Here is a 46,866-nt window from a genome sequence, read left to right on the forward strand (position 1 = left end):
ATCGCATCTTGGTTGATTCTATCTAGATACCCCATTAGCGAGAAAGCCCAAACCGCACGTTCAGTATCAACTATGGTTCCATCTAACCAATGCCCTGTGGAGTTGTCGAACTTGTTTAACAGATACTGAAAAACAGCTTCCGTGTCTATACGATCCATTTCATCCAAATAGTCAAGACACATGAGGCCCAAGGCAACAGCGGAATATTCATTCTCCAATCCTGGGGCATAAGCAAACCCCCCGTCATGATAGCAGCCAAGCACGAAATTCAGAACCCTCGGTATGTCGATTGCTGATAGTTCATCAAGAAAAGATAGAGACCACAAAGCGCATTGAGTATTGATTAAGTTCGATTCTTGATCAAGCCACGGAGCTTGAGCAAAACCTCCATCTGACAACTGATTCGTTTTAATGAACTCTTTAATTCCATCGACGTCAAGTTGTTCAAGGATAGATAAATTGGAAAATATTTCAAGAGCGATTCTCAAAGTAATTACGCCACCAGCAGTGCTATAAGAGGAGTTTACAGGGGAAAACACATCATACGTCGATTCATCGTTTACCAAATCGCCTAGGAATGATTTGCATTCACTCCAGTCAAATGCATACGAATAATTCAGAATAGACAAAACATTGTAAGGATCGCGAACTTGAAATATGCTAAGTTCAGATTTGATTCTGGGGTCTGTAGGCCAAGCTCGTAGATATCCATAGAATGCACCGTCTTTAGAAGAATATAATGCCAGAGTATAATTAATGAGAGCTTGCCCTCTCGTTGTTGTATGGATATCCGAATGTTCAGATATAATTCTCTCTTTGTAAGCGAGATTCTGGTTTTTGTTCAACGGTATCAACTGTGTCAATAATAGAAAAACAAGCACTATCAGGACTTGAGGGCGTTTCGTTCTAATTTTTCGTTCCTCCAAAAAAAGGGGGGTCGACCCCCATTCTAATAGGGTGTAATTACGTAATCTTTTCCGCCACCTGTTGATACAGGAGTCATACTGGATACGTACTCACCATCACTAATACAGAGGAAGGAATCGTGTGCACTTTCCCATGCCTCCATATAATCTTTAAAAATGTAGTCGGCAAGAGACAACCCCCAAACTTCCGCAAACAGCTCAGCGAAAAAGTCCGCAGCCATTGTCTCCAAGCTACTAAACCAAAGGCCAGCAATGAGTCCTACAGCTGTTCCAACTGCAATATTCGTACCATCTCGTATATCCTCTAGGTATTCCTCTAGGAGATACCGAGCTCGCGAGAATGCTGTAGCTCCATCGTATCCGCCAGTGGGTGTATCATGGTACGGAATGCGCAATCCGGCAGTGTGTTCGTACCAGAAATTGATAGCAAGGAATGCTGCGGCATCAAGAGCAACCTCTCCTGTATAGCCGATAACCATTCGAACATTGGTTTTGTCCTTTATTCCTTCAGCCAATCGTGTGTCAACGATTCCATTTCCTGGACCCAGCGAGTTACATGCTGAAATGAAAACAAGTTCGCATTCACCATTTACATGGCTCCAATAATCTACTACCCTTGGATTCAAATCTGCGCCATACATATCGACATTCGGCCCAGTATTGGTCAGTTCTCCATGACTGCTTATGTGAACCCGATCAGTGGTACTCAGATATGATCTCAGTCTTGAATGGGTAGCACTAGACCCTACAGCTTTCTTAATTGTAATTGGAATGTCCAAACTGGAGCTAGATTCAGCATAGAAATCGTTATAGAAATCTAAGGCTGCTTTTGCTCCAAGATATGCATCATAGTGATGATCACGTTTGGTGCTAGGAGCAATCAAGCCAGCTTCTGGAATTCCTAATGTCAGGGGTTTCCTTTGGTTATGTGTCCTAGGATTTTCATTCACCAAATAGAACCCATAGATTACAAAAGACATTATTACTAATGGCAAAACTACATAAATTGCATAGAGTTTGGCCCTTGTTTCACGAAACATTTTACTCCCTAAGAGTTAGGGCGTGATTATATCTAATAAATATTTTTTTTATCATATACAAAAAAATAATAGTGTATTTTAGCCGTGCTGCTAAGATAACGAGTCATTAGTAGGGAAAATGACTAGGTTTGTCTTCGTTTCAAGAACGCTTTACTCATCACAAGTACGCCCATTCCATGCAAAAGCCCCTAGCCGCTTCAGGTCATTCTTTCATATCCGAAAAAACCATGTAATGCATTTATCCTGCCATACCGCGAAGATAAGCAGATGTAGAACAATCATAGAAAATGGGGCATTTTGTTCGCCCCATTCGTTCTTCTTTCTTGATTTGTTTCCATTCAGCCATTCATATTTCATTTCACGGCATGTTCAACTGTACTGATATCCCACGACTCACCAGTCCGGTGGAAAATCTCTCGTGCAATTGCTCCATATGATAGGCCCTCCTTCCGGAGAGAACATGCCACTTCTATTACTTCATCATTCATACGAGTACCGATTCTCTTGGCTTTGCGTGCGCGAATCATCTCAGCCAGTTCCTTCAAATACTCAGTTCATGTCGCATATATTCGACCTCTTTTCACAGATAAAATAGAGCTAAGAAACTCCATATGTCACTGAGAAGGTAGAGTATGACAGAAAAGGAAGTGGTGAACGAAGCGCGAACGTGGGACAGAGGATTTTCACTCATTCAACTGTAAGAAACAGGTTATCTGGAGAAACAAGCAACTTGAATTATCTTTGAGAAGGTGAGTGTTGCTGGTTGGATGTTTGCCGGCGTTTGCTAGAATATTCTCATGGATGTTAGTCTAGCATACGCAATCGTTATCAAGTTCGAATGTCAAACCCTGTAAACAAGAAATGTGGAGCTCGCAAGAGGAGGAACAGGCTGTGGAGGAAGAGAAAGCAAGGGATACAGCAGCAACTGAGAGAAAGAAATCAATCGGCCACAAAATAATGGCGGTACTTGAGGTCATCATCGTAAGACATGTCATCTACACCTTAATAGCAATGGGTCTTTTGTTGTTCATGTATGGAACTCTCGACCCAGAGCCGTTTCCGCTTGAGGCATCGTATATTGTGGGGTCACTCTGGTTTGTAATCCCAGCTCTCATGATATTCGGGCTAAGAAGAAAACCTTCCAACTACGGAATAACCACAGAAAAGGCACCAGAGAGCATAGACCTTGCATTCAGTGCTTTTCCCTACTTCCTTCTGACCTTTGCAGGATATGTAACCCTCATGATAGGCGGATGGTCATACCTTGAACCTTTGGGGGCCCTACTGATGACTGGTATCTTCCTGCTTTCCACCTTCCTTGTTGCCAGACTGATTTCTACCAAGTATAACGCCTTTGACGAGATGAAGCTACCAAAGGAAAAGCATAGGAACAATGTGGTTGTCCTGATCATCCTCCTGATGTTCCCAATCCTATTGGCGGTCGCATTGGATAGCCTATCCGTAGCAGTCCTCCATACGGTAATCTGGCAATTCATCTTCTCAGGTTTCGGTGAGGAAATCTTCTTCCGAGGATATATCCAATCTCGACTGAATCAGGTCTTTGGACGCCCATATGAGTGGAAAAGCATCCAATTTGGTCTTGGGTTATTCATCACAGCTGCATTGTTTGCAATCAGTCACATGTTCAGTATCGCAGGCTTCCTGATAGGTGACTTCACCGTGGATTGGTGGTATGGCACTTTCACATTCGTGGGAGGAATCCTCTTTGGATTACTTCGTGAGAAGACGGGTTCGATTGTTGCATCTGGAACGCTTCACGGTCTAGAGGCTGCTGGAGAAGGAATAGCAGCTGTCTTTGGATAAGACACCTGAATCAAAATCAAGTATTCAGGAGTAATATGAGTGTATGAAATTGTGAATCCGCAGACTCCACGCCAAGGGGAAAACCTGTGGGGCAAAAGACAAGTATCCTGGTGATAAAGTGAATGTCGAGTCGCAAAAATTAGCAGACAATAATGAATAGACATGCGAGAATTCGCTCTGAAACAGCTACGTTCCATATTCTATGACTCCTTTGCAGCATTTTGAACACACTTCTGCGATTATGACTAGAGTTCAAAAAAAAGAATGGGGGAGATCCAAGCTTCGTTAACTTGAACCTCCTGTGGGGACGCTAGGCCCCCCTGGATTTTCCTATCCAAAATATGACAACTAATGCCACTACAGCAACAACCGCAACCACACCGACAACCAGTGGGTCAATCGGTATTGGGGCTGGCGGAGCAGTAGTAGTCATAGGCGTATAGTTAGATGCCACTGGAGGTGCAACGGTGAATCTGTCAAGGGTCTCAACATGCTTCGCAATAATGAAACCTTCTGTTTCAGATCCGGATCGATCGTCCTTCCATGCTTCGGCAATGTACATCTCCGCAAGTCCCTGATGATCCTCTGGCCGGAGATATGTTGGGCCTTTCGGACAATCGATGGTGAGTCCCTGCTCCAGATGCATAATCATGTCATCAGTATTGAGATCAGGAACTGCATTGGTCACGTTCACCAAGAATTGCGCCGTGGCAAACCCGCTTGCAGTGAATAGCTCGGGAACACGATACGTCAATCCGAAAGCTCCATTGGGCATGATGTTCCTTTCGACGTGTTGTTCTACCATCCAGTCGTTGACATCGTTATCTGGCAGCTCATAACCATACAGGCAGAGACCAGTAGAACCCTCATAGGTCGCAGGAGGGGTCAAACTATCCTCAATAACGTTCATAGACAGGATATCAATGCATGCTCCAGAGATTTCCATGTCTGCCGCAAGATCATAAGTCTCCAAATCTTCATACAGAAATGAGAAGTCACCAGCCCAGATCACAAACAGATATTCGATATCATATGTGTCATCGGCATCCTGGAGATTGAAGATGTACGGCGAGAAGTCATTGGCTGTAAGCGGTGCATACTGAATGCTTCGCACATTACCACCTTTCTCCTCTATTACTTCCGTCATTGATTGGACGCCACTATACCCGAAGGAATAGTCAGCAGCCAAGAAAGCAAAGTCCGTGTAGTTGAGATAGTCCATTGCATAAGTCACACCTGCATAGGCGTCATGCCAGTTATTCCTCGCAATGCGGAATATATACGGATTGAAGTTCTCCGCAGTTAGTGTGGTATCAGCAGCCGGACTTATGAAATACAATTTCTCGTACTCTTCGGCAATAGGAGCGATTGCTGCGGCAACGCTACTATAGGTTCCTCCAACGATTATATCAATGCCATCTGTTTCGATTGCGGATGTCACAAGCGATGCTGCTTCGGTCGGTGAACCCTTTGTATCATAGTATATGATTTCATAGGGCCGACCTGCTTGAGTCTTATTCTCGTTTTCATACCCCATCTCCGATGTGGCATAGACCATTCCTAGTTCGAAGCCTTGCTGTGTCCATGGTGCATAAAATGAAAGGCCAGCAGTTGTGAAAGGTGCAAAGACGCCTATTTTTATAGGCTCTTCGTCTTGTGCAGCAGCTGGTCTTACAAGGAGAGCAGGTAGACATATAGATACTAACAAGAGCATCGAAATAGAAGCAGAAATCAGTTTAGTCTTGTTCATATTCTCTTCTCCCATATCCAAGCACGAAATACTCAGTGCTTTTCCATATATACTTAGAATGCCGGTATATATCTGTTCAGTATGACTTGACGAAGCAATACTGAATGGGTTTTCTATAGGTTATAGGGCTTCATTCCGAAATCTTTCGAAGAAAGCCAAGACAAATGCTATTGAATTCATCAGGTTGCTCAAAAGTAACTGCGTGGCCAGAATCAGGAATAATGGTCATTTCTGAATCAGGAATTCTGTCGTGAATCAGCTGAGAATACGGATAGGCTGGCTTCAGGATGTCTTGCTCGCCGGCAATAATACAAGTCGGTACGCTGATTTCAGACAATCGATCCGTGATATCAAGCATCAGAAACGCATCAAGTAGTCGCACAAGTGCGGGAAAATCCAGTGTTTTGTAGCGCTCCTTGGCCTTTTCAAGGATTTCAGTTTGTTCACTGATGAATGGTTCTGCGAAATTAAGTGGTACAGTCGCCCGATAGAACATCTCAGGGTCCTCGACCTCGCATGCATAACGCCATAACAGACACATATCACGGAGCAAAGGACCAATCTCCGAAACAGCACTACAGGCCACAAGGCTCCTAACCGCGTCGGGGTATTTCAATGCAAAAACCAACCCCAATTCAGCTCCATAACTAATCCCAACATGATGAACCTTGGATATACCTAGATTCTCAAGAAGAATCATCTGGTCATCTGCGTGCATTTCGAAGGTATACTCTCCCTCCGGTTTATCGCTCTGTCCTTGCCCACGCATATCATAGAGTATGACTTGATGGTGCTTAGAGAAAGCAGGAAGCTGGTTTACCCAGCCTAGAGTGTTTGAGAAGATACCATTACCAAAAACAACAGGTTCACCTTCACCATGGATTTCATAGTAGAAATCCATTCCATTCACATTGCTAATAGGCATAACTAATCTTCCTCCTCCCCGAAATCTTCCCGCAGTTTTCGTTTCAAGATTTTCCCAGCTCCCGAAATATAGGGTTCGAAGCTCTCCATAAAAACTACAGATTTCGGTATTTTGAACTTTGCAAGTTTCCCCTTGCAGAAATCCAGTATCTCATCCTCTGTGACGTCTTGACCCGATTTGGGAATAACAAGAGCACGTCCCACTTCACCCCATTTCGGATGCGGAACTCCAATAACCTGCACTTCGCCAATTTTGGGATGTTCTTCCAGCAATTTTTCAATCTCCCGAGGATAGACATTTTCCCCACCGGAGATGAACATGTCCTTAACTCGATCTACAACATAGAAGAAGCCTTCATGATCAAAGTAGACAATATCTCCGGTCCTGAACCAGCCATCCTCATCTAAGAGCTCCTCGTTCAGTTCTGGCCTATTCCAGTATCCTGTTGTGACCGTGGGACCTTTGAACAAGAGTTCACCGGTCTCATTTGCGCCACATTCCTTCCCCGTTTTGGGATCAACCACTTTTGCATCTATGAAGAAATTGGGGGTGCCAATGCTGCCGATTTTCTCTACTGCATGCCACGGATCAAGAGCGAAACAACTAGGTCCAACTTCTGTCATCCCAAAACCTTGCTTGAACTTGACGCCGTGTGTATTTCTGAAGGTCTTGATAATATCCAACGGGAGGGCTTCTCCTCCGGATGTCAGGAACCGAACACTACCGAAATCGATTGACTCGAAGTTGGGGGTATTCATTAGCATTCTATACTGGGTAGGGACAGCAAAGAAGAAATCGGGTCTTTCAGTATTGATGAGTTCTATTACTGTCTGTACATCCCATCGGCCCATCTGTACTATTTTTCCGCCAAGAATGAAGAGAGGTATGGCATAGACGTATAATCCGCCAACATGAAAGAGGGGTAGATGGTTAATGTAGATATCACCAGGAAGGATATCACGAATAGTGTTCAGGGTGTTGAATGCTACATGACGATAGGTAATCATAGCTCCCTTCGGTAGCCCCGTTGTTCCCCCTGTGTACATAATACCCATAGCATCGTCATAGGAGATGTCTACAACCTCAGGAGGGGTGATTGGTGCATTTTCCACGACATCTTGGTAGTTCAAAGCCCCATCCAGTTTAGGTTCAGTTTCATCCAGCGAAATCCAAAAATCTACATCCGTCGCCTCTTGTAGCTCAGGTACAACATCAGCTGTATTTGCGTCATAGCAAAGAACAGATGGTGCAAGGTCATTGACAAGATTCGTTAGTTCTCTGGCCACAAGACGCCAGTTAAGAGGGCTGAAGATACCACCACACTTCTGACAGCCAAAGAAGGTTTCCCAGTATTCCAAGCTATTGTGTGCCAATATACAGAGTCGATCGCCTTTCTTGAATCCTATATTCTCGTGCAGGCAGTTGGCAACTTGATTTGCTCGCCTGTTGAACTCTCTGTAAGTGTATCTCGTTCCACTGCCAACATCGAAGATAGCTTCATCTTCAGGAGAGTATACTTCTCGCTTGGATAGATAATCAAACTGGTTTGCCACATACATCCCTTCGCGGAGATTCAATTTTCAACCGCATACACACGGTTTCTTCTTAATACCAATATACAAACTGCTAGAAAACTCTTTACCACCATCTTAACACGGCCGCTGCCATGTTGAATCCTCCACCCGATGAACACAATGCTATGTATTCTCCATTGCCATGGCCTGGAGGAGGGAGTTTCCCTTGATCAACGGCATCGTACATAGCGAGTGCAATACATGCAGAGCCTGTATAGCCCCATTTGTCCATGACCGTGTGGGTCTTACCGAGGGGTATACCAAGCTCTTCCATAACAGCCTCGATGGTACGGATGTTTATCTGTGTAAAAAAGAACCAATCAATATCCTCAAGGGTCAGATTGGCCTTTAGCACGCACTCTCTCGTCAAACCAGGCCAGTGCTGAAGATTGGTATCTGCTGGGAAACGCTTGCGAAAGGCAAGGTGGTGTTGTTTGTTTTCAATGGCTTCAATCGTGGGTGGTTCAGCAGTTCCTCCAACGTAGACCCCCACATGGTCATAATAGGAGCCATCCGCGATTAGTTTCGAGGTGATGATTCCCTCGCGTTCGTCACTGGGTTCCAAAACTACAGCTCCTGCGCCATCAGCAAACATCGTGCATGTGTAGTGATCCGTCCAGTCAACGAATTTGGTCATCCCATATGCTCCAACAACCAAAACCGACTCCAATGTGCGATCAGTCTGTATGTATCGAGACCCAACATCCAGAGAGGTGACAAATCCTGCGCAGGCGCAATTGACATCAAAGGTTCCAGCATTCTTAGCACCCAGCTTGTACTGAAGTACGACTGATGTTGCCGGGGAGAGGTAATCGGGCGTGTCAGTACCAAGTATGATTAAATCAAGGTCGTCCGGGCTCACATCTGCATTCTCTAGTGCTTCGCGGCTTGCATGGAGAGCAAGATCGGACGTGGTTTCATCCTCAGCCATAACGCGGCGTTCTTTGATACCAACATTCTCTACTAACCATTCCCCTGTCCCCGGGCGATCGAGCATATCTTCTATTTCTTGATTTGTTACAATCTTCTTAGGCACATACATACCTAAACCAGTAATCAACGCCGAACGCCCCATTATCAAAACCCTCAGTATTCTTTTCGACAACTATCACCGAAAACGAAGCTGGTTACCAAGCAGCCAAGCAGTCTTTGCGGCTAGACTACCTCCCCCTTGGATTCAGGAGTATATGAACCATCTTCAACTGCATCAAGGAAGTTCAGCACTTCCTCATTGAATTTCTCATAGTATTCAATGAAGCTCAAGTGGGGGCCATCTTTTATGAGCACCAACTTCGCTTGTGGAAGAGCATCAGCCAGCATCTCTGCATTTTTTGGTGGAACAATAAGATCGCTGTCGCCATGAATGACAAGTACTGGACAGGATATCTCCTCAACTTCTGGCTCAAGATTGAGACCCAATGTTGCAGAAGCTTGATGTCCCCGCGCGTACAGGGGCTGAGGACGTTTTTCCCGCCATTCTATGATTTGCTCTACGAGAGGTTTGTTTTCTTCATAAAAGTCCGAACTGAAAGTGACGCTATAGCGCATTTCCATGGCCTGCTCTTTTGATAGCGTTTCAGTTGGACTGGCAAACATCAGGGCTTGCGTCTTGTCATCAGCAGAGATAGAATTCGGGCCGGCGAAACTAGTTGAACCAAGAATCAAACTTCGAACCTTCTCAGGATACGAAATGGCCACCTGCTGTGCAATAAAGCCGCCCATCGAGATTCCAAGAATATGTGCACGTGGGATATCCAATGCGTCCATCAGACCAATGGTATCGTTAGCAAACATCTCCATGGTATACGGATAATCGGGCATCGAGCTTCTGCCTACTCCTCGATTATCAAAGACGACACACCTGTATTTTTCTTTGAAAGTAGGAATTTGTCGAAACCACATCCAGAGGGAATAGCCCCAGCCCTCTATGCAGATAAGTGGTGGAACATCAGATGGTCCATGAACTTCGTAGTAGATATCTACGTCACCTACTGTCTCATACGGCAAAATAATCACCTACTTCCGTTTCAGCTTCTCTTCTTTGCGATATCATAATCATATTTCCATCTCCGTCTAGAGGCTAAAAATCAACAATGACACAAACAGACCCATTATACCCAGTAGTGCGAATACCCAATAATCATCATCTCTTATGCGGAATTCAAATTGGGAGGGTTTCAGTTTTCCTAGTTTCTCTCGGATAAAACCAGCCCTGTTCTTAATGGAACCCACAATACCCAGAGGCAGGAACAACACAATGAAGACGTAGACTATGCCTAATCCTACCAACCAGAGTTCGCCTGGGAGACCCAACACATCTCTCAGGAATTCGGTGAGATTCAGTTCTGAATATACTACGACCCCAGCCCCAAGCAAAGGACCGAGTAATGTGCCAATGCCTCCGATAATTGTGTAAAGCATTGCATCTATTGATATCTCGACTCCTAACGCACTTACCGGATCAATGGTTCTAATGATAGGTGCATATAATGCCCCCGCAAGTCCCGCAATTGCGCCACTTATGACTACGACGACTATCTTGCAGAAGTAGCTGTTGTAACCAAGAGCTTGAGCCCGCTCTTCATTCTGAGCCACAGCAACCACCATTCTGCCAAATGGTGACACAACAAGTCGTTTCATGAAAATATAGACTATCATGACACTGGTCAGTACAAGATAGTACTGCACGGGGATTGTGTAATAGAAGGTCTGAGAGTTCGCAATCCATAGTGATACCATTTCAAAGATGTTGGTCCCAAAAGTGATAAACACACCAATGAGGGCAGTCGCCATGATAGCAATAGGCAAAATGGAAGAAGTGAGTGAATCTCCACTTCCGTCTTTACTAGATTGTGTTCTTGCTTTCTCAGAAAACTGAAGGGGGTCCTCGATTGACGCTTTTCGTTCCATCCAGTAAAGAAAAATCATCATGAGAAATGAAACAAAGACCAATATCGGTCCGAGAATATTGACTCCGAAAATAAGAAGGATACCTGTGAAGGCAATCATCACAGGACTTAAGAGAACTAGACCAATGCGCTCGGTTCTTTCTTTTACATAGAGGACAACCATTCCAAAGAAGCCCGCAATGAAAATGAATGCAAGACAGACGTAGAGAAGATACACAGGGGCAGTTCTGAGAATAGCTGGAGTTGATACTCCCAGTCCTGTTTCACCACCCGATATGTCTGGGGATTCAACAAAGAAATTGTAGATAAACATAGCAATTGCTAGAGCAATAAATGCAAAGGCGGTACCTTTCATACGGCTGGTTGTAAGCCCCATGACGAAGCCCAGACCAGCACCTACCATCATTGCAAGGAGGATAGTAAGTGGATAGGGAATGCTTGCGACAAAATTCAGGGGAGGGGGAAGAACTGATGCATCCAATGTGAATGCCATGAAGTAGGCTCCCACACCAAAGAGTGCCACATGTCCGAAATTAAGAAGGCCTGCTCGTCCCAGCTGGAGATCAAAAGACATCGCAAGAAGACCGAAAATCATTATCTGAGTCACAATATAGAGCATAGCTCGAAGCGGAGAAGTGCCTACTGCAGTGCCCAATGGAAGTAGATAGAAGAATGCAAAAACAGCCACTAGCGTTCTGTTCTTTGATAGCACAGCAGGTAGATTACGAATGCCTTCCACTATCCACACAGGAATAGAAGCTATCCAATCCATTATGGCATTGCTGATGTTCTTTGTACTGCTCTCGTTATTCATGTACCAGTCAATCCTCCTGGTTTCACTATCAATATAATGGCCATTATGATGAAGACGATAATGTTCTCAAGAAACGGAATGAAATACGCCGTGAGCTTCATCGCCAGACCTACTATCAAAGCCCCAAAGAAAGTCCCTTCAAAGCGACCATAATGAGCTCCACCAACAACCACTATGACGAATGCAAATATGAGATAGGTCAGACCATGACCTGTATTCGCTCCAATCCACGGAACCAAGACTGCACCGGACAACCCTGCAAGACCTGCACCAAGCATGAATACGAGTGTGAAGAGCTTCTTGATGTCAGTGCCGAGTATTTCAACCATCTCTGAATCTTCTATTCCGGCCTGAATTTGGAGACCAATACGGGTTCTCCGGAAAGTCACAAACATAGCAGCGGCGACTGTCAATCCGAGAAAAATCAGGAAGATTCGATAGGTTTCAAATTTCAGAGGGCCGCCAAAATCGATAATGCCGGTGATGAAGAAATAGCCGATTTGTGAGTTAGGACTAATGAAGTAGGTTACTACTGAACTCCCCCAGACTATCTCAGCGATTTGTGTAATGATGTACATGAAGCCAACAGTCAGCAGTATTTGAGCGACAGCATTGCCATAGAGCCTCCGAACTGTGAAGAACTCAATTCCTCCACCTATGAGAGCCATAACCGCAGTTGCTCCAAGAGCACCAACGATGAAAGCTAAGACAGACATAGCAAACGGATTCGCTGCAAAATAAGAGGAAAACGGCAACGTAGGGTCTAGAAGAACAGCTTCCGTTCCGAGGTAAATCTCCAAACCTAGGAAACCACCGAGCATAAAGAAGGCTCCGTGAGCGAAATTGATAACGTCACACAAACCAAATATCAAGAAGAACCCAGACACCATCAAAAAGAGGAGCATACTGAGTGCAAGACCATCAATCAATCCCTTGCTTATTCTGACGAAAAAGCCACTCCACGAATAGGTGGCTATGGCCCACACAACAAAGATAGCTCCCAGTGCAAGCACTATTACTAGATTCATAATCTGACGGATTTGCGGATTTTCGTCAAGATAGTCCCGAACAGAATCAATCTTTCTTTGCATTGCGAATCTTAGCCTCCTCGAATCTCTAAGTATATCATATGCTCACACCCAAGTATTGGGCTATCAGGTCCTTGTCTTCGATCAACTCGGTCATGTTATTGCCCTCTTGTACAATCTTGCCATTGTCAAAAATGTAGTAATTGTCGCCCAATTCGGACACGGTCATGAAGTTCTGTTCTACCAACAGTATAGTTGCGAACTCCTTTAGTCTGTCAAGTGCTTCGATAAGATTCCTCGCAAGAAGAGGGCTCAGACCTTCTGTGGGTTCATCTATGAGTAACAGGTCATTATCATTCATCAATGCCCGAGCCACTGCCAGCATCTGCTGTTGACCTCCAGAAAGAGTGCCTGCTTTTTGCTTGAAGAAGCCCTCCATATCAGGAAACAAATCGAAAATGAATTCCAGTCGTTCCTCCATGCCTTCTTCAAGGCCGTCCTTTCGCATTGATACAATCAGGTTTTGTTCAACAGTTAGTGATCCGAATATTCTTCTAGTGTCAGGAACGTAGCCAATACCCTTCTGTACTATTTCATGTGTGGGCAGACTGGATATGTTCTCGCCTTTGAACATGACCTTTCCCTCTTTAGGAGGATATAAGCCCAGAATCGTCTTCATCGCTGTTGTCTTGCCGGCTCCATTCCGCCCCAGCAAGAGGGTGACTTCTCCCTTGGGTACAACTAATGATATGCCCTGCAAAATGTAGAATGAACCGATGTACACGTGTGCATCTTGTATTTCAAGCAAGTTTGTCATTTGTATCACCAAGGTAAGCTGTCAATACTCGTTCATCTTCTCGAATCTCGTCTGGAGTGCCTTTCGCAATTATCTTCCCTTCTGCCAGAGCGATTATTTCTTCGCTGAGTCGCATGACGATGTCCATCTTATGCTCAACAACTAGCAATGTGAGATCATCCCCATACGAATCCTTTACCCGGAGAATCGCATCAATTACTTCAGGGATTTCTTCAATTGACATCCCAGCAGCAGGTTCGTCGAGTAAGAGTAGTCTCGGTTCGGTTGCAAGCGCCATAGCAATCTCGAGCTTTCTCTGCTCAGCATGCGGAATCAAAGCAGCAGGAACATAGAGCCTCGCAGGGTCCAAACCCACAATGGTGGCTATCTCAATGACTCTTTCATGAAAGTGGTCGAAAGAACCGGCCTTTTTCAGTATGCCAAAGAAGTTCACCCTAGCTCCACTACAACCCTGAACTGCTAAACGAATATTCTCAAAAGCTGTCTGATGGGGAAAAATGTTCGTGATTTGATAAGAACGCGAAATCCCCTTTCGTGCCCTTTGATGCATTGAAGTTCTTGTGATGTCTTGACCTTCAAAATAGACCTTCCCAGATGATGGGGACAGAGCACCTGTAATTAGATTGAACAACGTGGTTTTTCCTGACCCATTGGGGCCAATAATCGCCTTTATTGAACCTCGCTCGACAGCAATACTGACATCGTTAACGGCAATCAGTCCGCCAAAATTCTTGGTCAACCCACTTGTAGTAAGAATAAGGTCGTTAGTCGAGGTCAATTTGGTATCCCCCAGAGGCTTTACGGCAATTCTGAAGACGGTTGTTGCCGGGTAGTTCAGTCTTCGTCGATAATATACCTTTTGGAAAAAACAAATCGAAAAGAGGATAGCTTGTAACGGTTTCCATAATCAGACTGAAGTCCATTTCCCTAATCCGATGACACCCCTTAGCAGGGAATAAGAGACTATTAGCCCCTTGAAATCACATAGTAGCCCATCTGGGGGAAGATAGAGGGTTCTCGACTACGAACTGGTTCTAGTTTCCAGTGCCGAGATTCATAGACGAAGTACAGCAGACGTGCAATGAGAAGGCCCAATCCAGGTCCATAGAAGAGATATCCCCAAGGAATCGAAAAATCTGCAAGAATTAGACTCACAAGAAAATCCAAAACTGTCGAGACTATGAAAAACGGAGGACTTAGCACAAGGAATGCATTCTTTACGGAAACACGGATTGATCCATGGACTTCAAGTCGGCGTTTGTACCTTTGGAGGAGATAGAAACCAACAATCAAACCAACGAATGCGGAGGCGAAATATAGCAGGGCTGCCATGGTGTTGGTTATCTCAAATGGCCAAGGAGATGGCCGGTCATAGAAGATAGGGAATAGGATGCCCGCTGTACTGAAGATGCTCACTACAATATCTACTGAAGACAATAGCAGAAAAGACGCATGTGACGAAAGATAATTCCCTGATATTGTCTCAGGCCTTTGCCCCTGATACAACGTAATCCAATCCTTCGTTCCTCATCTACTGAATAGACACTTGGCTTTGTTGGTAGCTTGCCTATTCAATCCCGATTACATGATGATTCATCTCTTTCCTCACCAAACATGACAGTCCAAGAGAGTAGGGAATAACTCCTATCTTATGTTCAATACTCTAATTAGAAACCGTGGTATCTCATACGTCAAGGATGCATATCAAGCACAATTAGCTACCCAACGTGAATTACAATTGACAGAAGAGCAGCCAAGGTACTGGGGTTCATGGAAAGGACGCGTAGTAAAAGCAATATCGATAGACAGAGCACGAACACCCTTGCTGTGGAGATGAAATATCTTATAAGCATTAACTATAGTTAATTAGGAAGGTGAGAATTTTGTCGCAGACGCAAAAAGCAGTCACCTCGCAAGATTCAAAGGAAAACGAGGAAAAGACTGAGATGAAATCGAGGAAGTCACGTTTCGTAGCCATTATCCTAGCAAGTACGGCATTGGCAACGCTAGGTGTTCCCTTCATCAGTCCTGCCCTTCCTATCATAAGGGATGTTTTCTCGGTAACGGATGCACAAGCAAGTCTCCTTGTAAGTGCCTATTTTGCAGTTGGGATAGTGTTTTCGCCGTTCATAGGAGTTCTGGAAGACCGTGTTGGTCGGCGTCCTATTCTTGGTTCTTCGTTGATTATTTTCGGAATTACAGGTGGCTTGTTGCTGTTTGTGCCTGAGTTTTGGATGATCTTGGCTATTCGTTTTGTCCAAGGAACTGCTGCTGCAGGTCTGTTCATCACGACGGTTACGCTGATCAGCGATACGTTCGATGGGGCGAAACGCGACTCTGTGCTTGGTTTGAATAATGCAGTATTATCAATTGGTGCTGCAATTTTCCCCGTGCTAGGAGGTTTCCTAGTAACAATTACGTGGAATACACCCTTCGTCGTATACCTTGTTGCTATTCCTCTAGGTCTGGTTGCACTCAAGTTTGTTGAAGAACCAGTAAAGGAGGTACAGGAAACAAGAGAATCCACTACACGAGAAAAAATAACTGCAATTGTTGGTCAAGGCACAATAACGGCATATGCCTCTGCAATTGTTGTAGAGATTCTTTTGTTTGGAACAGTTCTAACAGCATTGCCATTCTATCTAAGTCGGGTTTTTGAACTCGGGCCTGTGGCTATAGGTGCCGCACTCTCGATTGGCAGTATATCTGCTGCAATAACAGCGGTAACAAGTGGGAAACTATCCGAGAATCTCTCTAGTCAGAAAATCATCGCTTTGTCATTCTTTCTCTACGGTATTGGATTGATTGGCTTCTGGAGCGCTACGTCATACATATGGATTCTAGCAAGCGGGGTAATCTTCGGTTCTGGAACAGGTCTATCACTACCTGCTATTGATTCTCTAATCTCTACCCATGTATCAGACGAATTTCGTGGCAAAGCGCTTGGTGTGAGGAATGGGACTACATTCCTCGGTCGAACGGCAGGACCAATCCTGTTCACAGCTATAGGACTTATGATAGAATATTCGGCACTTCTACTCACAGCCAGCATCCTGATTCTTGGAGCGGCCCTACTACTCTTCGCATTATCAGGGACATCACTAGGTAAGAATCCCTAGCTATCCGTCTTTAGAGCCTTTCTTGGAGCCCAACAGTCTATCTAAACCTGCACTTAGGCATATTTCAGTAGATGCTATGAGTAAAAACGGAATAGTGATGAGAACAGTATATGAGATGAAACGCAGTGGATTTGCAAATGGGGAACCAATAGTAAAGTACGCAAATACCAGTATGGTTATTACAACTGGGATGAGCCAACGAGGATTCCATTTTGACTCGCTTTCCGATGTATCAGATTCACTTTCGTATGAACGGTATTCGGAGGAACTTGATGGTGGCATAACAATCTCCTCTTAGCCTGTAGATATGTTGATACATAACCATATGAATGATTCTTGCGAGTCCTCACCGGTAAGGTTTTCGGCCCATATGGCCAATGCTTCGGGTCCCATGACATATCCTAGCTCGACATATTAGGCATTACCAATACCAGTAGCACGAACAAGTGCTTGATGATGGTTGATAACGGGAAACTGCTTAGGGTATTCTATGTAGAAAGAGAAGGTGACATTGTAGGGATTACAGCATATAGAATAAGCAAAGTGAGAAAGTATAAGCCAGAGTAATCACATTCCTTTTGATGAAGAAGGCAATCAGAAGGTGACCATGTTGCGTGTATTTGCAATTTCGGGTTTCTCGGGAACAGGCAAAACTACCTTGGTAAAAGACGTAGTCAAGCATCTGACCGAAAGAGGATATTCAGTCGGAACCGTGAAGAGCTCTAAAGAAGATATACTTCCCCCAGAAGGTACTGATACATACATACATCTGAAGGCATCTGCACATCCTGTCGTACTTCTCGGACCCAGTACAACCACAATTAGATACATGCAGAGATTACCCCCAACTAAATTGTTTGAGAGAATCGATGCAGATATTGTTGTGTTTGAGGGGTTCAAATCAGCTTCAATACCAAGGGTATGGTGCGTGGGAACTCAGACAATTGACTTGAAGAGTATCCCAGATACAACACATGCTATAATCAGCTGGAAATCAACTGAAACAATAGATCGGCATTCCATTCCAGTTCTGCAATCTGATGCCATTGAGGAAATAGCAGACATAATCGAGGAGCATGCAGTTGAGCCTGAAAATGTACAGTTTTGAATAGATTGAATTCAACCATCCATTTCTCCAAAATTGAAAAAGGGCACCAGTTCAATGGCAAAATGGGGACATTTGGAACACGTGTTCTAAGTAAAGTATCCAAATAAACCACCATTTCGCGCGACTTTGAAGAAGAGAATATGGTAACTAGCGTTCTAAGAGGGGTTTCATAGCATAGTGCCTAATCGGTAAAACGCGACTCTTGCCTTCCCTAAGTTTAATATAGTTAATTAACAATAGCAAATCATCACACAGAGCATTGTGTTGACGAGGAGAGCAAGAAATCACGAATTTCACGGAGTTAGTAACCGGTCAGGTTAGTTTCTTGGTTCTCACTCGTATTGCTTTTTCACCGGAGGTAGTAAGTTGCTAACTGAGAGAGAGAATAGAATCAAGATAGTGACGGTGCTCATTGTCGCAGTATTCATGTTTGGGCTGGTTCCGCAAGCAGTCTGGGCAGGACAGGCCTATGAGCAAGGAAACCAAGCCATTCCAGAGCCCTTTGATGGCTATGACCTCGATTGGATCAATATTTTCTATGATCCCAACGATGAGGTCATGACGAGAGTCGCAGAACTAGTTCATGAAGTAATATCCTATCGATTGAACAACATCCGACTTGTCCAGATTTCATCGCCTCAAGATGTAGAATATAATCTGATGGATAGGCCATGGATGGCAGTATACGCATTTGATTCGAATCTGACAGGAGTTTCCTTCGAAAGTCGATTCGTTTCTTGGCGGTCATTCTCTCAGATTCTATCTGCAGAAAGACAAACCCAACATATTGTGGGAATGGGGAACACCCTTTCTCTTCAGGAGTATCTTGATTCTGATGATTCTCACATTCACATCAATGAAGCCCAACAAACCGATGCCATATTGCTTATGATGTATGACATCTGGACGGTTGCATCTATTGTAAAACAGAAAGCCGATGTGAATGACGAGTATGCAGGTGCTGCAAAGGATCTCCGGTCAATAGCTACCAAAATATACGCAGACAACTTCAATGCATTGTTCAAAGCCCAGGCGAATCCTACAACTCCAGTCGGGCAAGTAGATGAGGCTGCTAGAAAGAAGAGAAAAGAGAAAATGTGGGAAGAGCATGCACCCGCAATTCGCCCGGCAAAATATAGAAGAACAGAGAACGGGAGCCTTGTTGAAATCCCACCCGGTGAAGTCCCAGAAGATTTCTCACCCACCATGAAAATAAGCTCGGAGGCTGAGCTGGCGGATGATGATTTTGTTCTTGGTGAACTACCTCTTCTCTCAGGCCTCAGAGGCCCGATTGGTGATATCGTCGATATCTTGCTTGAACTCCTAACTGACAAGGGGAAAACGGTACTCTCAATCCCCGAAGGTGTTATGGAGACTGTCAAGGAGGCCTTTGGGAGTATACAAGAACTAGTAGGACTTGTTGATGATTTTGATGCTGAAAGCGTTCTGAAAGAACTCCTACAATCGCTTGCCAATGAATTCCCGTTTGTAGAAAATCTCAAGCCCTATCTCGATGTTCTCGTCAAGTTACTTTTCAATCTTAGAGGTGAAGTTGAAGATATAGTCCCAGTAGTCACTGAGCTGATTGAGGGTCTGTTATCGGATGTTCTTCCTCCAGAAGCCCTAGACATGGTCGAACTTGTTCTGGACATGGGTTCTTCACTTCAAACCACAATTGAAGCTGCAAGAGAAAATGGAAAGAGCATTTTCAATGTCTTGGTTTCACATTTCACCGATCAGCTGTTCTCTAGGACTCTGAATAAAACACTCGTAGCAACTCTATCAATGTCACAGACCAATGCAAATACCATTCTTACCAAAGCAGACGATTTCATTGGTCCACTCATTCGTTACATAGTCAGTCAAGATGCCCAGAAACTGTTAGAAGAACTCTACGGTCCACTTCTTCAAAGCGTATTGGAATCTGTCTCATCCGCAGCTGAAGAAGCTGTGGGAAAAATTGATTCCGTAATAATGCTTGGTTTAACTCTAACCGAACTAGTCGACAATTTTGATGAAGAGAGCATCGCAACCCTCTTGCAAGAAACCCTTATCGAGATTATCGGCTCTTCAGGAATCACTGACACAGCTGAGAATTTCGCTCAGGATTTACTTGATGTGGTGAAAAGATACAAAGAACAAAGTCTCAGCAGCATTTCAGATTTTAGAAACGAAACATCTACAGTTATTGACAACGCTGTAGATTCTACCGTCTCCAGTAGCACGCGAGCCATAATTGAAGATCTTGTGCTTTTGATTGCAGGATTCCATAATGATGGTTTCAGCCCAAGTGACGTACCTGATATGTTTGAGATAGCCGAAGCTATACTGGACGAATCGGACCTTCCAACAGATACACTGAACGACTTGAAAGACTTCCATAATTCAGTGGTCCAACCCACACTCCTAACTGTTGGAGAACTAACTGATAACGACGGACTAAGAAAACTTACATCACAAACAGTTTCACAGTTTCAGACAGAATTCAGTAGCTATTCTGCAGTTTTCATGCAGGTTGTAGAATACTTCGATGCTGATGACTACCTTTCTTCTATCCCTAATTATGAGAATACGTTGGAGACAGCAGGGCAATTCTACCAAGTTGTGATCAGAGTTTCGGGAGCAGCAAAAGGCCAGTCCTTTGAAGGCGTTGTACAATCTGTCTGGCTATCAATCAACGGAATAATTGGATACCATCCATCATTTGATAATGTCCCCATTGATGCATACCTAAATCTTCTACAGATTCTCTTTCCAGAGGCTTTTGGTCTTGAAAGAGGCGAAGCACCACGCCCAAATCAAGTTATAGACCAAGTTATGGAAGCAGCCCAAGGAGAATTGAGCGGGGCAATAGACCCATCCACACTTGAGGTCTTCCTTGAATTGGTCATGGAGGTAAAGGGGCTCTTTACAGAAGGTCTTGATTGGATTGTCGGAAAGATTCTGGATTGGTTGCAGGGACTCATTCAACCGGTCATCAAGAATCTTGAAGATGCGATAACGAGTGTTCTTGGGGAAAATCAGGAGCTACTCGGATTTCATAACACTCTCCCAATAGGACTTGGCTCATGGTCATTATTCGATTTAAAGGTCGACCTTGGTATTATTGCCAACTTCGCAATTGACGCTTCACCCCTCTTTGATATGGTGAAAAGCCTGATACTGGATGCTCGGCAAGTTTTCAGTCTAGACAATCTTGGAGATTTCTTTGGGATTGTGTTCAAGTTCTTTGAAATATCACCGCAGTTTTATGCAGAACTAGGTGTTGCTGGATTTGATACCGCACAGAACCCCTTCATGAAATTCCTTCTAGAAGCACTGGGAGTTTCTTTGTCTTTCAGTGGGAGCGCCAAATTCGTACTCAACCTCTTCACATTCAAGGGTGGAGTCTTTCAGTGGGAGAACTTCATGAGGATTGTAGAATGGGCTCTCAACATCAAGGTCGAGATTTCACGTACCTTCACGTTGCTTGATTTCCTTACTGGTGGTGTTGGTGGCGGCGCGCTCAACACCGTAGCCAAATTCCTTGGATTGGACGCAATTACAGTGACCATATTTCTAGGTGTTGAGCTGATAATTATCAAACAAGCTGCAACGGCGACCATGCCTGAAGTATCCACATTGACTCTCATCTTGACTCTAGGTGCTACTTTACACATAGGAATCAGTATCGTCATTGCATCCCTCGACATAGATGGTACACTTGAGATCATTCTAGAGTTCTTCCAGAACCTTGCCAATAGCGCACCAATGCAAATCACGCTCAGGTTGATACTGACACTGAAAATCAAGATTACACTAGCCTTCTCAGATATCAAGAAGAAATGGGTCTGGGAGGTTCCAGGGTCTCCCTGGGATCTGTCTCCAAAATCTGGAGATGAGGAATATGAGGAATCAGGGGTAGGTTTCGACTCGGATGGTGACGGACTATCCGACACGTATGAGGAGGGCGTACCTGGTCTTGATCCGTCAAAGACAGATACTGATGGTGATGGTGCCTCTGATAAGCTCGAAGTACAGACCATGGGCACAGATGCCACAGTTCCTGACGAGGACAACGATGGCCTCCTAGACGGGGAAGAGTGGGAGTTAGGAACCAGCCCAGTCAACTCAGACTCGGATTATGACGGAGTGAACGACTTCGATGAGGTAAACAAGTACAAGACAGACCCGCTGTCTCAGGACACAGATGGGGATGCCCTGAGTGATGCGTACGAAATCTTCACTCCATGGAACATCTCTGGAATCACACCCACCGTAACCGAAGTTGTCATTGGCGGAAAGACCTACAATGATAGAACTGATCCACTTGTGGCAGATACAGATGGCGATGGACTTGTTGATGGAGATGAAGGACCAATGGGCGATTACTACGGGCTTAGCTCGCTCTACAATGAGTCTGACGATGCCGTTGATGGTAATCCGCTGATTTTCAATGACGGGTATACGCACCCCCTTGATAGTGATACTGACGACGATAGCTATCTTCAGCTCTACAACGGTGACATCGACCAGCAAGCACTGACCTTCCTCAAGGACATGAACGATGGTGCAGAGGTTGCAGGTTTCACCATCACAGTGTACGACGAAAACGGTGAGCCAGAGAAGAAGAAAGTAGTAACGAATCCTGTGAATCCAGATACAGACGGCGATACCGGAATCGAGGACCGTACACCGCAACCGGGCGCATGGATAAACAGTGACGGTTACGAGCTCGCTCAGACACCGCCAACAGATCCTACAGACGGGGATTCTGACGACGACGGCCTCATCGATGGCTTGGAGGGTGTTCTGAAAGAGAATAGCAACCACACGAATGCAAACGACCCAGACACGGATGACGATGGACTCTATGACATGGAGGAGTTGCTCATGGGAACTGACCCACGTTCTGCAGATACGGACGGGGATCAGATTCCAGACGGAGAGGAGTTCTTCACTTTCTTCACCAATCCAAGAATAGCAGATTCTGACTTCGATGGCGTCATTGACGGGGAAGAGGTCTATCTTTGGCATAGCAATCCGTTATCTGACGATTCGGACGGGGACGGACTACGAGATGGCCAAGAGATACTGGTGTTCGGTTCCGATCCTATGGACGAAGATGGCGATAATGATGGATTGAGTGATTTCGAGGAGGCCAAAATCTGGTACACGAATCCATTCGAATACGATTCTGATGGAGATGGGCTTTCTGACGGGGAGGAGGCGTTGGAATGGGGTTCGGATCCGCTGAACTGGGACACCGATGGTGACTCCATCAAAGAACCCAACGAAGATGGTGAGATGACGTGGCCCATGAACGATTACCACGAGGTCAGAATCTACGGCACCAATGTCACCGATGCTGATAGTGATCTAGATGGCTTAGGGGATGGGTTGGAATTGTACCTAGCATCGGGTCAAATACCATGGACTGAGCCTATCATGATTGACCCAATGATGCATGATACAGATGGGGATGGGTTGGCAGATGGTTCTGAAGTACGGCTCAAGAACGTGACAGATATCATCTATCCGTACAGGGCAGAAACGCTGTTCTATCCGTACAATACGAGCCCAACTGAATCAGATACTGATAGAGACAATATTACAGATTACGAGGAGGTCATGGTCTGGAACAGCAATCCAGCCCATAACGATACGGACAATGACACATTGTCGGATTGGCAGGAAATCTATGTCTACAATACATCTGCTATCTACAATGACACAGATGGAGACGGATTACTCGATAATGAGGAATCACTAACACCTGTTTATCCACTTACCAACGGAACGCCTCCATTCTTCCTAGGAGCGGCAATAGCACAGGATTCCACCTACGAAACGGATGCACTCAACCCTGATAGTGATGGAGATAATCTGCCGGATGGATCTGAGGTTGATTTCTACGGTACATCGCCTACGGATAGCGATTCGGATGGCAACGGCGTGCCAGATGGCAGGGAGTTTGATACTGACCAAGATGGTTTGTCGGACGGCCTCGAATTCCAAATCCATACTGAATACGCTCCGGGAGGAGGATTCCGGAACCCAGATTCTGATGGAGATGGCCTCCTTGACGGCGATGAATACTATACCTACGGAACTTCACCCACAGAAGCTGATACTGACGGAGATGGCTATTCTGATGGCACAGAAATCTCGATTGGAACTGATCCACTAACATATACAGATCAAGAAACTTTCGAGTTGAGACTTGCTGCAAGGCGGGGCGAGACGACTATAGATGTACTTCTCCCCAAGAATGCCACTGAAGTTTACCAGAATACACCTGTACGAGCGGTTAACTATACCAATTTCGTAAGCATGTGGGTTACCTACAACAACGGTAGTGGCTGGAGCGAGCCTATACAACTGGTCTATGATTCTTCGACCCAGCAATGGTACAATGATACTGTTACATGGCAGCCTGGAGAGTATGAGCTCCGTGTATACGGACAAGATGCTGAAGGCGGTCATCACGTAAAACAAGTCTCATTCTTAGTGCAATCTGGCTACCGACCGTTAATACCAATGTGGATGCTGCTTGCCATAGGAGCCGTGGCAGCAGTAGTGGTTATCGCCATTGTCGGCTACAAAACTGGCTTCATAGAACGACTCACAAAACGTTTCAAAGATGAGAGTGATACTGATGGAAAGACGGAAAGCGCTACAACGAAAGAAGAGGAAGAAAGCCCGAAGGACTCAGAGGAGGGAGAGGATTAGATGAAGCATAGAGTTACATCAATCATTCTACTTGCATTTCTATCAGTAAGCGTAGTCTCCATAGTACCAGCCTTACCGGCTACAAACACTGACGGAGATGTGGTTTCTACTCCATCTACTCCTCTGAATGATGTACCCGAAGATATTGAGCCAAAGGTTAAGGATCTCCTTGCTGATGAGCAGCAAACCAAATATCCTGCAGATACTGATATTGGAAAGGCGCTCGGTAATAGAGAGAACCTCTACAGCAAGGTCTTTGAACCTTGGAAATCGAAGGCAGCCATCCATTCTGTCGCCTATCACGAAGAAACTGGATTCCTGGCACTAGGCGGAGGATATCTCTATGATAACGAGATTCACATCTATCGCTTGAATACAGAAACTGGCTATTTCGATAAGGTCTGGGATAGTGGGGACGGAATCATCCAGAGTGATGTGCTTAGCCTTGACTTTGCTGACACCGACTTGAATGATTTCCTCGAGATTGTGGCTGGAAGCTCTGATGGGCACTTCTATGTGTTTGAGCAAAGACACATCTATGATCCCGAGACCAACACCGAGAACATGTTTGACCATGTGTACACTTCACCGTGGATGTTCCGTGTTTTCGATGTTGAAGTAGAGGATGTCGATAAAGACTACCGCCCAGATATCATCGCGGGAACATGGGAAGGTGTGTATCTGTTTGAATATGACACACACTCTGGCTATCCATTCACAGAAGAACATTGGATTGAGTACAGACGGGTATGGCACTCGGGCTCTTTGAATGGAGAGAGAGTATATTCCATAGAGGCGGGAGACAGCAATAACAATGGCCTTCCAGAGATCATTGCTGGAACTCGCGAAGGCACTGTATATGTTTTCGAGAACGATGGGCTCACGACGATAATCAACGGGCAGCCGTTCCCCCTTGTGCAGGATAATGCTTACTACCTGAACTGGACAAGTGAGAATTACACATGGACGCCAATTCGAGATATGGCTCTAGGTGAACTTGATGGAACCTCGGGAGATGAAATCGCACTTGTTGCTTCTGGACAGGGAATATTGACTCTGGACTGGAATAGCAATCGGAGAACCTACGATTACGAGAAGGTCTACAAGGAGTATGCTGAATGGGAAACCTTCGGACACTGGGCATTGGATTATTGGGTTGATAAAGTCGTTCAAGCAAAGAACGTCACCTATCACGACCCAAATAATGCATCCATCGTGGAATCCGAACCTATCAATTACGTATGGGGCGGGTCATACTTCATTCCAAATGCAAGTGTCTATCCATACAATACTGGTATGGCTTGGGAGACTGATGGCAATTATTCCACATTTGACTCGAGCATAGCTGGGGTTGACAATGCAACAGCTATAGTTGATTTTGGTAAGGATGAAGAAGGCACTGGGGGAGCTAACTCGATGCCAGATATCATTATGGCATTCAGGAATACCTTATCGACAGATGTTCTTGATGATTTGAACTTTTCAGTTGGTCAGAGTTCAACAGATTTTGAGCAGATATCAGCTGACCGTTTCACAATCGATGGTAACTTGCTGAGGATAGATGTCGACGATGCGCTTCAACGAAGAAAATGGGATTGGTTTAGGTATGCCAAGATTTCCGTCTTCAATGGAGCTACATACGAAATCAATTCACTCGAACTCCAACAGGTCTACAATCTTCTTACAGACGCCCTATCAGTGACTATTGGTCCATTGAGGAGGAATGCATATGCATATTTCTCAGGGACTGAAGAATCAGACAAAATCATAGCTGGCACTGCAACGGGCAAGTACATCGGGATTTCCTATGATTCCATGAATGACGATTTCGATATCATTTTCGATTCCGGAGAAGATGAAAGATACACAGAAGGAACAGGAATCTGGGACCTAGTAAACGTTCAAACAATGACAGATGTACCAATATGGAGGTATTTGTTCAATCCTAATCCAGATGGCTTCGTTCCGCCTCTGTTTCAAATCCCTTCAGGAAAGGCCTATACTTCTTGGAGCTATGGTAGACACAATCTGCTTGGAGCACCAAACTATTTTGTAGGAACCAATGAGAGCGAGATTGCTGCCTTAAACATGCTAGGGCAAATGGATTCTGAAATCAACTCGTATCTCAGCCCTGTGAATACGTATCTTTCAGGAGCGGGAAGTGAGAAACCATCAGTGGCTGTTGAAATGCCATTCATAGACACCAATCAATTCAGTAGAATGCCTGTGGTAGCAGTGTCATCATATGACCCTGGTGTGAATCCAACATGGTCAGCAGCATCGCTTTCAACGGCAAAAATCAATTTCTTCTATCGAAGTACCCAGAATACGTCAGCACCGTTCTCAGAACGGGTATCAATTTCCGATGTTGATACTACTGGTGCTATAACAGAACTCCTCGGGGTTTCACAGACCACTCCAAAGATGCATTTTGTGGATGTTGATGGAGATGAAGACAAGGACATGGTATTTACGAATGGTCGGGTCTATCTTGCAAGAAACCTCTTGCAGGAGAACGGGGGATACACCAATGATTTGAGCCTCAGCATTGTCCATGACTACTTCAAGGGCATAAACGATGTTGCTCCGGGGAAAGGATGGGGTCAACCACATATGTTTGATCTTGATGATGATGGTGATCTCGACATTATTATGAACTACGTTGACCGTGCAGGGGCGACAGCCTTCCTCAACGAAGGAACAGAGCAAAATCCTCACTGGGTTGAAGACGACAACATCTTCAGCAACAACCGCCCACAGACGAGCCTTAGATACAACAACTTCACCGATATCCGTATTGTACCTACTGGCAAAGGATATACTCTTGATGTCTACGCGGATGTAAACAATTTCGATGTTGATGTCGATTACACTATGGTTGCATATGATTTAGATAACAGCTACACGCTCTGGGCTGAACCGATATTTGATGCAGTTGACAGTTACATAGCTGCAACGTATCCACGGGTCGTCAGGACCGAGATGAGTCTAATGTATGGTGGTGGACAAGACTTCCTGAACTTCGGTTTCAGAATCAGGGAATCATGGAGTACAGATGATGACCTAGATGAATGGACACTAACAGTTGATTCGGGGGACTTAGATGATGATGATAACGGAGAGATCGTCATAGGTGACTATGACAATAACGTCTACGTCTTTGAGAATCTCGTGAATAACACATACAAGCGCATGTATCAATCATTTGACTTGAATCATACTGTCACAACCGATGAAAGTCCATATCTCTATGATGAACTGGAAGGCATATCTGGTGAGTTCACACGTAGAATCTGGGATCACGCAAAACACCTCTTGGCAGGAGTGGACCTCGACAAGGATGGCCTGAAGGAATTCATTGTAAGCTCAGGCTTGCAACTCTACGTTTTCGAGGACATGAACCTAACCGGAGGGGACCAGATGGAGTTTGTGTACTCCATAGACCTCAGAAACTCAGAATTCGTGGGTGAACCGGGTTGGAACCAAGTTGAGGAGATAACTGCTATCGCACAAGGTAATGACCTGGACTACGACTCCCGCAAAGAGCTCATAGTAGGCGCAGGACCATATCTCTTTGTGTTCAATGTTCCGAATAATGATTTCAATGGAACAGAGAAAAATGACTATTTCGTAACGCAGCCCAGTCTCGATGGTAGATATTACCTTCTAGGAAACCCCTATTCCGACAAGTACGAGTACGCTTCCATTCAGACAATTGCTGTAGGTGACACCGACAATGATGCATATCGGGAAATTATCCTTGGTGGAACCAATGACACCCGCTATCAGCGAGAGACCGGATTTGCATACATCTACGAATCACAAGGTGGTACATTCCACAAGGTGTGGGAGGCACCACCGGAGGTGGTCAAATGGAATCCTGTATCAGTTATCAAAATCGATGACCAAGACTATGATAGCTATCAAGAAATAATCATTGGCCACACCAAGGGATTTGACATCTGGGAATGGATTCCTGCGACAGATTCCAAGTATCAGAAAACGGAGTACGTAACTGCATCTCCAAACTACCCCATTATCCCGGTCAATCATACATTGCGAGGAACGGAATCTTTTGACATCACAGACAGAGCTCATTCAAGTCTGACGAACGGCAGAGGTAGTTTCAGCAATTACGTGATGCATGTCTATACCAACGAGACCATTCCTTCAACCGAAACCAATGAAATCCAGGAAAGCAAGCTCTACTGGAAGAAATATGACAAGACAACAGGTGAATGGTCCTTTGGACAGCCGCTTTACGCTAATCCATATGGTGAGAAGGGTGAACTCGGTCATGACGACCAGCCCACAGTAACTACTACTGATGCTGGAGAAATCTATGCTGCATGGAGAGTGGTAGACGAATTCGGTGATTGGTATCTGTACGCTGCAAAGTTCGATATAGCAACCGAAACATGGCAAGATCCACTTAGATTAACAAGCGGAGTTGGGTACGAATATCGGCATTATCCAGAAATCTTCGAGTTCAACTCAACACACATGGGTATTGCCTATGTAAAGCGTATCATCTGGGGAAGTGATGTAATCCCCATTTCAAGCGTCCTATACTTCAGCAAAGGCATGACGGCAGGAGTTACTGGTCACGAGATATACTTCAAGCAAGTTGGAGATCTATGGGTCCACTCGATATCCATTACTCGAACCGATGAAGGGAATTTCATTTTAGCCATGGCTGCAGAAAACCGAGGGCTCAACAAGCTGGACTATGATATCTGGACACTTGAACTGAACGGCAGTATGTGGGCAGGGAACAACAGCATTCATCAAGCAACCTCATCCCGTAATGATGAGCTCTTCCCCGACATTGACCAGCTTGAATCAGAAGACAATTCACTAGTGGTCATATATGAATCGGTAACATCACCATATGAGAGAAGGATAGGTATGGCTGCAAGTACCGATGGGGGGTTGAGTTGGGGACATCAAGATAATCTGAATGTTATTCCCAAATTTGTCGAAAGGATAGAGCATCTAGACACAGGTCAGGTCTCGTATCAATGGGACACATCGGTCTATACTGGTCTACGATCTTTCTCACCAACAGTCGTAGCAATGGATGGAGAAGGATTCATGTATGCCTTCGTTTGGACATTCAGCGAAGCGCAGATCAATTTTGCTGACTACACATTCAATCTGGGTTGGCCGATGTATGGCATCAATCCACAATCAGATTGGACAGGGAACCACTTAGGCCCTGTAAAAGACCTTGATACTGGTGATTCGGATAAAGATGGTAGAAAGGAGATTGTAGCTGGATGGGATAACCAAGTTGGATCATACGAGCTCAAGTCCTCCACTAACGAAACAGGATTCATGACCTATCGGGAGGTCTGGTTATCTGAGACCTATGAGAACTCGTTCAATGGACTGACCGTCTATGACTCCAACGGGAATGGCTGGCCAGAGATTGCTGTTGCCACAGGTAGGGGTGATGTGTTTCTCTACGAATACCGGAAACCATCATCTGGTGCTACTGACTTGGTCTTTCCGGAACAGACCCTGAATACGAGCGTCGGTATCTATGGATCACTACTTACCATCAACAAATGGGACTTCGATGCTGATTCGAAGGAAGAAATTCTACTTGGATCGCAGATAAACGGTAGTCTCATGGCCATTGATGATGACGGAACAACACTATGGGAGAATACAGACGCTACGGGCAGGTACTTCTGGATTGACCTTATCGATCTCAACAATGATACTGCTCCAGAGGTCATTGGTCGATCCCAAGACACTCACCTCTATGCCATTGACGGTTCTACCGGCAATCAGCTCTGGAACTACTCTGCAGGTTCAGTCTACATCTACGGTGTTGACGGGGGCGATCTCACAGGTTCTGCAGATACGGAGCTCACGATTGGACTGTCTAACGGCAGTTTGGTGGTACTCTCAAACCAAGGTGATGTTATAGCAAGCCATAATGTGGCTGGAAGCGAAATTTATGGTGTTGAGCTTGGCCGCTTCACGGAGAGTAATACCACGCTTGCAGCCTTTGGTACGTACGGCGGAGAATTCACAGTTGTCAATCCACTTAATGGAACAACTGTATACACGGCTTCCAACATCATCCGGGGAGGGAGTTGGCCCAGTGAGATACATGCCTACGATTTCGATGAAGATGGAGTCAAAGAACTGGTCTTTGGGGACGAAGAAATCCGAATCCTTTCACTCACAACAGGAGAAATCTACTTCAACTCGACGGCCTACGGCGATATTCACCATGATATATTCATTGAGGACTTCGATGGGGATACCAATGTGGAGATAGTCTCCTTCACACAATACAACGGTGTCTTCATGGTTGAACCTAAGGGTGGTGTCACCCAATGGCATTATGATCCAGAGATTAGTGTGCTTCAAGATATAGATGTAGGATACTTAGGCGGGACAGGAACCCTAGACATAGCAGTTGTTAGTAGTGGAGGGTATACTGTTGCGCTCGATGGTAAGAATGGCATCCCGATGTGGTTCCATGAGCTAAGTGAGCTCTATATTGGAGGCGTGGCGGCGAATCTTACAGGCGGGAAATACGACAGATTAGCTGGGTCTAGTACATCAGGAAGGGTGTTTGGTTTCACTAGTCAGGAACAGCCAGCACCGGTTCTGGAACCAGCCTGGGTAGCCCACTCCGAATACATCACCTTCAATACTGGCAAAGAAACTCTTGATCAAGGAATTGCTGAAGATTTCAATGGAGATGCTGTAGACGAGATTCTGGTCAGCAATTTCGATAGGCATCTCAATCTATGGAATGCAACGACAGGCGAACTCATCTGGAACGTAAGTTTCAATGAGGGAATCGATTCAATCAGAGTTGGCAATGTAGATGGCTCAGGATATTTGGATGTGGGAGTTCTTCTCAACGAGCTATTCGTGATTGTGAAAGGCGAAAGCGGTGCGAATATCACTGAATTCCAGGTTCCAGATGGGTTCCAAGTTGCAGACTTCTACATAGATGAATTCAACGCAGGACACACTGGTGATGAACTGGCTGTAACATATGAGAGATATCTACCCTACCTCGGCTATGTAGCATGGTACGATGATTCAGGCTCAGAGATGTATCGTAGCAAGCAGAATGTAACAAACTGGGGCAACTCCATGGCTATTGGGCGATTCACCAATAGCGGAACCCTGGATGTGGCCATTGGTGGCTACAATAACATCGTGAAAGTATTCAGAGGAACTGATGGCAGCTATGTACAAGAGTACAATCTTGGAGATTACATCTACGAAATTGTTCCAGGATACTTTGATGGAGACAACTATGAAGACATAGCTCTCCGTGGAAGCGACTATGACATTACCGTAGTGGAACAAGCGGGGAATAGCATGCTGTTTGACGTACCTGTGGATTCAAGATTCAGGAGCTATCACGCTGCTGACGTGGTGGCCGGAGACGGAGTGGATGAGCTGCTGGTGAACATTGAGGAACTCGGTATCATAGGATATGATAACGCTGTTAACGAGGTATGGAGATTTGACTCCGCTACGACCCTGCCAGAGCAGCTGGCATCAGTACGGATCAGCGATTGGGGCAGTGATGGTGTAGAAGACGTTGTATTCACAAACTGGAACTACATCAATGTGATAAATGGCTCAACTCAGAATCTAGCATGGCACTATCTTGGCTCCGATGGTGTCTATGATCCGATGATAGGCAATTTCGACTCAGCCAGTACTCCAGAAGATATAGCATATCTATCTGACAGTAAGGTGGTCATTGTGTCCGGGTCTGAAACACCGTTGACATCACCTTCATCCCCAGAAGCAGCCGAGCTTGAACCATCAATCATAGAGCAGATAGCATCCACCTCGATTGCTGTCACTCCGCTCATATTGCTGATGGTGGCACCACTGAGTATCTACTGGAGAAGAAAGGAAGAGAAATAGAATCCAATCTGATTGGAGCGGTCGTGTCCCGGCACATAGGAGTCCTTGATTCCCAGCCGGGTATCTTCCTTTCCTGTCTTGCGGCTATGGTGGGCTAGTGCTTAGATTCAGTAGCCTTTGCTCTCATTCTCCGATGATTTTTATCAAGACGCGCTTGGGACGCCGTCCATCAAACTCCCCGTAGAAAATTCGTTCCCAAGTACCCAAGTCAAGCTTGCCATCAGTTATGGCAACAACGACCTCACGCCCCATCACCTGGCGCTTGAGATGAGCGTCACCATTGTCTTCGCCCGTGCGATTGTGCTTGTATTGACTGATTGGCTCATGAGGAGCAAGATCTTCAAGCCACCGCTTGTAGTCTTCGTGAAGGCCGCTCTCGTTATCGTTTATGAAGACACTTGCAGTGATATGCATGGGATTTACGAGACACAAGCCTTCCTGAACACCACTTTCTTCAACGGCCTCCTGAACCTGGGGCGTCATGTGGATAAAATCCATTCGTTTGGGCACATTGAATGTCAGATATTTTGTATGACTTTTCATAATAGGACAAGACACAAGTTATCGTAAAAGGGTTGGCAACAATACGGAAAACACAGTTCTCATTCTTCCTCTTCTACAAGGCTGAATCCTTCAGCGATTTTTTCTTCTTTCCGCTTTTTGAGAAAGTTCTCGGCTGCAGCCTGACTTGGAAACTCTTTGGATGAACAATGTCCACTCGTGCCTATATTGCCGAATCGAATCGTGACAAAATTACCCCTAATTTCACCTGACCAGAATTTGAATTTCTCTTGGTTTTCATACCGTCCTGTTTTGTTGACGTCGGGAGTCATTCTTTGCACAGGTCCAATTAGATTACTCGGAATACGAGAGGATTAATCTTTTCCAAGTGAAATGAACAATTGCGGAGAATAGTAGGGAGAGAACGCTATGTCGACGGACAGATGAAAAAACACCGATAATTTCATTATATTCAGAAGAATCGTTTAGAGGTAGTAGTCGATGTTAATTGAGGGAGAGAGAAAATTGGAAGACTATCCTAAGGGTTATGAGATTTTCATTATGCAGTTGAAATCATCTAAATCTGTGCTCGCGGTATTTGTTCTATTAACTATCGCGTCTCTGTTTCTAAGATATAGGATTGATTGGTTTTTGCTCGACGCTCTACTAATCGGAGCGCTGTATTTTCTTACCATGTTTGTCGGCTTTGCAGTAGGTACGGCTGTTCATGAAACAGAACATTTCAATGTGTTAAAGAGGTTCAAAATACCGGTAACTAATGTTGTCGCTCATAGGATAGCAAATGTTTCTTTCCATATTGACTGTTCAGATGAAATAAGCCTAGAGGAAGCCTACGAAATATCAGCCGCATCGTTTCGGGGATGGAAACAACGCATCATAGAAACGGTTATTCTGGCAATCCTGGTCACATTGAACATGCTAATTCCTTTTCCTTTCAACCTCGTCTTGGCGTTCCTGACATTCCTTGTTGCCCTGCAATTTCTAGGAGGGATCTGTGGGTGTTACTTGGTTGAAAGTCAAAAAACCGAAGGACTCTGCGTTTCACTGGCGAAAACAAGGAGTGGAGAGGACATTGAAGATATCATTAGATGGAACAAGGAACTAGTCGATACCAAGTAGTTGCCTGTTCTCATCCGTATCTTCAAATACCCGCCATTGAGCTACGAGGCCATCCCGGATCTTGGCGGTCCACAACGCAGGCCCATGAAGAATTTCCTCAGAGCATTCCGAATGGCCAACCATAATCACAAGGTCGTCCTTGGCAATGACACAAGAGAAAACGTTCCTATAATCGGTATAATTGTCGAAGAACTCGGTCCAGCCCTCTAGCATGACGTTCTTACCTTTAGCAGTATCTCCCTCAGTATCGATAAAGGAATGGTCTTCAGTCATCAATGAAGGAAGTCCCTTCAAGTCCTGCTCATTAATTCAATCATTGAATTCCAGGACGATTGATTTTGGATCGATAGCAGGTACTTCTCCTTCGCCATTCCACATGTTATCCATCTAGGAAACGACAAATCCTCAGAGGAGAGAGTGGCTCTGACCAAAATGCATATATGGGAAACCACAGCCTCCTCGATTCGAATGAATAGAACACGGAGGTGCAGATAATGATGGTTGTTAGAATTAATGCTATTTCGGAATCGGTTGATGTCTGCACTGGTGTTGCCGTGAACTAGAGGTTCACTGCTGCTTCTTGCTTATGTTGCTACTTTGATATTCTCACACGTGGTGTCAGATGGGCTTCAGCAGCCTACACCATTCTAGAGACATCTTCTTGTTACTATTGCGCTACTGAATATGATCACGTGTGAAACCAAACAAGAAATACAACAAAATGCCAATCGAGAAATTCAATCCCGATAAGGGAAGTGCCATACTTAGAAAACGGAAACAACAGAGAGGTGGCCGCAGAGGAAAAGACGTTGCTATTCATGAGCTGACCCTCGACACGGTTAGACAACATGCTATCAGTTTCGGCCTAGCGACCAGAGTAAGTTATCAAATCGCTGCTGGAAAGGAGGCTTCAATCTTCTTAGCAGGGTGGAAAGGACATCCTATCATCCTCAAGGCATACAGGCTGTGGAATAGTGCCCAGGCTTCGAAGAAAAGAGGTGCCTTTGCACAGGGAAAAATGGAAGCATTAGCTGTGAAAGAGTTCGATCTTCTCTGGAACAGTTTCCAAGCTGGAGTCAGGGTTCCAACACCGATTTCAAGAGTAGGCAACTATCTCACGATGAGATTTGTCGGTGAGGGTACCAGTCCAGCACCGCAGCTGAATGATGTCGTACTTGACAGGCCCAATGAGGCTTTGGATGAGATTCTAGAACAGTATTATCTCTTCTATCGAGAAGTAAACTACGTTCATGGTGATCTCAGTCCATTCAACATCCTTTGGTGGAAGGATAATCCATGGATTATCGATGTTCCTCAGGCCTACAAGGTTGACACCTACTGCTCCATGCACAAGGTAGAAGCACTCCTATACCGAGACATTAGGAACCTGTTGAAGTACTTTGACCAGTATGGAGTATACCGCGATGAAGATCAGATAGTGGATACCTTCCTAGAGGCCTACATTCCTGACAACATGCAACACTACAAAGAACTAGCGCCAGAAGGGAGTGAACTGCTGTGATACCAGATACAATCCTCTCAAGCTGGCGCATTTCACAGCTGAATATTCCATCAAGAGGTGAAAGAGATGACAGCCGAATCATATACCGAACGTGAAATTGTGATACTGCAAGGCCTAGAAGAGGAGGGGCCTATGAGTCCTAAGGAGATAAGCGACAATCTCAACATTCCACTACGCACTGTGACTCGGAATCTGAGGATTCTGAGAAAGAAGAGCCTCTGTCGGAAAATCCCGAACCTCCAAGATATGCGGAGCCCACTCTATGTGCGTCAAGGGGAACAATCGTAGATGAAAGAGGTAATTTGCTTGCTGCATTAATTAAACTGGGTCGATTACTCTGATTTCTTCAATCCGCTTGAAGGCTTGATCATGAGTCATTAGAGACTCGATACCGTCTCTCCTCATAGTGGCAGCTATCGAGAGAGAGACTCTTTCACGGGTTTCTCGATAGATTTCTTTTCCCTCTTCAAGGATTGTCGAATCTCGACAAGAAGTGGAGCCCATAATTGTTGCCACATCCAATACATAATTAGCAATTTGATAAAAATCATGTATAGTGATTCCTTTTGAACAACATAAGCGCCGCCCGAAGCTGGTTATGGATTCTCAAGTATTGGACACCGATTTACCTCATTCTCACGTTTACAGGACTCTTCTCATTGCAGTTCTTCAGCCATAATGCATATTCACTGGTGTTCCTAATTGGCATACCGGTTCTTGTTGTCCCCATTACCTATCAGAAGCTTGTTGGCGGAGGCTGTAGTCTGAAATACCGCATTTGTGCATTGGTACGAGGCATGCTTGCAGGTGTACTCTTCCTAGCACTCGCATACACCGCAAATCTGGTTCTTCAAATCATACTCGCTCAGCTATCTTTCTTAGAGAATCAAGTCCTAACGCAACCATATGAAATCTGGTTCTTCAGTGGTGCAATTGGAGGCTTTCTAGCCAGAATCGCAGAAGTCAGGGGACAATCCATGCCTGTTCAGGTCGGTATTAGTCGTGAATAGTATTGATGAATCATCAGTTACTGGGAGATGATGCGGGAGCGAATGTACAATCATCAACCTAAAAATCGGTCTCCGTGAACGAAAAGAAAGCCCTTCTGACCAACATCTCTTCCTCGATCATGTTCATCCGCAAACGAGTAATTTACGGACCACCCGTTTTCAGCAAAGAGGGGTTGGATTCCCTCTGGATTGATTCCCCACTTGAAATGCGTCATGAATGCGCCAAAGCTGACTTCAGCCAAAGCTCGTACGCAAGCATCAACGAAAATCTCACTATCCTCCGGGCTCATGGTGGCTGCTGTTTCCAATACAGAAACAAATGCCTCTCTAGGTAGGTAGTATCCAGTTCCCTCCAGTATCCAGAAGGTTGGAATTTCGGATGAGAATCCCCCATCAATAAGCCGAAATTTCCATCTTGGAGTTGATAAATCAGCAGGGACCCTGATGACGTTGCACAAAGAGTTTGCGTCTCTTAGAACCTCCTCTTTGTACTTGATGACAATTGGGAAATCGATTTCGAAGATAGTGTGATTCCCATCATCAAGTGGAGCAAATCGATACGCCCGGGTATCAAGCCCCGCTCCAAGGAGGATAATCTGAGATTTGTTGTGTTCTTCGCACCATGGTGCTAGCAGCTCATTTTCAAGGTAGTGGGCCCGTACAATCGGATAATCCATTCGTTCGTAGCGTCTGTGTTTGTTGAGGTAGTCTTCCAAATCACCTGCTAGTCTTTCGGCGAAAGGATCTGAAATAAGTGGGTCTTCACGTTTGTATTCCTGCGCGCGCTGGTATGCGATGAGCCTTGCAGTGAATGGCACAGCTTCTGCCTCATCTAAAGCATCTTTGTCGTTCCCTCGTCGAGGCATAGATTCATCCACCATTCAATAGTCAGTTGCAGGTCAAACAAAAAAGCGTTATTCAGACTCAGAGTGTTTTCCAAATACTCGTTTCTGTAGGAAGCCGCCGGGGCAAGTGTTTCGCACTGCACAGGAAAGTATTCCAAATGAATGATTCCGTTTTTTCTAGTGGTGAGAAGAAAACCAAAAAGAGTCACAAACCTAATGGTTAAATATAGTTAATTACAACATTATTGTAGGTTTCTACAATGACAATTGTGCAAGACAAGAGAGAATACGCCAATTCTCCAACTGAGAATAAGGCAGTTATTCGCAGGTTTATTGAAGCATATAATAACCGAGAATTGGAAATATTCGATGAGTTAGTAGTAGCAGACTATATTGACCATACACATCAAACCGAGGGTCGAGAAGCGTTCAAGCAATTATTCACTCTAGCCTTCAAAGGTTTCCCCGATTGGTACGAATCCATTCAAGAAATGATAGCTGAGGGCGATAAGGTGTGGGTCCGCGTCATAGCCAAAGGCACTCACACAGGCGACTGGAATCTTTTTGGAGTTCCATTACCACCAACTGGCAAGAAAGTAGAAATGGAGATGGTATTCATCTGGCGCGTAGTTGATGGCAAGCTTGTGGAGGGAGAAGAAGTCGACGACTCGTTGAATTTCATGAAACAACTTGGTTTGATCGAGTACACACAGAAAGGCAAGAAAGTCTTTCCAGAAGATGCTGGGTAGTCCTAGGTTTAGGCGCGGAGTTTTGCCTTATCAAAAGGAAAACTCTATGGGCATAATAGCTTAGAGTAAGTTGAGGTAACAAGTTGTCAGAAGAGCAATCGAAATCAACTAAAGTCATTGCAGAACTAGTCATAGCCCCTTTCGGGGTGGGTACTAGTTTAAGCTCTTATGTCAAAGAATCAGTAAAAGAAATCGATTCCTTCCCAGAAATCAGGGTTCAGCATACGCCGATGAGCTCAATCATTGAAGCGGATAGTGTTGATCAAATACTAGAGGTCACGAAAGCCGCGCATGAAAGAATGTTTGATGCTGGTGCAGAAAGGGTCTCTACTTTGCTTCGGATTGATGACCGAAGAGATAAGGGACGAGAAATGGAAGACAAGGTAGATGCGATTTCCTGACATCCCCCCGGTTTTTTGCCCATTCCCTAACGGTACGATCTAATCCCTTTGGTGTAAGATAACTACAACCACAACCATGATACCCCCGATGGCCCCACCGATTCCTAACAGCATTATGTAATCTAATTCGGTGGAAGCACCATTAGGAGTAGTTGTTGTCGTTGTCGGTGATGTTGTAGTGGAGCTTGTTTCTGTGGACCAGCCTGCGAGCTGGGCCATTAACCACCAGAAGGCTTTGCCCTTCTGCTCGCAGCTGCTATAGGTTGTGTGACCTGCTTCGTTACCGTTGAATTCCTCATGTTCAATGGGAACATCGTAAGTTTCCCCACTATCTGCGTGTTCATAGGTACTATGCTCTCCTTCGTACCAGCAATCCAAGTCAGCGAAGTCAAAGAGTACCTTGTTGTTTTCAATACAATATTGGCGAATCATTTCATTGTTCCGCCAGCGAGTATAGCCATCTGAACCACCACTCTGAGCGTTACCGGTCATGTAGATGAACATCAGATCTGGATTATCGTTCTCCAAAGAAGTCATCGCATCAAGGTAATTCTGTACTTCTGAACTAGAATAGTGATTAAGCTGACAACACCAAGACCAAAGTGAGATTGTCAATGCTGGGTTGCTATCGAGGGTGTTCTGTGTTGTGGATAGCCCGTCTGCAGTTGACCAGTAAAGTTCTGGCGTAATGTAGCTATGTGGAGGGTTCCCATCAAGCATACAGAGTGCCCCCTCTTCGGCGGGGAGATTGCCAGAACCTATTGCACAACTGAAAGTAGCGTTTGCAGACTCAATCCGTTGAAGCCCTGTTGTAATCTGTCCACCATGACTTGTGTGAGCATAGTGTATCTTCAAGTTAGATTTGGCTTGCTCAAGCCATTCATCAGGGATTTCATCAAGAGAAATGCATTCATGGTCTACCACAAGACCTCCCGAGAACTGAGCGGTAGAAAGAGAAGCAAATGCAGACTGCTCGAGTAGTAGCGAAAATGCAAGACATGTAAGTAGAACAATAGCTATCTTTCTTGAGGGGATGGCGTGCCGCATATTGTAAACCCTTCTAGTTGAATTGATGGGGGCTTATATGATTTCGTTGCTTGTTTCTTCCAGCTTTGGCAATCTTACCTTCTAGCTTTTAAGCAGAGACGCAAGTTCCTCAGCCCATTCCCGTATTCTATCCAAATCACGGTTATCATAGGGCTTGTCAGTATCAACGCCCTGAGCCTCCAGATCCTTTCGAAGGCCTCGTAAGAGCAACCTCCACAGGAAACCCATAGCATCGAAATCCCAGAAGCCACCAAAAACTTCGATTGAATCCGGGTTCAAGCCATGTTCATTTGCCTTATCAACAACATACTGTTGGTACGCTTCTTCTTTGTTGACACCAAGCTTCGAGTAAAGTCCACCTTCTTGTTCGGCTCCCATCTCTCCATCGCCAGTAGTAAATGGCCAGGAACCTGAGGAAACAAATAGAGCTGTAATTTTCGATTGTAGTTCCTCTTTGTGGTCTTTAAGGAATTGGTCGGGTTCTTTGGTCCACCTTGAGGCTTTTATGCCGCTTCCTATGACAACCATATCGTAGACAGAAAGATCGTCAACATCCTGGCGTTTCAGATTAACAACATCGGTTTCAATTCCCTCTTCCCTTAGTCCCGTTGCGATAAGGTCGGCAGTGTCAGCCGTAGCTCCGTACCTTGTTCCGAATGCAATTAGCGTTTTCAATTACCTTGTCACCAATATTCAATTTTCTTTCTGGTTTCAACTCGTTATTCTACGTAATTTGTCTTTCACCAGATAAAGAAGACCAACGTAGGACAACGCCCCAAGTATTCCAAAAATCACGAGGGCAGGAATCTGTAATTCGGGATCCCCATTCAAGAACATCACCCATCCCATCGCGTTTACAGCAGTTCCTAGCGTTACAAAGAAGCCAAAGAAAAGCAGAATGACAGGATACGCAGTTCGGGGGCGTGTAAGTAGTAGATACAATGAAATGAATCCTAATGGAATAGTTAGACCAAGATCGAAGTAGCGGATAACCCAGAAGACATTGGGTGTGTTCTCATAAGTTCCCGACTCTGTGCCGCCTGTATTCAGGACTTGGAACACCTCACCCAACCACATCATGGCGAACAGCAGAAGAAGGACGGACATCACTGCCGCATAGATTTTGAGATTCCGTGGGTTGAATGTAGGTGCATCATCAGGTTCAAACATGGACAGACTGCTCATTCCAAGGATGAGACCGCCAATAACGAGAAAAATGAGTAATCCGAAGTAATGTTCGATATTGCCCGAATATGCCGGATTATTCCACTCTTGGCCGATTCCATAGGTAAGCCCAGTGTAAATCAGGGTCACCGGAGGGAGAATCAAGAAGTACTTCGCCCATTCCTTTCTCAACAAATGAGCTAGACCACCAATGAGAAGAATTGGCGTGATTAGTATCAGGTCAGCCAAATCTTGACCCATAAGTTGCCAAATCACGGATTGTGAGGATCTGTGCTCCATTATTCCGAGGCCGAGTGGACCTATGGCTGCTATTACGATGAAGACAATCGCACAGGCTATAGCAACCAGACTGATTACGTACCTTTCAAAGACAAGATGACTAGGTTCTTCAGATTCCATTGTTTTCACCTGAGTGAATACTTCTATGACTCCGCGAGTTGAAAGCCATAATAAACTTGGCACGGCGGTACATATGAAACAATCGAAGGATACCCTGCTTAGTGTGCCATCCAAATTCGAAAAACCAATAGCGATTTGACAATGGATATATCACCCAATAAGAAGCAACGTGGGAAGCTCGGTGAGTAATCTTTGAATTCTGATGTTGATGAAATACAAGCCTTTCAACAGAAGATAATGAACTGGTGGAGAAGAAACGCACGCGACCTACCATGGAGAAGGGACAATAGCCCGTATGCCGTGCTTGTTTCTGAAATAATGCTTCAGCAGACGCAGGTTAATCGGGTGGTCCCAAAATTCAAGCAATTCATGGAGACATTCCCCACAATTGATGATCTTGCCAATGCAGGGATAAAGGAAGTAATGCAAATCTGGAGTGGGCTTGGATATAACCGAAGAGCGGTATGGTTGAGAGACGCAGCAAAGAAGATAGTTGAGAAAGGGTCGTTCCCTCGGACTATCGAGGAGCTAACCAATCTGAAGGGCATTGGACCGTACACCTCGCGCTCAATTCTTATCTTTGCATTCAACAGGGATATTTCCACAGTTGATACAAACATTAGGCGGGTTCTCATTTCAGCAGGATTTGCTACGAAGGAGACTTCCAAAAAAGAATTGCAAAAAATTGCGGACAGAATCCTCTTGAAAGGAAGGTCTCGTGATTGGCATAATGCGCTTATGGATTATGGCTCGGAAGTCCTCACCTCCAGTTCAACAGGGATATCGCCCCGCACAAAGCAAACAAGATTCGAAGGATCTACTAGACAGCTCAGAGGGGAAATCATCAAGGTTTTGACATTTTCTGAACCACTTGAACTACAAGAGCTGATTTCCCAGACTGAGATGGTAACACCAAATCAGAAACAAATCAGTACAGTGCTTCGAGAGTTGGAGAAAGAACAACTAGTGGAACAAACAGATACAGGAAAATACCGTCTTCCAAGATAATCAACCCTGGTCATTTGGTATTTTGAATCTACAGAGAGTTCTTAGTGTATTCTATTAATCACCAAAATAACCGCGTTCTGAAGCCTCATCGAGTAGCTCTTGAGTCAGCTTCCAGAGATGCTCCGATCCCAGCCGAATTTTCTTTTTCTTCTCCAGAACATCAGCCTTGTGGAGATTGTGCTTTTTCCAAGATGCCCCTTCATTGCCGTATGCCATCAAGATTGGTTGAAGTGAATCAACAGCCTTGGCAAATTTCGCTTCAGGTGTTGACATCGATTCAAATTCTTCCCAAATTTCCAAGAGAGATTGTCCCTGTTCGGGAGGAAGAAGACCGAAAATTCGTTTGGCCGCTTCCTGTTCAGCCTCGTACTTCTCCGAATCGAGATGGTCGCCGTATAGAAAAGTATCACCGGCATCGATCTCAACCAAATCGTGAATAAGGAGCATCTTCATAACATGCAGAAGGTCAAGATCAGACTCATTTGCGTATTCACTGAAAATGAGGGCTGATAGGGCAGCATGCCATGTGTGTTCAGCTGAATTCTCTTGTCTCGAGTTGTCAACAAGCCATGTTTGTCTCAGTATTTTCTTCAGCTTGTCAATCTCTATGAGGAATTCTATTTGAGCCAATGAATTATCAGAAGACATGATACGGAGAGGCAAATGGTGCTATTTGGGTATAACGGCCCCGATGCCCAACTCCCTCGCTTCACAATTAGGTCGTCTTTCCAAAGGGTCCGGTCATCATAATCCACAGTCCATCTCTGGAAAAGCCGGGGAACAATGCAAGAGCTATTCCAAGGATAACCATGATGATGCCAAAGATGAACAGAGGGGTTAAGAAGATCTCATAGAATCCCAATTGAACTTCCATTCCTGTATATGCAAGTACTGATACGACAAATGGTGCTAGAACAGTAGCAATTACCAGAACTACACCAAGCCAGAAAATGACTTTGCCAATCCGTTTTCTGCGAGAAACATCTCGGGGTTCCCCTTAGTTTTTTCGTTCATCGTTTATCAGCAATTTAATCCAATTCAATTCTTATTGCTTTTTCCCCGAATATTCAGAGTATCTCTATAGGGTTATGTCAGAATCTTTTAATCATCAGTAAAGAAAAAGAAGAAGGTGTGAGGAGAAGGGTTTAAGCTGGAATGATTCGTTCTTTCTGCTTCTGTAACTCCAAAGCAGATAGCTTTTGATCATGGGTGAGTTCGGAGTGCTTTTCGATAGATTTTGCAACAGCGCCCCGAGATGTGCCCATAAGTTCCGCATTACAGATATCGCATTCGTACTTGTATGGCATCGTCTGTCACTAATGTAAACATGTTTCCTGTGACCTTTTAGTAATTGGGGAAGTATGACGCGATAAAACAATTCAGAAAGGAATTGATAGAAGCAGGACTTGATGATTTGTACCTTAGTCAGCATCTCACTGTGAGTACAATTCTTTCAATCGCTCAAGCGCAGCTGAATAGTCCTCATTCTGTTTTGACCAGTCCACAAGATTATCACATGGAAAACCATCACATTCATCGCAGTGCTCAAGGCCTTTTTCGTCAACACAGCACTCTAGAATCCAGCAATCTGCAGACCAATGAGTTGTGCGGTCGCCATGACAACCTTTGCAATACATGCCCTTGGCGATAGCTTCACTTATGCCTTCCTTTTGACCAAGCCACCCCATCCCTTGAAGATTGAACGGTTCAAATCAGTATAATGTTCATACCAGTTATGGTCACTGACATTCTTGAATTCGTCCTGAATCTCCTTATGTGTCAGATTGTAGTTAGCCCGTGTAGACTCTATGCCCCAGTAGGTTGCTTGTCCTTCAATCCAGAATTTGTTTTGAACCGGTGCGTGATCTACTGTATCATTGCCTTTCTTTTCAGTCTTGAACTGGAAAAGATGCATTAGTTCGTGCTCACAGACGTACTTCAAGTCGGCTTTGCTCTCCTTCTTGCCTACTTCAATTATAATGTGACCTTTAGTTGATGCTTTGCCTACCGTTTCACTGGTCGTTCCTTTAAGCACTGTAATATTGATTCTACCTGGCCTGTAGGTTACTGGACCTCTAGTGAAACCTTTCTTATGGTAGAAATCCAAGCTATAGGCGATGTGTTCCTTTATTTCCTTAACATAGTCTCCGTCAACGCCGCTCTTATTGTAAACATCTACCTTCTCACTCTTATCGAGTGTCTTTTTATCGTCAATCCCATCGAAAGAGAAGTCACGATTCACACCATTTGTAATTGTAACTCTATAGCCGGTTTCAGTTGCCAAAAAGCCATACACATTGGGGCGCCCAGGAGAAATAAGACTCTCCATCCACTTGCTTGTGTTTGCTGATTCAAAACCAAATAGAGACACAGACCCATTGTGATTCGAAGGAAGCGAAGGTCCGTTGTCCTCGTCAGGCCATCCGTCATAAGTTTCGTCACCATTGCCACCACTATAGCGTACATAGTCAATGACATTCCCAACCTCCGTGAAGAGCCCTATTTCATCTCCTGAGGGGTCAAGCAGTCTATCTGTCAAACCAAGATGAATGCTTGCTGATCCATCACTGGCGTCCAAGTCATCTTCTCCAGTCCCCCCGTAGATTGCGATGTAATCTTCTGCGTCGATGCTACTTACTAAAGGCAGCCTAAGCATGCCCTCCTCATCGAATGTTGTAATATACCAACCAGAAAGCTGCTCTTTGGTATAACCTTCAGAAATATAGACTTCAAAAAATTCCTGATCAACTGTGAGAGTCTGATTGTAATGAATTTCACATATCTGAACGTTATCTACAAATTCTGATGCAGTGTCCGTATGAGTTGGTTCACTTGCTTGCTGTAACAGCAAAAAAAAAACGGTCAGTCCGGAGGCTACGAGGATTATGGTAGTAATTAGAATGGCGGCTACTTTTCGATTCAAATTCAGTTCCCTGAAGCCAGTGGTGGCCCAAATGGACACAGACCAACCAATACTTTTGTCTTTCTGTTTCTCTCGCATTCTTGATAACAGCAATAAGTGAGCGGAATGCATCATAAACTGGTGATTGTCCTGTTAGACTTGGTTAATACCCTTCGAGATTTCAAAAATGATTCTGAACTCTATGCTGATCTCATATTTGATGCCGAGAAATCTATCACGATTGTTGTCGAATTGACTGACACTGGTCAAACTGCTACCCTCATTTTGGAGAAAGAGACAGGGGTTAGTAGCATCGAAAAAGGTGGAAAAAAAGGGGATTTGAAAGTAACTATGACAACACAAACTTTGCATGATATTGCAGAAGGAGAAGCAGATGCATTTGCCTTGGCAGGTCGCTCAAGTATGGATGAAAAGCGTCCGATTGACTTTGAATTCCTGAACCCGGCTCGAAGTGCAGAAGCAATGGAAGCTATCAAAGGGCTTGCAACCTATTTCTTCGTACCAGGGCGGCTGAAAAACAAGGAACTCCGGGTTGAACAGGCGGGTCAAGCCCATGGTGCTCGCCCAATCCCATTGGTCTACTGGAATGCGTTGAGGACAGCATGGTATCATGTTGACACTGGTACCGTGCTAAATGAAGAGCGAGAAATCGATCCATGGCCCCAAGCTTTCATTGTTTTGGATGGAAAGGGGAAGATAGTAATCGATGACGAAACCATTGAAATGGAAAAGAACAGGATTTACTATGTGCCTAGAAGCGTAGTACATCAGATTGAGGCGAGGACAGATGTTCAGCTCATTTGGCTAGCATGGGACGCAAAATAAAGTGACAACAGGATTCTTTGGACTGTGGATTACATGGACGAAGAGAATCACAGTGAAGATACCCTTTTTGGCAGGATTAGAAGCACAGTGGGGCGATTCTTTGGAAACGGGGTATGTCCGTATGAATTTTCTTTCACACTGATGAATCCCTTTCGTCGCTTCATACTCTCACCCAGCGAACTATTGGACCGTTTGCAGCTAGCAAAGGATTTCTGCGTCCTTGAGCTGGGACCAGGGCCTGGATATTTCAGTCCTGAAGTTGCGAAAGCTCTTACAGAAGGACATCTTCTTTTGGTCGATATTCAGAAGGAAATGCTCGAAAGGAACAGAAAACGACTACAGAAACAAAGCATTGCCAATGCTGCCTCAATCCATGGTGATGGATGCTCTTTGCCAATAGGTAGTGATACATGTGATGTGGCTTTTCTAGTAGCTGTGCTTGGTGAAGTTCCACAGCCTAGATTATGCATAAGAGAAATGGGCAGAGTACTTCGAAATGGCGGTTTGCTCTCAATTACAGAACAGCCGGGCGATCCGGATCATCTTTCAATAGATACAGTATGCAATCTCGTAGAAAGCGAGGGCTTCACCGTTCTCGAGTCACTTGGAAAAGACAAAAACTTCACTGTCAATTTCAGACTTACCTCCATCTGATGCTTGCTGTGGCGGATTAATCGTTTCTCCCAGATATCCTCACAACTTATGGTCACAAATTGTGACTACCGATTGTGACCCCATATAGTGGCTTTCTATTATATACTAAATCTGAGTGGTATGTCATGTGAAACACGATGAACACGATGTCAAACACAACCCGGTCAGAGAAGAAGAATATCGCAACCATCG

General features: G+C 44.9%; 40 protein-coding genes. 15 read left to right on the forward strand and 25 right to left on the reverse strand.

Going from position 1 to position 46,866, the window contains the following annotated elements:
• From GF309_11060 to GF309_11070, 3 genes are all read right to left on the reverse strand, one after another.
• On the reverse strand, positions 1–845 hold an 845-nt coding region (locus GF309_11060; GenBank protein MBD3159318.1), incomplete at its 3' end, for a hypothetical protein.
• A gap of 104 nt (positions 846–949) precedes the next feature.
• On the reverse strand, positions 950–1,966 hold the full coding sequence (locus GF309_11065) for a hypothetical protein (GenBank protein ID MBD3159319.1): 1,017 nt from the start codon (positions 1,964–1,966) through the stop codon (positions 950–952).
• A gap of 353 nt (positions 1,967–2,319) precedes the next feature.
• On the reverse strand, positions 2,320–2,493 hold the full coding sequence (locus GF309_11070; GenBank protein ID MBD3159320.1) for a hypothetical protein: 174 nt from the start codon (positions 2,491–2,493) through the stop codon (positions 2,320–2,322).
• Between the two features lie 334 nt (positions 2,494–2,827).
• Between GF309_11070 and GF309_11075 the strand changes: the two genes are divergently transcribed.
• Entirely contained in the window at positions 2,828–3,790 is a 963-nt protein-coding gene (locus tag GF309_11075) for a CPBP family intramembrane metalloprotease (GenBank protein MBD3159321.1), read from the forward strand.
• Between the two features lie 310 nt (positions 3,791–4,100).
• On the opposite strand, the gene GF309_11080 is transcribed toward GF309_11075, so the two are convergent.
• The 10 genes from GF309_11080 to GF309_11125 form a co-directional block, all read right to left on the reverse strand.
• Positions 4,101–5,555, reverse strand: a complete 1,455-nt coding sequence (locus GF309_11080; GenBank protein ID MBD3159322.1) for an ABC transporter substrate-binding protein — start codon at positions 5,553–5,555, stop codon at positions 4,101–4,103.
• A gap of 115 nt (positions 5,556–5,670) precedes the next feature.
• Positions 5,671–6,465, reverse strand: a complete 795-nt coding sequence (locus GF309_11085; GenBank protein MBD3159323.1) for an alpha/beta fold hydrolase — start codon at positions 6,463–6,465, stop codon at positions 5,671–5,673.
• 2 nt (positions 6,466–6,467) lie between these two features.
• On the reverse strand, positions 6,468–8,042 hold the full coding sequence (locus tag GF309_11090; protein ID MBD3159324.1) for an AMP-binding protein: 1,575 nt from the start codon (positions 8,040–8,042) through the stop codon (positions 6,468–6,470).
• A 61-nt stretch (positions 8,043–8,103) separates the two neighbouring features.
• Positions 8,104–9,114 carry a beta-ketoacyl-ACP synthase 3 gene (locus tag GF309_11095; protein MBD3159325.1) on the reverse strand — a complete coding sequence of 337 codons (1,011 nt, stop codon included), beginning with the start codon at positions 9,112–9,114 and terminating at the stop codon, positions 8,104–8,106.
• An 80-nt stretch (positions 9,115–9,194) separates the two neighbouring features.
• Complete coding sequence (locus GF309_11100) at positions 9,195–10,055, reverse strand: alpha/beta fold hydrolase (GenBank protein ID MBD3159326.1); 861 nt, start codon at positions 10,053–10,055, stop codon at positions 9,195–9,197.
• 57 nt (positions 10,056–10,112) lie between these two features.
• Positions 10,113–11,762 (reverse strand): hypothetical protein, encoded by a 1,650-nt coding sequence (locus tag GF309_11105; protein MBD3159327.1) that lies wholly within the window; start codon positions 11,760–11,762, stop codon positions 10,113–10,115.
• Entirely contained in the window at positions 11,759–12,853 is a 1,095-nt protein-coding gene (locus GF309_11110) for a hypothetical protein (protein ID MBD3159328.1), read from the reverse strand. The genes GF309_11105 and GF309_11110 overlap by 4 nt, the downstream gene beginning before the upstream one ends.
• Positions 12,854–12,887: 34 nt before the next feature.
• Positions 12,888–13,607 carry an ATP-binding cassette domain-containing protein gene (locus GF309_11115; GenBank protein MBD3159329.1) on the reverse strand — a complete coding sequence of 240 codons (720 nt, stop codon included), beginning with the start codon at positions 13,605–13,607 and terminating at the stop codon, positions 12,888–12,890.
• Complete coding sequence (locus GF309_11120; protein MBD3159330.1) at positions 13,591–14,364, reverse strand: ATP-binding cassette domain-containing protein; 774 nt, start codon at positions 14,362–14,364, stop codon at positions 13,591–13,593. Before GF309_11120 ends, GF309_11115 begins: the two co-directional genes overlap by 17 nt.
• Before the next feature lie 209 nt (positions 14,365–14,573).
• Positions 14,574–15,023, reverse strand: a complete 450-nt coding sequence (locus GF309_11125) for a hypothetical protein (GenBank protein MBD3159331.1) — start codon at positions 15,021–15,023, stop codon at positions 14,574–14,576.
• A 467-nt stretch (positions 15,024–15,490) separates the two neighbouring features.
• Here GF309_11125 and GF309_11130 point away from each other — a divergent pair, with 467 nt between their 5' ends.
• The 5 genes from GF309_11130 to GF309_11150 all read left to right on the forward strand — a co-directional run bounded on the left by GF309_11130 (position 15,491) and on the right by GF309_11150 (position 32,465).
• Positions 15,491–16,726 carry an MFS transporter gene (locus tag GF309_11130; protein ID MBD3159332.1) on the forward strand — a complete coding sequence of 412 codons (1,236 nt, stop codon included), beginning with the start codon at positions 15,491–15,493 and terminating at the stop codon, positions 16,724–16,726.
• A 76-nt stretch (positions 16,727–16,802) separates the two neighbouring features.
• Positions 16,803–17,024 carry a hypothetical protein gene (locus GF309_11135; protein MBD3159333.1) on the forward strand — a complete coding sequence of 74 codons (222 nt, stop codon included), beginning with the start codon at positions 16,803–16,805 and terminating at the stop codon, positions 17,022–17,024.
• Positions 17,025–17,327: 303 nt separating this feature from the next.
• Positions 17,328–17,834 carry a molybdopterin-guanine dinucleotide biosynthesis protein B gene (gene mobB / locus GF309_11140; protein ID MBD3159334.1) on the forward strand — a complete coding sequence of 169 codons (507 nt, stop codon included), beginning with the start codon at positions 17,328–17,330 and terminating at the stop codon, positions 17,832–17,834.
• 366 nt (positions 17,835–18,200) lie between these two features.
• The gene (locus GF309_11145) at positions 18,201–24,545 is read left to right on the forward strand and encodes a hypothetical protein (GenBank protein MBD3159335.1); all 6,345 of its coding nucleotides are present in this window, start codon (positions 18,201–18,203) and stop codon (positions 24,543–24,545) included.
• Positions 24,546–32,465 carry a PQQ-binding-like beta-propeller repeat protein gene (locus GF309_11150; protein MBD3159336.1) on the forward strand — a complete coding sequence of 2,640 codons (7,920 nt, stop codon included), beginning with the start codon at positions 24,546–24,548 and terminating at the stop codon, positions 32,463–32,465.
• A 123-nt stretch (positions 32,466–32,588) separates the two neighbouring features.
• On the opposite strand, the gene GF309_11155 is transcribed toward GF309_11150, so the two are convergent.
• A complete protein-coding gene (locus tag GF309_11155) occupies positions 32,589–33,008 on the reverse strand; it encodes a YjbQ family protein (GenBank protein MBD3159337.1) in 420 nt (139 codons plus the stop codon).
• 59 nt (positions 33,009–33,067) lie between these two features.
• Entirely contained in the window at positions 33,068–33,298 is a 231-nt protein-coding gene (locus GF309_11160) for a WGR domain-containing protein (protein MBD3159338.1), read from the reverse strand.
• A gap of 193 nt (positions 33,299–33,491) precedes the next feature.
• Between GF309_11160 and GF309_11165 the strand changes: the two genes are divergently transcribed.
• Positions 33,492–34,106, forward strand: a complete 615-nt coding sequence (locus GF309_11165; GenBank protein ID MBD3159339.1) for a hypothetical protein — start codon at positions 33,492–33,494, stop codon at positions 34,104–34,106.
• Here the strand turns inward: GF309_11165 and GF309_11170 are convergent.
• A complete protein-coding gene (locus GF309_11170; protein ID MBD3159340.1) occupies positions 34,089–34,379 on the reverse strand; it encodes a hypothetical protein in 291 nt (96 codons plus the stop codon). The genes GF309_11165 and GF309_11170 overlap by 18 nt on opposite strands.
• A gap of 421 nt (positions 34,380–34,800) precedes the next feature.
• Here GF309_11170 and GF309_11175 point away from each other — a divergent pair, with 421 nt between their 5' ends.
• Both GF309_11175 and GF309_11180 read left to right on the forward strand, forming a co-directional pair.
• A complete protein-coding gene (locus GF309_11175) occupies positions 34,801–35,628 on the forward strand; it encodes a hypothetical protein (GenBank protein ID MBD3159341.1) in 828 nt (275 codons plus the stop codon).
• Positions 35,629–35,694: 66 nt separating this feature from the next.
• Positions 35,695–35,916, forward strand: a complete 222-nt coding sequence (locus GF309_11180; protein MBD3159342.1) for a MarR family transcriptional regulator — start codon at positions 35,695–35,697, stop codon at positions 35,914–35,916.
• A gap of 30 nt (positions 35,917–35,946) precedes the next feature.
• On the opposite strand, the gene GF309_11185 is transcribed toward GF309_11180, so the two are convergent.
• Positions 35,947–36,132, reverse strand: coding sequence for a hypothetical protein (locus GF309_11185; GenBank protein MBD3159343.1), 186 nt, complete (start codon positions 36,130–36,132; stop codon positions 35,947–35,949).
• Between the two features lie 62 nt (positions 36,133–36,194).
• Here GF309_11185 and GF309_11190 point away from each other — a divergent pair, with 62 nt between their 5' ends.
• Positions 36,195–36,638 (forward strand): hypothetical protein, encoded by a 444-nt coding sequence (locus GF309_11190; protein ID MBD3159344.1) that lies wholly within the window; start codon positions 36,195–36,197, stop codon positions 36,636–36,638.
• A gap of 53 nt (positions 36,639–36,691) precedes the next feature.
• Here GF309_11190 and GF309_11195 read toward each other — a convergent pair whose 3' ends face one another.
• Positions 36,692–37,519, reverse strand: a complete 828-nt coding sequence (locus tag GF309_11195) for an SAM-dependent methyltransferase (protein ID MBD3159345.1) — start codon at positions 37,517–37,519, stop codon at positions 36,692–36,694.
• A gap of 224 nt (positions 37,520–37,743) precedes the next feature.
• Here GF309_11195 and GF309_11200 point away from each other — a divergent pair, with 224 nt between their 5' ends.
• Both GF309_11200 and GF309_11205 read left to right on the forward strand, forming a co-directional pair.
• Positions 37,744–38,232 carry an ester cyclase gene (locus tag GF309_11200; GenBank protein ID MBD3159346.1) on the forward strand — a complete coding sequence of 163 codons (489 nt, stop codon included), beginning with the start codon at positions 37,744–37,746 and terminating at the stop codon, positions 38,230–38,232.
• 83 nt (positions 38,233–38,315) lie between these two features.
• Entirely contained in the window at positions 38,316–38,633 is a 318-nt protein-coding gene (locus GF309_11205) for an MTH1187 family thiamine-binding protein (protein ID MBD3159347.1), read from the forward strand.
• Positions 38,634–38,672: 39 nt separating this feature from the next.
• Here the strand turns inward: GF309_11205 and GF309_11210 are convergent, their stop codons facing one another.
• The 3 genes from GF309_11210 to GF309_11220 form a co-directional block, all read right to left on the reverse strand.
• Positions 38,673–39,680 carry a hypothetical protein gene (locus tag GF309_11210; GenBank protein ID MBD3159348.1) on the reverse strand — a complete coding sequence of 336 codons (1,008 nt, stop codon included), beginning with the start codon at positions 39,678–39,680 and terminating at the stop codon, positions 38,673–38,675.
• An 81-nt stretch (positions 39,681–39,761) separates the two neighbouring features.
• On the reverse strand, positions 39,762–40,355 hold the full coding sequence (locus tag GF309_11215) for a hypothetical protein (GenBank protein MBD3159349.1): 594 nt from the start codon (positions 40,353–40,355) through the stop codon (positions 39,762–39,764).
• Positions 40,356–40,391: 36 nt separating this feature from the next.
• Positions 40,392–41,264, reverse strand: coding sequence for a hypothetical protein (locus GF309_11220; protein MBD3159350.1), 873 nt, complete (start codon positions 41,262–41,264; stop codon positions 40,392–40,394).
• Between the two features lie 192 nt (positions 41,265–41,456).
• Here GF309_11220 and GF309_11225 point away from each other — a divergent pair, with 192 nt between their 5' ends.
• The gene (locus tag GF309_11225) at positions 41,457–42,272 is read left to right on the forward strand and encodes a Fe-S cluster assembly protein HesB (protein MBD3159351.1); all 816 of its coding nucleotides are present in this window, start codon (positions 41,457–41,459) and stop codon (positions 42,270–42,272) included.
• A 54-nt stretch (positions 42,273–42,326) separates the two neighbouring features.
• On the opposite strand, the gene GF309_11230 is transcribed toward GF309_11225, so the two are convergent.
• The 4 genes from GF309_11230 to GF309_11245 form a co-directional block, all read right to left on the reverse strand.
• The gene (locus tag GF309_11230; GenBank protein MBD3159352.1) at positions 42,327–42,920 is read right to left on the reverse strand and encodes an HD domain-containing protein; all 594 of its coding nucleotides are present in this window, start codon (positions 42,918–42,920) and stop codon (positions 42,327–42,329) included.
• Between the two features lie 497 nt (positions 42,921–43,417).
• Positions 43,418–43,579 carry a hypothetical protein gene (locus tag GF309_11235; protein MBD3159353.1) on the reverse strand — a complete coding sequence of 54 codons (162 nt, stop codon included), beginning with the start codon at positions 43,577–43,579 and terminating at the stop codon, positions 43,418–43,420.
• A gap of 126 nt (positions 43,580–43,705) precedes the next feature.
• The gene (locus GF309_11240; protein MBD3159354.1) at positions 43,706–43,960 is read right to left on the reverse strand and encodes a DUF3795 domain-containing protein; all 255 of its coding nucleotides are present in this window, start codon (positions 43,958–43,960) and stop codon (positions 43,706–43,708) included.
• Entirely contained in the window at positions 43,930–45,309 is a 1,380-nt protein-coding gene (locus tag GF309_11245; protein MBD3159355.1) for a hypothetical protein, read from the reverse strand. Before GF309_11245 ends, GF309_11240 begins: the two co-directional genes overlap by 31 nt.
• Between GF309_11245 and GF309_11250 the strand changes: the two genes are divergently transcribed.
• The gene (locus GF309_11250; GenBank protein MBD3159356.1) at positions 45,301–46,020 is read left to right on the forward strand and encodes a cupin domain-containing protein; all 720 of its coding nucleotides are present in this window, start codon (positions 45,301–45,303) and stop codon (positions 46,018–46,020) included. The two genes, GF309_11245 and GF309_11250, sit on opposite strands and share 9 nt — an antisense overlap.
• Before the next feature lie 33 nt (positions 46,021–46,053).
• Positions 46,054–46,674, forward strand: coding sequence for a methyltransferase domain-containing protein (locus GF309_11255; GenBank protein MBD3159357.1), 621 nt, complete (start codon positions 46,054–46,056; stop codon positions 46,672–46,674).
• Positions 46,675–46,866: the final 192 nt, after the last annotated feature.

The sequence above is a fragment of the Candidatus Lokiarchaeota archaeon genome, from assembly GCA_014730275.1.
GTDB lineage: Archaea > Asgardarchaeota > Thorarchaeia > Thorarchaeales > Thorarchaeaceae > WJIL01.

Coding starts and splice junctions, on each gene's coding strand:
- GF309_11250 (MBD3159356.1), top strand. CDS start 45,301: ATGCATCATAAACTGGTGATTGTCCTGTTAGACTTGGTTAATACCCTT.
- GF309_11220 (MBD3159350.1), bottom strand. CDS start 41,264: ATGGAATCTGAAGAACCTAGTCATCTTGTCTTTGAAAGGTACGTAATC.
- GF309_11085 (MBD3159323.1), bottom strand. CDS start 6,465: ATGCCTATTAGCAATGTGAATGGAATGGATTTCTACTATGAAATCCAT.
- GF309_11070 (MBD3159320.1), bottom strand. CDS start 2,493: ATGATTCGCGCACGCAAAGCCAAGAGAATCGGTACTCGTATGAATGAT.
- GF309_11185 (MBD3159343.1), bottom strand. CDS start 36,132: ATGGGCTCCACTTCTTGTCGAGATTCGACAATCCTTGAAGAGGGAAAA.
- GF309_11255 (MBD3159357.1), top strand. CDS start 46,054: ATGGACGAAGAGAATCACAGTGAAGATACCCTTTTTGGCAGGATTAGA.
- GF309_11235 (MBD3159353.1), bottom strand. CDS start 43,579: ATGCCATACAAGTACGAATGCGATATCTGTAATGCGGAACTTATGGGC.
- GF309_11210 (MBD3159348.1), bottom strand. CDS start 39,680: ATGCGGCACGCCATCCCCTCAAGAAAGATAGCTATTGTTCTACTTACA.
- GF309_11150 (MBD3159336.1), top strand. CDS start 24,546: ATGAAGCATAGAGTTACATCAATCATTCTACTTGCATTTCTATCAGTA.
- GF309_11105 (MBD3159327.1), bottom strand. CDS start 11,762: ATGAATAACGAGAGCAGTACAAAGAACATCAGCAATGCCATAATGGAT.
- GF309_11170 (MBD3159340.1), bottom strand. CDS start 34,379: ATGACTGAAGACCATTCCTTTATCGATACTGAGGGAGATACTGCTAAA.
- GF309_11200 (MBD3159346.1), top strand. CDS start 37,744: ATGACAATTGTGCAAGACAAGAGAGAATACGCCAATTCTCCAACTGAG.
- GF309_11095 (MBD3159325.1), bottom strand. CDS start 9,114: ATGGGGCGTTCGGCGTTGATTACTGGTTTAGGTATGTATGTGCCTAAG.
- GF309_11155 (MBD3159337.1), bottom strand. CDS start 33,008: ATGAAAAGTCATACAAAATATCTGACATTCAATGTGCCCAAACGAATG.
- GF309_11230 (MBD3159352.1), bottom strand. CDS start 42,920: ATGTCTTCTGATAATTCATTGGCTCAAATAGAATTCCTCATAGAGATT.
- GF309_11065 (MBD3159319.1), bottom strand. CDS start 1,966: ATGTTTCGTGAAACAAGGGCCAAACTCTATGCAATTTATGTAGTTTTG.
- GF309_11080 (MBD3159322.1), bottom strand. CDS start 5,555: ATGGGAGAAGAGAATATGAACAAGACTAAACTGATTTCTGCTTCTATT.
- GF309_11075 (MBD3159321.1), top strand. CDS start 2,828: ATGTGGAGCTCGCAAGAGGAGGAACAGGCTGTGGAGGAAGAGAAAGCA.
- GF309_11110 (MBD3159328.1), bottom strand. CDS start 12,853: ATGCAAAGAAAGATTGATTCTGTTCGGGACTATCTTGACGAAAATCCG.
- GF309_11240 (MBD3159354.1), bottom strand. CDS start 43,960: ATGGGGTGGCTTGGTCAAAAGGAAGGCATAAGTGAAGCTATCGCCAAG.
- GF309_11195 (MBD3159345.1), bottom strand. CDS start 37,519: ATGGTGGATGAATCTATGCCTCGACGAGGGAACGACAAAGATGCTTTA.
- GF309_11245 (MBD3159355.1), bottom strand. CDS start 45,309: ATGATGCATTCCGCTCACTTATTGCTGTTATCAAGAATGCGAGAGAAA.
- GF309_11115 (MBD3159329.1), bottom strand. CDS start 13,607: ATGACAAACTTGCTTGAAATACAAGATGCACACGTGTACATCGGTTCA.
- GF309_11135 (MBD3159333.1), top strand. CDS start 16,803: ATGAGTAAAAACGGAATAGTGATGAGAACAGTATATGAGATGAAACGC.
- GF309_11180 (MBD3159342.1), top strand. CDS start 35,695: ATGACAGCCGAATCATATACCGAACGTGAAATTGTGATACTGCAAGGC.
- GF309_11160 (MBD3159338.1), bottom strand. CDS start 33,298: ATGACTCCCGACGTCAACAAAACAGGACGGTATGAAAACCAAGAGAAA.